The 57,671-nt window shown below is 57.7% G+C and carries 44 protein-coding genes and 2 riboswitches; of the genes, 11 read left to right on the forward strand and 33 right to left on the reverse strand.

Annotation, left to right across the window (positions count from 1 at the left end; all coding sequences use genetic code 11):
• Positions 1 to 226: 226 nt before the first annotated feature.
• The 3 genes from Q0Y21_RS14825 to Q0Y21_RS14835 all read right to left on the reverse strand — a co-directional run bounded on the left by Q0Y21_RS14825 (position 227) and on the right by Q0Y21_RS14835 (position 5,213).
• On the reverse strand, positions 227 to 430 hold the full coding sequence (locus Q0Y21_RS14825; RefSeq protein ID WP_297797178.1) for a hypothetical protein: 204 nt from the start codon (positions 428 to 430) through the stop codon (positions 227 to 229).
• Between the two features lie 937 nt (positions 431 to 1,367).
• Positions 1,368 to 2,426: a ribonucleotide-diphosphate reductase subunit beta gene (locus Q0Y21_RS14830; protein WP_297797181.1), complete on the reverse strand. Its 1,059-nt coding sequence runs from the start codon at positions 2,424 to 2,426 to the stop codon at positions 1,368 to 1,370.
• 15 nt (positions 2,427 to 2,441) lie between these two features.
• Positions 2,442 to 5,213, reverse strand: coding sequence for a ribonucleoside-diphosphate reductase subunit alpha (locus Q0Y21_RS14835; RefSeq protein ID WP_297797185.1), 2,772 nt, complete (start codon positions 5,211 to 5,213; stop codon positions 2,442 to 2,444).
• A gap of 152 nt (positions 5,214 to 5,365) precedes the next feature.
• A riboswitch (cobalamin riboswitch) is annotated at positions 5,366 to 5,639 on the reverse strand.
• Between the two features lie 103 nt (positions 5,640 to 5,742).
• On the opposite strand from Q0Y21_RS14835, the gene Q0Y21_RS14840 reads away from it, so the two are divergent.
• Complete coding sequence (locus Q0Y21_RS14840; protein WP_297797188.1) at positions 5,743 to 6,465, forward strand: DUF3047 domain-containing protein; 723 nt, start codon at positions 5,743 to 5,745, stop codon at positions 6,463 to 6,465.
• A 1-nt stretch (position 6,466) separates the two neighbouring features.
• On the opposite strand, the gene Q0Y21_RS14845 is transcribed toward Q0Y21_RS14840, so the two are convergent.
• The 24 genes from Q0Y21_RS14845 to Q0Y21_RS14960 form a co-directional block, all read right to left on the reverse strand.
• On the reverse strand, positions 6,467 to 7,243 hold the full coding sequence (locus Q0Y21_RS14845) for a transporter substrate-binding domain-containing protein (RefSeq protein ID WP_297797191.1): 777 nt from the start codon (positions 7,241 to 7,243) through the stop codon (positions 6,467 to 6,469).
• A gap of 113 nt (positions 7,244 to 7,356) precedes the next feature.
• Positions 7,357 to 8,208: a universal stress protein gene (locus Q0Y21_RS14850; RefSeq protein ID WP_297797195.1), complete on the reverse strand. Its 852-nt coding sequence runs from the start codon at positions 8,206 to 8,208 to the stop codon at positions 7,357 to 7,359.
• An 85-nt stretch (positions 8,209 to 8,293) separates the two neighbouring features.
• Positions 8,294 to 9,781 carry a SulP family inorganic anion transporter gene (locus Q0Y21_RS14855; RefSeq protein WP_297797197.1) on the reverse strand — a complete coding sequence of 496 codons (1,488 nt, stop codon included), beginning with the start codon at positions 9,779 to 9,781 and terminating at the stop codon, positions 8,294 to 8,296.
• 85 nt (positions 9,782 to 9,866) lie between these two features.
• Positions 9,867 to 11,372 carry a sodium/proton antiporter NhaB gene (nhaB, locus tag Q0Y21_RS14860; protein ID WP_297797200.1) on the reverse strand — a complete coding sequence of 502 codons (1,506 nt, stop codon included), beginning with the start codon at positions 11,370 to 11,372 and terminating at the stop codon, positions 9,867 to 9,869.
• A gap of 282 nt (positions 11,373 to 11,654) precedes the next feature.
• Positions 11,655 to 12,884 carry a D-amino acid dehydrogenase gene (locus Q0Y21_RS14865; RefSeq protein ID WP_297797203.1) on the reverse strand — a complete coding sequence of 410 codons (1,230 nt, stop codon included), beginning with the start codon at positions 12,882 to 12,884 and terminating at the stop codon, positions 11,655 to 11,657.
• A 188-nt stretch (positions 12,885 to 13,072) separates the two neighbouring features.
• Positions 13,073 to 13,171: riboswitch (glycine riboswitch) on the reverse strand.
• A 108-nt stretch (positions 13,172 to 13,279) separates the two neighbouring features.
• The gene (locus tag Q0Y21_RS14870) at positions 13,280 to 15,445 is read right to left on the reverse strand and encodes a prolyl oligopeptidase family serine peptidase (protein ID WP_297797206.1); all 2,166 of its coding nucleotides are present in this window, start codon (positions 15,443 to 15,445) and stop codon (positions 13,280 to 13,282) included.
• Positions 15,446 to 15,629: 184 nt separating this feature from the next.
• Positions 15,630 to 17,462, reverse strand: a complete 1,833-nt coding sequence (glmS, locus tag Q0Y21_RS14875) for a glutamine--fructose-6-phosphate transaminase (isomerizing) (RefSeq protein WP_297797207.1) — start codon at positions 17,460 to 17,462, stop codon at positions 15,630 to 15,632.
• A gap of 42 nt (positions 17,463 to 17,504) precedes the next feature.
• Positions 17,505 to 18,872: a bifunctional UDP-N-acetylglucosamine diphosphorylase/glucosamine-1-phosphate N-acetyltransferase GlmU gene (gene glmU, locus Q0Y21_RS14880; RefSeq protein ID WP_297797209.1), complete on the reverse strand. Its 1,368-nt coding sequence runs from the start codon at positions 18,870 to 18,872 to the stop codon at positions 17,505 to 17,507.
• Between the two features lie 144 nt (positions 18,873 to 19,016).
• Positions 19,017 to 19,439: a F0F1 ATP synthase subunit epsilon gene (locus Q0Y21_RS14885; RefSeq protein WP_297797211.1), complete on the reverse strand. Its 423-nt coding sequence runs from the start codon at positions 19,437 to 19,439 to the stop codon at positions 19,017 to 19,019.
• A 47-nt stretch (positions 19,440 to 19,486) separates the two neighbouring features.
• Positions 19,487 to 20,881, reverse strand: coding sequence for a F0F1 ATP synthase subunit beta (gene atpD / locus Q0Y21_RS14890; RefSeq protein WP_297797212.1), 1,395 nt, complete (start codon positions 20,879 to 20,881; stop codon positions 19,487 to 19,489).
• Positions 20,882 to 20,936: 55 nt separating this feature from the next.
• Entirely contained in the window at positions 20,937 to 21,800 is an 864-nt protein-coding gene (gene atpG, locus Q0Y21_RS14895; protein WP_297797214.1) for a F0F1 ATP synthase subunit gamma, read from the reverse strand.
• Positions 21,801 to 21,871: 71 nt separating this feature from the next.
• Complete coding sequence (gene atpA / locus Q0Y21_RS14900) at positions 21,872 to 23,416, reverse strand: F0F1 ATP synthase subunit alpha (protein WP_297797216.1); 1,545 nt, start codon at positions 23,414 to 23,416, stop codon at positions 21,872 to 21,874.
• A 28-nt stretch (positions 23,417 to 23,444) separates the two neighbouring features.
• Positions 23,445 to 23,981, reverse strand: a complete 537-nt coding sequence (locus tag Q0Y21_RS14905) for a F0F1 ATP synthase subunit delta (protein WP_297797218.1) — start codon at positions 23,979 to 23,981, stop codon at positions 23,445 to 23,447.
• A 15-nt stretch (positions 23,982 to 23,996) separates the two neighbouring features.
• Positions 23,997 to 24,467: a F0F1 ATP synthase subunit B gene (locus tag Q0Y21_RS14910; RefSeq protein ID WP_297797220.1), complete on the reverse strand. Its 471-nt coding sequence runs from the start codon at positions 24,465 to 24,467 to the stop codon at positions 23,997 to 23,999.
• A gap of 69 nt (positions 24,468 to 24,536) precedes the next feature.
• Positions 24,537 to 24,794: a F0F1 ATP synthase subunit C gene (gene atpE / locus Q0Y21_RS14915; RefSeq protein ID WP_012138088.1), complete on the reverse strand. Its 258-nt coding sequence runs from the start codon at positions 24,792 to 24,794 to the stop codon at positions 24,537 to 24,539.
• A gap of 75 nt (positions 24,795 to 24,869) precedes the next feature.
• Entirely contained in the window at positions 24,870 to 25,742 is an 873-nt protein-coding gene (gene atpB / locus Q0Y21_RS14920; protein ID WP_297797222.1) for a F0F1 ATP synthase subunit A, read from the reverse strand.
• A gap of 19 nt (positions 25,743 to 25,761) precedes the next feature.
• A complete protein-coding gene (locus Q0Y21_RS14925; RefSeq protein WP_297797224.1) occupies positions 25,762 to 26,160 on the reverse strand; it encodes a F0F1 ATP synthase subunit I in 399 nt (132 codons plus the stop codon).
• Positions 26,161 to 26,429: 269 nt separating this feature from the next.
• Positions 26,430 to 27,302 carry a ParB/RepB/Spo0J family partition protein gene (locus Q0Y21_RS14930; protein ID WP_297797226.1) on the reverse strand — a complete coding sequence of 291 codons (873 nt, stop codon included), beginning with the start codon at positions 27,300 to 27,302 and terminating at the stop codon, positions 26,430 to 26,432.
• Positions 27,303 to 27,352: 50 nt separating this feature from the next.
• Entirely contained in the window at positions 27,353 to 28,147 is a 795-nt protein-coding gene (locus tag Q0Y21_RS14935; protein ID WP_297797227.1) for a ParA family protein, read from the reverse strand.
• Positions 28,148 to 28,169: 22 nt separating this feature from the next.
• A complete protein-coding gene (gene rsmG / locus Q0Y21_RS14940) occupies positions 28,170 to 28,814 on the reverse strand; it encodes a 16S rRNA (guanine(527)-N(7))-methyltransferase RsmG (RefSeq protein ID WP_297797229.1) in 645 nt (214 codons plus the stop codon).
• A gap of 9 nt (positions 28,815 to 28,823) precedes the next feature.
• Positions 28,824 to 30,710 carry a tRNA uridine-5-carboxymethylaminomethyl(34) synthesis enzyme MnmG gene (gene mnmG / locus Q0Y21_RS14945; protein WP_297797231.1) on the reverse strand — a complete coding sequence of 629 codons (1,887 nt, stop codon included), beginning with the start codon at positions 30,708 to 30,710 and terminating at the stop codon, positions 28,824 to 28,826.
• A 371-nt stretch (positions 30,711 to 31,081) separates the two neighbouring features.
• A complete protein-coding gene (locus Q0Y21_RS14950; RefSeq protein WP_297797233.1) occupies positions 31,082 to 34,228 on the reverse strand; it encodes an efflux RND transporter permease subunit in 3,147 nt (1,048 codons plus the stop codon).
• Positions 34,229 to 34,231: 3 nt separating this feature from the next.
• The gene (locus Q0Y21_RS14955) at positions 34,232 to 35,326 is read right to left on the reverse strand and encodes an efflux RND transporter periplasmic adaptor subunit (protein WP_297797234.1); all 1,095 of its coding nucleotides are present in this window, start codon (positions 35,324 to 35,326) and stop codon (positions 34,232 to 34,234) included.
• 15 nt (positions 35,327 to 35,341) lie between these two features.
• Positions 35,342 to 35,905 (reverse strand): DUF3833 domain-containing protein, encoded by a 564-nt coding sequence (locus Q0Y21_RS14960; protein WP_297797236.1) that lies wholly within the window; start codon positions 35,903 to 35,905, stop codon positions 35,342 to 35,344.
• A 246-nt stretch (positions 35,906 to 36,151) separates the two neighbouring features.
• Here Q0Y21_RS14960 and Q0Y21_RS14965 point away from each other — a divergent pair, with 246 nt between their 5' ends.
• From Q0Y21_RS14965 to thpD, 7 genes are all read left to right on the forward strand, one after another.
• Positions 36,152 to 37,972 carry an acyl-CoA dehydrogenase C-terminal domain-containing protein gene (locus Q0Y21_RS14965; protein WP_297797238.1) on the forward strand — a complete coding sequence of 607 codons (1,821 nt, stop codon included), beginning with the start codon at positions 36,152 to 36,154 and terminating at the stop codon, positions 37,970 to 37,972.
• A gap of 321 nt (positions 37,973 to 38,293) precedes the next feature.
• Positions 38,294 to 39,754: an aspartate aminotransferase family protein gene (locus tag Q0Y21_RS14970; RefSeq protein ID WP_297797240.1), complete on the forward strand. Its 1,461-nt coding sequence runs from the start codon at positions 38,294 to 38,296 to the stop codon at positions 39,752 to 39,754.
• The gene (locus tag Q0Y21_RS14975) at positions 39,744 to 41,081 is read left to right on the forward strand and encodes a lysine N(6)-hydroxylase/L-ornithine N(5)-oxygenase family protein (protein ID WP_297797242.1); all 1,338 of its coding nucleotides are present in this window, start codon (positions 39,744 to 39,746) and stop codon (positions 41,079 to 41,081) included. The genes Q0Y21_RS14970 and Q0Y21_RS14975 overlap by 11 nt, the downstream gene beginning before the upstream one ends.
• A gap of 7 nt (positions 41,082 to 41,088) precedes the next feature.
• A complete protein-coding gene (locus Q0Y21_RS14980; RefSeq protein ID WP_297797244.1) occupies positions 41,089 to 42,261 on the forward strand; it encodes an MFS transporter in 1,173 nt (390 codons plus the stop codon).
• Between the two features lie 13 nt (positions 42,262 to 42,274).
• Positions 42,275 to 44,719 carry a GNAT family N-acetyltransferase gene (locus Q0Y21_RS14985; protein WP_297797246.1) on the forward strand — a complete coding sequence of 815 codons (2,445 nt, stop codon included), beginning with the start codon at positions 42,275 to 42,277 and terminating at the stop codon, positions 44,717 to 44,719.
• Between the two features lie 81 nt (positions 44,720 to 44,800).
• A complete protein-coding gene (locus Q0Y21_RS14990) occupies positions 44,801 to 46,951 on the forward strand; it encodes a TonB-dependent siderophore receptor (protein ID WP_297797248.1) in 2,151 nt (716 codons plus the stop codon).
• A gap of 174 nt (positions 46,952 to 47,125) precedes the next feature.
• Positions 47,126 to 48,061 carry an ectoine hydroxylase gene (gene thpD / locus Q0Y21_RS14995; protein ID WP_297797250.1) on the forward strand — a complete coding sequence of 312 codons (936 nt, stop codon included), beginning with the start codon at positions 47,126 to 47,128 and terminating at the stop codon, positions 48,059 to 48,061.
• A gap of 37 nt (positions 48,062 to 48,098) precedes the next feature.
• On the opposite strand, the gene Q0Y21_RS15000 is transcribed toward thpD, so the two are convergent.
• From Q0Y21_RS15000 to rpmH, 6 genes are all read right to left on the reverse strand, one after another.
• Positions 48,099 to 48,845: an ABC transporter substrate-binding protein gene (locus tag Q0Y21_RS15000; RefSeq protein WP_297797252.1), complete on the reverse strand. Its 747-nt coding sequence runs from the start codon at positions 48,843 to 48,845 to the stop codon at positions 48,099 to 48,101.
• A gap of 143 nt (positions 48,846 to 48,988) precedes the next feature.
• Complete coding sequence (gene mnmE / locus Q0Y21_RS15005; protein ID WP_297797254.1) at positions 48,989 to 50,353, reverse strand: tRNA uridine-5-carboxymethylaminomethyl(34) synthesis GTPase MnmE; 1,365 nt, start codon at positions 50,351 to 50,353, stop codon at positions 48,989 to 48,991.
• A gap of 95 nt (positions 50,354 to 50,448) precedes the next feature.
• On the reverse strand, positions 50,449 to 52,152 hold the full coding sequence (gene yidC, locus Q0Y21_RS15010) for a membrane protein insertase YidC (protein ID WP_297797256.1): 1,704 nt from the start codon (positions 52,150 to 52,152) through the stop codon (positions 50,449 to 50,451).
• A 4-nt stretch (positions 52,153 to 52,156) separates the two neighbouring features.
• Positions 52,157 to 52,423: a membrane protein insertion efficiency factor YidD gene (gene yidD / locus Q0Y21_RS15015; protein WP_297797258.1), complete on the reverse strand. Its 267-nt coding sequence runs from the start codon at positions 52,421 to 52,423 to the stop codon at positions 52,157 to 52,159.
• The gene (gene rnpA, locus Q0Y21_RS15020) at positions 52,423 to 52,827 is read right to left on the reverse strand and encodes a ribonuclease P protein component (protein WP_297797260.1); all 405 of its coding nucleotides are present in this window, start codon (positions 52,825 to 52,827) and stop codon (positions 52,423 to 52,425) included. Before rnpA ends, yidD begins: the two co-directional genes overlap by 1 nt.
• Positions 52,828 to 52,842: 15 nt before the next feature.
• Positions 52,843 to 52,977, reverse strand: a complete 135-nt coding sequence (gene rpmH, locus Q0Y21_RS15025) for a 50S ribosomal protein L34 (protein ID WP_008172542.1) — start codon at positions 52,975 to 52,977, stop codon at positions 52,843 to 52,845.
• Between the two features lie 650 nt (positions 52,978 to 53,627).
• Here rpmH and dnaA point away from each other — a divergent pair.
• From dnaA to Q0Y21_RS15040, 3 genes are all read left to right on the forward strand, one after another.
• Entirely contained in the window at positions 53,628 to 55,079 is a 1,452-nt protein-coding gene (gene dnaA, locus Q0Y21_RS15030) for a chromosomal replication initiator protein DnaA (RefSeq protein ID WP_297797262.1), read from the forward strand.
• A 55-nt stretch (positions 55,080 to 55,134) separates the two neighbouring features.
• Positions 55,135 to 56,235, forward strand: a complete 1,101-nt coding sequence (gene dnaN / locus Q0Y21_RS15035) for a DNA polymerase III subunit beta (RefSeq protein WP_297797264.1) — start codon at positions 55,135 to 55,137, stop codon at positions 56,233 to 56,235.
• Positions 56,236 to 56,329: 94 nt separating this feature from the next.
• Positions 56,330 to 57,604: an AarF/ABC1/UbiB kinase family protein gene (locus tag Q0Y21_RS15040; RefSeq protein WP_297797819.1), complete on the forward strand. Its 1,275-nt coding sequence runs from the start codon at positions 56,330 to 56,332 to the stop codon at positions 57,602 to 57,604.
• Positions 57,605 to 57,671 lie beyond the last annotated feature (67 nt).

Genomic DNA, 57,671 nt, shown 5'->3' on the forward strand with positions numbered 1-57,671 from the left:
ATCTGCGAACGGCTTCCCGACGAAACTCCTCGGTGTAGGCCTGGGTCTTCTTGCGGCTCATGGAGCACCTCCGTGCTAGGGGCTACCCTAACTATAGAAGGTGTCTACTGTTCGTGGGTAACTCGGACTCATAACGCTGAGGTAACCGGCGCCGGAGCGAAGCGGAGGGAACCAAAAGCGCCACGCTTTTGGCGTCCGGTTGACCGTTTTGTTAGTGATTTTGAGATTAGGGCGCGGCCTTTCTCTCACCAAAGATATAGCCCGCCGCCAACAGCGAAAGCTCTTTCAGATGGTTCAAAATCTGCTCGGCTGCTAGCCCCTTATCCTCGCTATACATAAGGTAAACCAATGCAGTCGCGAACAATGCGACGAAGATCAAGACTGACAAAAACAGAATAGCAGTGGAAGAGTTTCTAGGTTGATCAGACATACACACCTCAACCGTTGCTAAAGCAACTTGAGATGCGATGTCAGGGTCTGGCCGCACTCACAGAATGGGTCATCGCGAAACAAGATATTTGCGGAGGCTTTCGCCACCGGGCTCAAAGGCCCGTGAGCCTATTATACCAATTAATTGAACAGGCGACAGGATCACTAACGCCGCCAGCATGCGCGGCTACGAAGTGGAGGCGAAGCCGCAATGTAGTAGGCGTCGCCGTGACTGGCCTTGTTACACCCCATCGAATTGGCTTTGAACAATGAAGAAGATGGGCATCAGAAGAACGAACGCGACACAGACCGCTGGATACAATGCCCGACCCACCAATGACGAGAAGGTAGGCTTTGTGTTCAAGACCACACCGGGAAGTTCATCTGAAACCCAAACATCCATCTCGGCACCAACCTCCAATTCTTCGTCGGGAGTGTAGGGTGGAGGCGCTATAAAGTGTATAGGACCCCTGCCTTCAATTCTGATTCCCAACTGAACCAACCGGTCCAGACGAGCGCGATGATTCTGCTCAACCAATGCCAAGGTTTGTCGGGCCCCAAACAATGGTTTCAGCTTAGAAAAACGCACCAGTGAGATCAGCAAAAAGATCGCTGATACCGCTATTACATAGTAAACGACGAACTCACTTGTATTCATGCGGTGTAACAGTTGTATATGAGTCTTAATGATCACTTTTCCACTGACTCATATCTCAATTCAACAATCCTCCAAAACTAGGCAGAAAATCCAGCCTCGTCAATTAGTTCCGTGCACTAAGCCTTTAAAACCACAATGCAAAAACGATCATTGCGACTACTATCCCGAATTTCGGAATCAACTGTAAGCATATGAATTCATGAGTTAATTTACTCATAAACAAAGTTGTGCCCAGTTCATGGTCGCAATGACCGTTTTTCCATTCATTTTCCGGCGCGGTCTACCACTCCAACTGCGCCCCGGTCTGATACTCAATCACCCGCGTCTCAAAGAAGTTCTTCTCCTTACGCATGGTGGCCTGCTCGTCGAGCCAGGGCGAGACGTTCTTTGCTCCCGGGAACGGCTCTTCCAGGCCTACCGTTCTGGCCCGGCGGTTGGCCACGAAGCGGAACTGTTCGCTGTGGTACTCGGCGGAGTAGCCCAGGATCGGGTCCCGCAGGATGTAGTTGGCATAGGCGGTTTCCGCGGCTTCGGATTCGTCCCACATGTCGCGCACGGCTTTCGGATCCAGGGTGATGTTTTCCTCTTCGAGGATCTGGTTCACCACTTTCAGGCCGAAGGAGAAATGCATGGCTTCGTCCCGCAGGATGTACTGCAGCTGTTCGCCGGTGCCGCGCATCAGGCCGCGGCGCTGCAGGGCGAAGATTGGGCTGAAGCCGTTGTAGAACCAGGCACCTTCGAACACCGCGGCAAAGAACAGGTAGGACATGATGAATTCCTGCAGGTCGTCCTTGTTGCGCAGGTTCATGTCGGAACGCATGGCGGCGTCCAGGCGGCGGTTGGCCATCTGGATCTTGCCGTTGATGGCGGGCACCACGCGGTAGCGGTTGTAGATTTCGCTCTGGTCCAGGTTGAGAGTTTCGATGCAGTGCTGGTAGGCCCAGGTGTGCATGGCTTCCTCGTACACCTGGCGGGCCTGGTAGATCTGCAGTTCCGGCGCGCTCATTTTCTCCATCACCGCCAGGCCGATGTTGCGCATGGCGAGGATGTCGGAGGTGGTGAGGTACGCCAGCACGTTTTCGTACACGTGCTTCTCCGGTTCAGTCAGGCGGTGGTGGTAGTCGTGGACGTCCTGGGCCATGTTGACGTCCAGCGGGGTCCAGTGGTTCTTGTTGGCGTTCATGAAGTACTCCCAGGCCCAGGGGTACTTGAACGGCGCCAACTGGTTGATGTCGGTTTCGCCGTTAATAACGCGTTTGTCGTCAACGTTGACGGGGGCCGGGCCCTCGGCGGTGGCCGGCCTGGTTTGGGTGTTTGGTTCGTCGTCCCAGTTGAGCATGATGGATCTCCGGAATTATTGGCAGGCTTCGCAGTCGGGCTCGTCGATGCTGCATACCTGGGGTTGCGGCGCGGCGACGGGGGCGGTTTTTTCGGCGCCGGTGGCGCCCAGGGAACGCAGGTAGTAGGTGGTTTTCAGGCCGCGTTCCCAGGCCAGCTGGTACAGGGCATCCAGCTTCCTGCCGCTGGGTTCGGCCATGTACAGGTTGAGGCTCTGGGCCTGGTCGAGCCATTTCTGGCGCCTTGCTGCGGCTTCCACCAGCCATCTTGGATCAATCTCGAAAGCGGTGGCGTAGCGGGCTTTCAGCTCATTGGGTATGCGGTCGATCTGTTGCACGCTGCCGTCAAAGTATTTGAGGTCGTTGACCATCACGTTGTCCCACAGGCCTTCGGCCTTGAGGTCGCGGACCAGCGACGGATTGACCACGGTGAACTCGCCGGACAGGTTCGATTTCACAAACAGGTTCTGATACGCCGGTTCGATGGACTGGGACACTCCCACGATGTTGGAGATGGTCGCGGTGGGCGCGATGGCCATGACGTTGCTGTTGCGCATGCCGTTCTTCGCGATCAGTTCCCGCACCGGAGTCCAGTCCAGCCGGGCGTTGGTGTTTACAGCCAGATCCCCTTCCCGGCGGGCCTCTTTCAGCAGGTTGATGGAGTCGATGGGCAGGGTGCCCTGGTGCCACAGGGAGCCTTCGTAGGTTTCATAGGCGCCTCGTTCGCCGGCCAGGGTGGCCGAGGCACGGATGGCAAAGTAGCTCAGCTGTTCCATGGCCACATCGGCAAATTCCACCGCTTCCGGGCTGGTGTACGGCAGGCCGAGTTGATAGAGCGCATCCTGGAAACCCATCAGGCCCAGGCCGACCGGCCGGTGTTTGAAGTTGGAGTTTCGCGCCTGGGGCACGGCGTAATAGTTGATGTCGATAACGTTATCGAGCATGCGCACGGCAGTGGACACGGTTTGTTCCAGCCGTTGTACGTCCAGCTCGCCATCGCGGATATGGGCCGCCAGGTTCACCGAGCCCAGGTTGCACACGGCGATTTCGTCGGCACTGGTGTTTAGGGTGGTTTCGGTGCACAGGTTGGAGCTGTGCACCACGCCCTGATGCTGTTGCGGAGAACGCAGGTTGCACGGGTCCTTGAAGGTGATCCACGGGTGGCCGGTCTCAAACAGCACGGTAAGCATCTTGCGCCAGAGCTGTTTGGCAGAGATCTTCTTGAACAGTTTGATCCTGCCCTGCTCCGCCAGCGCCTCGTAGTGCTCGTAGCGCTCACGGAAGGCGTTGCCGTACAGGTCGTGCAGGTCCGGCACATCGCTGGGTGAGAACAGTGTCCATTCGCCGTCTTCGCGCATGCGCTCGATCAGCAGGTCCGGCACCCAGTTGGCGGTGTTCATGTCGTGGGTGCGGCGGCGCTCGTCACCCGTGTTCTTGCGCAGTTCCAGGAACTCCTCGATGTCCAGGTGCCAGCTTTCCAGGTAAGCGCACACCGCGCCCTTGCGCTTGCCGCCCTGGTTCACCGCCACCGCGGTATCGTTGACCACCTTCAGAAATGGCACCACGCCCTGACTCTGGCCGTTGGTGCCCTTGATGTGGGAGCCCAGTGCCCGCACCGGAGTCCAGTCATTGCCCAGGCCACCAGCCCATTTGGAGAGCATGGCGTTGTCGCGGATGGCGCCGTAGATGCCTTCCAGGTCGTCACCCACGGTGGTGAGGTAGCAGGAGGACAGCTGAGAATGGCGGGTGCCGCTGTTGAACAGCGTCGGTGTGGATGCCATGTAGTCGAAGGACGACAGCAGGTTGTAGAACTCGATGGCGCGTTCGTTGGGGTTATCTTCCCGCAGTGCCAGGCCCATGGCCACGCGCATGAAGAACACCTGGGGCAGTTCCAGGCGGGCGCCGTTCCAGTGCAGGAAGTAACGGTCGTACAGGGTCTGCAGGCCGAGGAAGCCGAATTGCAGATCCTGTTCCGGCTTGATGGCGGCGCCCAGTCGCTCCAGATCGAAAGTGGCCAGGGCCTCGTCCAGCAATTCGTACTGGATGCCGGCGTCGATAAAGGCGCTCAGGGCCTGGGGATAAATCTCCGCCAGCGGCAGGCTGCGAGGCAGCTCCAGAGCTGTGGCGGTTTCCAGCCGCAGCTGTTCCAGCAACAGCCGAGCAGTTACCGCACTGTAGTCCGGTTCCTGTTCGATGCGACCACGGGCGGTCATTACCAGCGCTGACAGCACGTCTTCCTCGCCGATGCCGTCATAGAGATTGCGCAGCGCGTCTTCCACCAGGGACTCGCCATTGATCCCTTCCAGCCCGGCAGCGGCCTGTTCCACCTGAAGTTTCATCAGGCCCAGGTCCAGCGGCACGGTGTCGCCATTGGCCTGTTTCACGGTCAGGTGCGGGTGCGCTTCCATCGGCGCGTGGCGTGCGCGTTCGCGGGCGTGTTCTTCCCGGTACAGTACGTAGGCGCGGGCGACTTTCTGCTCTTCGGCCCGCATCAGTGCCAGTTCCACCTGGTCCTGGATGTCTTCGATATGCACTTTGCCACCGGCTTTCAGGCGCCGGCTGATGGCGTGTATCACCTGCTCGGTGACCCGCTGCACGGCATCGTGAATGTGCGCCGAGCCGGCGGCTTTATCGCCTTCCACTGCCAGGAAGGCCTTGGTGACGGCGACGCTGATTTTCGCCGGATTGAATCCAACGAGGGTGCCGTTGCGTTTAATTACCTGAAGGGAAGCGGTATCGTCTGGTTGGGATGCGTCGGCCGGGGTGTGGGCCGCAGTGGCGGTGGACATGTCGGTTCTCCTGAATACGCGTGGTTTGCATGTCCTTCGCGTAGGCAGAGAATCGGGTACAGAGCGCCATCTATCCCCTCTCCCCTGGCGGGAGAGGGCCAGGGAGAGGGGAGGAATGAGTTCGGATCCGACCTGCTCACCTTGAACGCGAAGGTGCAGTTGTTTTCCCTGGCAGGTCTTCGGACTCAGGGGCGTGAACCGTGTGGTTCGGCCTTGCGTGGCGACTTCCCGGCAAGGAGCCCCTGGTTACCTCCTGAGTCGCCTCTGGCTTTCAGAGCGATTCAGGAGGTAACCAGGGGCTCCTTGCCAGTGTCATGGTGCCACGCTCGTTCCCCAATACCGCTGCGCGTCAGTTCCGGAGTCTCACCGGATTCCCGATACCGTTGTAGTGTTTACAAAATAAACACTATATCTGGTATATGACCAAGGATATGAGCACTATATACACGAAATGCCACGGCAACAAGGCACTTTTCAGGACTGCCGTGGTCAACGACACAGGCCAAGGGTTCATCAAAGGACGTTGAATATGAGAAAGCCGAATTCACTGAAAACCCTGTTTCTGGGGGCGGCATTGCTGCTCGCCAGCGGGGCTCTCGTAGCAGACACCACCATCAAGCCGTTCTCGCAAATGGCCAACCTGGACGATGGCTGGGAGCCGCTGGAATTTCCGAAAATCGATCGCCACACAACCTACAGCCTGATTGAGGAAGACGGTACCCAGGTAATTGAAGCGCAAACCAGCAACAGTGCCTCGGGCCTGATTGCCCGCCTGAATGTGGCGCCCGGGGATTCGCTGATCCTGCGATGGAAGTGGAAGGTATCCAACACGTTTGAAAAAGGGGATGCCCGCAAGAAGTCCGGGGACGACTACCCTGCCCGCATCTATGTGGCGTTCGAGTTCGAACCGGACAAGGCCGGCTGGTTCGAGCGTGCCAAGCGCAAGACCGTGGAAGCCCTGTTTGGCGAAGAGCTACCGGGCAATGCCATCAACTACATCTGGGCCAACCAGCTTGCGAAGGGGGAAACCGTGGCCAACCCTTACGCCGAGGAAACCATGATGATTGCGGTCACCTCTGGTGAGGATAAGGTCGGGGAATGGGTCACCGTGGAGCGGGATATCGTGGCCGATTACCGGGCGGCGTTCGGCGAGGAGCCGCCACGTCTGAGAGGCGTGGCCATCATGTCAGACTCAGACAATACCGGGGAGTCAGCCACCGCCTGGTACGGTGACCTCAAGCTGAACCCGTGAATTAACGCGGGAGGTCTTCCGGGAAACCGGGAATGATGAAATAGCCCTGCTCGAACTCCCGCGCGGGGGGCACCTCGCCGCGTTCAGCGAGCCGTTGATAGGCGTCATCAAATTCTTCCCGCAGGATGCTGGCTCTCGGATTGGCCAGGGAATAGAGCCAGGCACCATGACGTGTGCGTACTTCGGAGTGTCTCAGAACCCGGTCCGAGGGTTGGTTCAGAATATCGAGTACCGGCTGTCGGTAATCGAGCAGATAATCCCCCCGCTGACGTTTCAGCATATCAACGCCGGCCCGATGATTAGGTGCTTCGGTGATATGAACATCTTCCCGGGATTGCAGTTTCTGCAGCAAACCACCGTAGGTATAGCCACTGATGACAATCACTGTCTTTCCCCGGAGGTCATCTAAGTGGGTCAGCGGTGGTGTACCATCCACATGCCAGGCACTGAGTTGCACAGGGATCGGTCTTACCCAGCTTTCCAGGACCTCTTCCCTGAGAGACGGGATAGCGGTCAAACCCGGCCAGACATCAATCTCTCCGGTTTTCATGTAGAGGTAGATTCGCCCCACCGGCAAGTAGAGAAAGTCCGGTGTGTAGCCGGCTTCTTCGGCCACCTTGCGTGTCAGTTCGATAAACAGCCCGGCTGCCTCGCCATCGGCGTCGCGGTACTCAATGGGGGGGAATTCAGCATAAGCGATCCGCAGCACAGGGCGGCTGTCGTCTGCCTGGACTCCCCCCGTCACCATCAGGGCAACCCCCACCACCAAGGTGGCCATTACCCTCCCCATAACTAACCGGCACCACTGTCTGCCCATAGAGATCATCACTTTCAAGGTGCATTCCCTGAAGATTAACAGACCCGACCAGCTATGTACGATAACCAGTGCTCCTAGCGCAGAATCACCAGGGGCTTTCTCGCCGTTTTCAGCATATTGGTCGTGGTGCTGCCCACCAGGAACTGGCGAATCCGGGAATGGCCATAAGCCCCCATCACCAACAGATCAACGTCGTGCTCTTCCTGGTAGGCATGCAGGGTTTTCTCCACATCGCCGGCACGAATGGCCAGGTGCACTTCGCAGCCCAGGTCCGCCAACATGCGCTCGGCCTTCTTCAGTTGTTCCCAGCGGTCGTTGGTGTCCGGACCGATCATCACCAGATGCAGGGGAAAACCCTTGAACACCGGGCTGTTGGCCAACAGCTCTACACCTTTGAAGGCGGTCTCGGAACCGTCGAACGCCAGCATCGCACTGCGGGGCTCCGAGTAGTCATCCGGCACCAGCATGATCGGACGGTGCACACTGCGGATCACCGTTTCCAGCTGACTGCCAATGTGCACATCGCGCTCGGTGCTGGTTTCCCCGTGCAGGCCCATCACCAGCAGGCGGGTTTCGTTTTCAATGGCCAGCAGGGAGTCGGTCAGGTCACCGTGGCGCTGGCGCTTGATCACATCCTCAACACCGTGGGATTTCACCCGCTCCTCCGCGGCGTTAAGCATGTGGTGCCCCTGCTCCAGAGCCAGCTTACTGCGCTTCTGGTCCAGCTCCGCCAACTCCTCCATCAGGTGTTCCCGACTACCCAGGCCGATGTTGCCTGCAAGATCGGTTTCAGCCGGATACCGTTCCTGATCCAGAACGTGGAACAGGGTCAGCGGAGCTCCCATACGCTGGCTGGCCCATGCCGCATAGTCACACACGGCCGATGCCGCTCTGGAACCATCGATACATCCTACGATCCGGGTCATGGTTACCTCACTACCTTGGTTCGGGTTCTTGTTGTCATTATGCGGGTTTGTATCGGCACCGCCTTGAGAAAGATCAGTAGTCATATCAGTGCCCCATCAGCTGGTCAACAGCATCCGGCTTGTCGTGTACGCCGAATCGGTCAACGATAGTGGCGCTGGCCTCATTGAGGCCGATGACCTCGACATCCGCGCCTTCACGCCGGAACTTGATCACCACCTTGTCGAGGGCGCCTACAGCGGTAATGTCCCAGAAGTGAGCGCGGCTGAGATCGATCACCACCCTGTCCACCGCTTCCTTGAAGTCGAACGAGGCGGTGAATTTCTCGGACGAGCTGAAGAAGACCTGACCCACCACACGATAGGTACGGGTTTCACTGGCTTCATCCAGATCGGAGCTGACAATCATGAAGTGGCCGATCTTGTTGGCAAAGAACAGCGCCGCCAGCAGTACGCCAGCGAGCACACCAAACGCCAGGTTATGGGTCGCAACCACGACAATCACCGTCACCACCATCACGATGTTGGTGGACAGCGGATGTTCCTTCAGGTTGCGGATGGAATCCCAGGAGAAGGTACCGATGGACACCATGATCATCACCGCCACCAGCGCCGCCATTGGAATCTGCACCAGCCAGGCATCCAGCACCAGTACCATTACCAGCAGGAAAACGCCGGCAGTCAGCGTGGACAAACGGCCACGACCACCCGATTTGACGTTGATAATGGACTGACCAATCATCGCGCAGCCGGCCATGCCACCCAGCAGGCCGGAACCGATGTTGGCGATGCCCTGGCCCTTGCACTCGCGGTTGCGGTCGCTGGTGGTATCGGTGAGATCGTCCACGATGGTGGCGGTCATCATCGACTCCAGCAGGCCGACCACGGCCAGTGCCACGGAATACGGCAGGATAATCATCAGCGTTTCCAGATTCAGCGGCACATCGGGCCACAGGAAGATGGGCAGAGTATCCGGCAGCTCGCCCATATCCCCCACCGTGCGGATGTCCAGGTTGAGGTACATTGCCACTGCGGTCAGGCCAACAATACAGATCAACGGAGACGGCAGGATTTTCCCCACCACCGGAACCAGCGGGAACAGGTAGATAATACCCAGACCGGCGGCGGTCATGGCATAGACATGCCAGGTGACGTTGGTCAGCTCCGGCAACTGAGCCATGAAGATCAGGATCGCAAGGGCGTTGACGAAGCCGGTCACCACCGAGCGGGAAACGAAGCGCATCAGCCCGCCCAGCTTCAGGTAGCCGGCGCCGATCTGCAATACGCCAGTCAGCAGGGTCGCGGCCAGCAGGTATTCCAGGCCGTGTTCTTTCACCAGGGTCACCATCAGCAATGCCATGGCGCCGGTAGCGGCGGAGATCATGCCCGGGCGGCCGCCCACAAACGCGATGATAACGGCAATACAGAAGGAAGCGTACAGACCAACCTTTGGGTCCACACCCGCAATGATGGAAAAGGCGATGGCCTCGGGAATCAGCGCCAGCGCCACCACGATGCCTGCCAGCAGATCACCGCGCACGTTAGAGAGCCAATTGTCTTTCAACGATTTGATCATAGAAGTATCCGGTTAATTCAAGACGATAAAACGACGGCATCCCCGCCCGGCCCAAAGCCCGGCGGGGAGTATAAAGCCGCAATGTTCAGATGTGGTTAATGACCATGAACAGGCCGACGGCGCCCATAACGATGGTGTACGGGAAAGCCATAATCACCATCCGGCCGTAGGAAAGCCGGACCAGGGGCGCGATGGCGGAAGTCAGCAGGAACAGGAACGCGGCCTGTCCGTTGGGGGTTGCCACACTCGGCAGGTTGGTGCCGGTGTTGATGGCAATAGCCAGGGTCTGGAAGTGATCGTAGCTGATGCTACCGGCATCCAGTGCCTGCTTGATCTCGCTGATATAGACGGTGGCAACGAAGACGTTGTCACTGATCATCGACAGCAGGCCGTTGGCGATAAAGAACATGCCCGGTTGCTGCTCCACCGGCAGTGACAGGACATACTCGATAATGGGTTTGAACAGGTGCTGTTCGTGGATCACCGCCACGATGGCGAAGAACACCACCAGCAACGAGGTGAACGGCAGGGATTCCTGGAACGCCTTGCCGATCTGGTGCTCATCGGTGATACCGGTGAACGAAGTAATCAGGATGATCACCAGCAGGCCGATCAGTCCGACTTCCGCGAGATGGAACGCCAGCCCCACCACCAGGATCAGCGCCGCCAGCGCCTGAATCCACAGGGCCGCCTGATCTGCCTTGGTGCGCTTGTTGCGCTCGTTATCGGCAAACTCTTCCAGCACGCGCCGTACCGGTTTCGGCAGGCGGCCGCCATAGCCAAACCAGCGCAGCTTCTCCAGCAGCCAGCAGGTGGTCAGGCCGGCAAACAGCACCGGAATACTCACCGGCGCCATGTGCAGGAAGAAGCTGGCAAAATCCCAGCCCACCACCTTGGCAATCAGCAGATTCTGGGGCTCACCCACCATGGTGGCCACGCCCCCCAGGGCGGTCCCGATCGCCCCGTGCATCAACAGGCTGCGCAGGAAGGCGCGGAAGTTTTCCAGATCTTCCCTATGCAGTTCGATCACGTCGTCATCGCTGTTGGCGTTGTGATCCTTGTGCTGGTAGCCCTTACCGGATGCCACCTTGTGGTACACCGAGAAAAAGCCGACCGCCACACTGATGATGACCGCCGTGACCGTCAGCGCATCCAGGAACGCCGACAGCAACGCAGCAGCACTGCAGAACAGCAGCGACAGCGCCGATTTGGACCGGACCCCCACCAGAATCTGGGTGAAGGTCACCAGCAGCAGCTCCTTCATGAAGTAGATGCCGGCCACCATGAACATCAGCAACAGGATAACGGGAAAGTTAGTGAGTACTTCCATATACACTGCGTCGGGCGTGGTAAGGCCAATCAGCAGAGCTTCCACGGCCAGCAGGCCACCGGGCAACAGCGGATAGCACTTCAACGCCATCGCCAGGGTAAAGATGAACTCACCGATCAACAGCCAGCCGGTGACACCGGGACCAAAGACATACAGCGAGATGGGGTTGATAGCCAGAAACAGCAGGATGACCTGCTTGTACCAGACAGGAGCCTTGCCGAGAAAGTTGTGGGTAAAACCCGAGATGACCGAAGTAGGCATTACAAAAATCTTCTGAGTGATCGGACGATAGCCATAATGCGACAGGGAAGCCGCATCTTCCTTGATATTTGTGTACCGGTCAGTCACCCACTGGTGGTAAAAATCACCGCCATTGGTCGTAGTTAACCAGCACAGATCAGCCCAACGCTAGGGCGGAGTGATCATCAGAACGTTTTTTTCGGGGGCGGGCATGGAACAGGTTTCCGGGTGCGCGTGTTGTTTTGGGGCGCGAATAGTACCAGAAAACAGGTGAAAGAGTAAGCGACAAGAGAGCCCTGAGTGTCAGGGCCCGTTTGACGATGCCATCTCGACCGAATCCGCGAGCATCTCGGCGGTGATCGCCGACAGGGTCCAGCCCAGATGACCGTGACCGGTGTTGTAAAACACCGTAGGCAGGCGACCCGCCCCGACTCGCGGCATCATATTGGGCAGCATGGGCCGCAGCCCCGCCCACGGCACCACACGTCGGGTACAGACCCCCGGGAAACACTGCTCGACCCAGCGGGTAAGCGGCTTGATCCGGTCATCCCGGATATCGCGATTGTAGCCACTGAATTCCGCGGTACCCGCAACACGGAAGCGGCCATCACCGAGCCGGCTGGTAACGATTTTGGTGGCATCGTCCAGCAGGCTGACGGTGGGCGCTGATTTGCGGGAGTCCTCGTCATCGAGCTCAACGGTGATGGAGTAGCCTTTGACCGGATAGATGTTGACCCGGTCCCCCAGCTTCGCCGCCAATGCCCGGCTACCCACGCCGGCACAGATGACCACGCCATCAAACGTATCCCGGTTTTGCTGCTCCCCATCATCGGCGGTCACCCAGGCGTGGTTCTGGTCCGCGCTCAGTTCGGTGACCGTGTGTCCGTAGCAGGTCCTGACCCCAAGGCGCAGGATTGCCTCGGCCAGACCGTTGGTGAACTTGTGGATATCGCCGGTGGAGTCGCTCTCGGTATAGAAACCGCCGTAATAGGTACCCGCCAGCGTGGGTTCAATCGCGCGCATTTCCTCCGGAGTCACCGCCCGGCGCTCCAGGCCACCGGCAGCCAGCAGTTTCGAGACGTTGGCAGCATGGTCGAAGCCCGCCTTGTCGCGATAGATGTGCAGAATGCCCTGTTTCTTCAGGTCGAAATCGATGCCTTCTTCCTGAGCCCAATTAAACAGATGCTCACGAGCGGCTATCGCCAGACGGGCGGTTTCAGTGGTGTTCTTTTCGTACTGGGGAATCGCAGCGATGAACTCGGCAAACCAGCTCAGTTTGTGCCAGGAAGGCTTGGGATTGACCAGCAGCGGCGCATCGCGGCGGGACATCCACTTGATGCCCTTGATGACCGTCTGCCAGTTATTCCAGACCTCCGCATTGGAGGCGGACAGCTGGCCCCCGTTGGCGAATGAGGTTTCCATCGCCGCGTAACGGTGCTTTTCGTATACGGTCACATCCAGGCCGCGTTTGGCCAAGGTGTAAGCTGTGGTGATACCGGTGATACCACCACCAATAACTGCAATCTTCTTCATGGCACGCTTCATCACACTCTCCAGGGCACTTTCCGGGACGCGTCCAGGGTTACCTTCCTACCCAGAGCGGTAGAAAGCACCCCTTCCGTCACGGAACCTGAGAGATTCACGCACCGTTTCAGTGAAACCGGCGGTTTGCTCCTTCGGTGTGCCGACTGACGCAGTCGTCGACAGCTCTTCGGAAAGTCTTCATGTCAGCGGTCCTTTTGCCTGAGAGTTTCCGGGGCAGTTGCTCCTTCGGCGCTGATCACACGATTGTGCGACTCAGTCTCTCCCGCTGACACATCTCTTCTGTCACTAAAAACAGACTGCCATAGAAAGTAGCAAATAACTCGGCATTACAACAACTTTACTGCCACATACAAGGCATGGGATCCTAATCCTGCGGGCCCTTTTCAGAAAACGCCCTCGTTTTGGCCCGCAACCAAATCAAGAACGCGGCCATCGCTCATTTTCAGGTTAGCCGGTCCATCAGACTCAATTGAGTACTCAACTGGCATGCCCGCAAGGCAAGCTGCATCCAGATCCAGTGTTGCACTGCCAACATTGGTGAGAGTCCCGTTGAGCACTGGTATCGCGGATACGGGCTGCTCCCCGGACTGATGACGGAAATTGCTGGCCCAGGGTGTCGGACTCTCGCCGACATCCGCTCCGGTTTCGAAGACCACCTCGGCATCCCCACACCCAAGCGAATGCAGATCAACCTGGGCTGGAAGTGCTTCCCGGGCCCGTAATTCGCTGATCCAGTAGGCGCGATCATGAACAATGTCCAGCTCTGGATAATCGAAACGGGGGTCGAACAGGTAAGAGACCCTGGAGGGATTGGATACCCTGACCCAGTCAGCGCTCAGTTCCGCCTCTTTGGCCCAGTCATCGAAGAAAAGAAAGGTCAGATGTTCCGCAACCGGATGCAAATAGAATTCATAGTCAATGCCGGGTGTCGCTGCCAGGCGGCTGGCAATAGCCAGTGCCTGTTGGATCTGCACCAGCTCGTCCGCCCCCGCGTAGAGGTGAGCACTCGGTACGTGCCGCAGATTGCCCAGGTAATCGATGACGTTTTCGGTACCGGTTTTTGGGTCGGCAATGCTGCCCAACAGTGACGAAATGACCGGGCGCAACAACGTATCGCCAGCGTCAGACAGTAGCTTATCAACAGTCGGTTCAGCACTCGGAAGGTTTAGCAAGTCACCGGTGTGTCCAACCCAATTCACCATCCCGGCAAACTTGTCCGGGTAATGGGTGGCCATGTGCAATGCTCCGAATCCGCCCATGGAGTATCCCGATGCAAAGACCCGTTCCTCATCAATGGTGTGAGCGGATGAAATGTCCGCCATGACATCCAGCACATCACGCTCGGAAGCTCCGGTATAAAATCCGTAGGGCCCCCGGCCAAGCGGAGCCACCATGATCCGGTTCAGATTATCGGCAAACTGACGCTGCATGTTCGATTGGTTGATCTGGCTGGCGTGATTCGCTTCACAGCCGTGCATCACGACCATCAGTCCGGGCGGCTGATCTTCGCTCGTCACCTGTTCAGGGACATAAACACCATAGGGCTGATATTTACCCAGGTAATTAAAGGACTGGCCACAGAAGGTTCCACCACCATCCCGACCAGGCTCGCCGGGAATTGAAATGCCCTCGCCCAACGGGTAATGAGAGGTGTAGACGCGCTGATGAAACCCTGTCGCAGCTGGCTGCTCTCGGGTCGCTCCCCGCCTCAGGTCCATAACGTCCACCGTTTCAGAGAAGGGCGTAATATCCCCTGTGGCGAGCACCTGGGCCTGGTTGTCTTCCCAGAAATTACCGGACCCCGACAGGAACTGATTGGGTCCACCGTCTGCCTTGGCCTGTTCCTGCCTTCCCCGATAAGCGACATTCATGACGGTACCGTCCGGCTGTGCAACAGCAGCCTGGATACGCCACTGCTCACCCGCGGGGAGATCGGCCTCAATCTCGATCAGATTGGTTTCAGGATCGCCATCATCACTGACGAAGAGGTGATCCCAGCCATCACTGCGAATATCAAGGTCGCCCCAGTGACCTCCGCCACTGGTTGAATCACCGTCACTGTCGATGGCCACCCCAAGAATGGCATCATTAGGGTTGATCAGGGTATTCAGTTCCGCCTGGATAAGAAGACGGTTGCCATCAATCTCCAGCGTCAGGCGAACAAGGTCGGCGGTGTTCTCAAGCCCTTGCGGATACCGTTGATCCCCTGCCGTTGGCGACAATAGCCCGGGAGTATTGGCAACCGGTTGACCCGCACTGCCACCACGATTCAACACATTAAGCAGAGTGGGATCCAGCGAAATCAACCCGTTATCGGCGCCATAGTCGTCGTAGATATAGTCGTAATAGACGAGAGTGCCGTTGCAGAGCTCAGTTGTGCCCGCCACCCAACTGTTCTTGAAACAATCGGGAGCCGACTTTTCGGCGATTTCTGACGCAACGTCGGATGGGCCAGTGTCGGGGGGATCTGATACATCGCTATTGCCTCCGCCACAAGCGGCAAGAGCAACGCTCAAAGCCATGATTAACGCATTCTTATTATTGTTCATCGAGCACACCTGTTTTTGTTAACTGCTGACGATTCACTGAGTGGAGACCGGAGCCCCAAACTAGAACTGTGATCAGGTTAACAAAAACGGGCGATACCAATGATTCAATGCGGGCCACAGATCAAAGGCTGCAACCCGCGCAGGTCGAAGTCGGTCAGCCGGAACCCAGGGAATCTGACCCCGTTTATTCCACCGTCACACTCTTCGCCAGGTTCCGTGGCTGATCCACGTCTGTGCCTTTCAGTACCGCCACATGATAGGACAGCAGCTGAAGCGGAACGGTGTAGACGATCGGCGCGGTGATTGCGTGAACCGAAGGCAACTGCATCACGTGGATGCCATCCTGGGCCTTCACATCAGCCGCCTTGTCGGCAAACACGAACAGTTCGCCCCCTCGTGCGCGGACTTCTTCCAGGTTGGATTTCAGTTTTTCCACTAAGTCATTGTTGGGCGCAACCGTGACCACCGGCATGTCGCTGTCGACCAGCGCCAGCGGTCCGTGCTTGAGCTCGCCCGCCGGATAGGCCTCGGCGTGGATATAGGAGATTTCCTTCAGCTTTAGCGCGCCTTCCAGGGCTACCGGGAACTGTGAGCCCCGCCCCAGGAACAGGCTGTGGTGCTTGTCCATGAACGCCCGGGACATTTCCTCAATTTCGGCATCCAGCGCCAGTATCTGGTCGACCTGACCTGGCAACAGGTGAATGGCTTCCACGATCTCTGCTTCGGCTTCAGCGGACAGTCCATTGTGGCGCGCCAATGCCAGCGTAAAGATCAGCAGGGCGGTCAATTGAGTGGTGAACGCCTTGGTGGAGGCAACACCGATCTCCGGGCCGGCCTGGGTCATGATCACCAGGTCAGATTCCCGTACCAGGGAGCTGCCCGGCACGTTACAGATCGCCAATGCTGCGCGGAACCCCGCCTTCTTGGCTTGTCTCAGAGCGGCCAGAGTATCGGCGGTTTCACCGGACTGGGAGATGCACAGGAACAGGGTGTCAGGCTGTATAACATGTTTGCGGTAACGGAACTCGGATGCCACCTCAACCGAACAGGGAACCCCGGCCAGTTCTTCGATCCAGTACCTCGCCACCATGCCTGCGTGGTAACTGGTGCCGCAGGCAATGATCTGAACGTGACGGACGTTCTCTAGCAGTTTTCCCGCAGAGGTGCCCAGCGCCTGTTCCAGCACCCTGGTGTCGGTCAGTCGACCTTCCATGGTGGCCTTGATCACCCGTGGCTGCTCATAGATTTCCTTGAGCATGAAGTGGCGGTATTCGCCCTTGTCGGCGGAGTCCGCACCGTGTTCGAAACGGGTAACCGGGCGCTCCACGATTCTGCCATCACGGTCATGGATCTCGACACGATCACGACGGACATCGGCAATGTCGCCCTCTTCCAGGAACATGAATCGGTCGGTAACAGGCAACAGCGCCAACTGATCCGAAGCGATGAAATTCTCGCCAATACCTACGCCGATCACCAGCGGGCTGCCTTCACGGCAGACCACCAGATGGTCAGGCTCATCGGCATGGACCACCGCCAGGGCGTAGGCACCCCGAAGAAGGCCAATGGCGGATTTCACCGCATCGTACAGATTGCCCTGGTCACGGTAGTGCTTCTCAATCAGGTGGGCGACCACTTCGGTGTCGGTCTGGGAAGTAAACTCAAAGCCTTCGGCTTTCAGGCCTTCCCGCAGCTCCTGATAGTTCTCAATGATGCCGTTGTGGACGATGGCGAGGCGGTCACCGGACATGTGGGGGTGGGCATTCAGGCGGGACGGTTCGCCGTGGGTTGCCCAGCGGGTATGGGCAATACCCACCGTGCCATCCAGAGCGTTGGCACCAATGGCGTCTGCCAGTGCTGCGACCTTGCCCACTTCCCGGGCGCGTTGCACGGTATTGCCACCATCCATGACCGCCATACCGGCGGAATCGTATCCCCGGTATTCAAGCCGGCGCAGGCCTTCCAGAAGAATGCCCTGGACCTCACGTTCCGATACCGCACCTACAATGCCACACATGTTTTATTCACCTGTCAGATAGTTTTCTGTGTTTCGGGTCAATCAGGACTTCTTGACCGGTCGGTCCCAGTCCGCAATGTTGCGCTGGCGACCACGGGCGACCGCAAGTTCCCGATCAGACACATCACGGGTAATGGTGGAACCGGCACCAATAGTGGCGCCCTCAGCGACCGTTACCGGCGCCACCAGGGACGTATTGGAGCCCACAAACACACCATCCCCAATCGTTGTCTGATGCTTGTTCACACCATCATAATTGCAGGTGATGGTCCCTGCACCCACATTCACATTACGGCCCAGAGAGGCATCACCCACGTAACTGAGGTGATTTATCTTGCTGCCCTCACCCACAACCGCTTTCTTGGTCTCGACGAAGTTACCCACCTTGGTGTCATCGGCCAGACGGGTGCCCGGACGCAGACGGGCAAACGGTCCTATCTGGGCATTGGCACCGATTTCGGCGCCTTCGATGACCGAATGGGCCTGGATCTTAGCGCCAGCGGCAATCTTCGCATCGCGGATCACACAACCCGGCCCGATCGAGACACCATCGGCCAACTCAACATCACCTTCAAACACCACGTTGACGTCAATGAGGATGTCATTGCCGATGGACAGGTTACCACGCACATCAATGCGGGCGGGATCGGCGAGTGTGGCGCCTTCCGTCATCAGACGGTCCGCTTCCCGGCGCTGATACCAGCGCTCCAGTTCCGCAAGCTGCAGGCGGTTATTCACACCTTGCACCTCAAAGGCATCCCCAGGCTGGGACACGGAGACCTGCATGCCATGCTCGACAGCCATGGCAATGATATCGGTCAGGTAGTACTCGCCCTGGGCGTTGCGGTTGGAAAGCTGGGGCAACCAGTCTTTCAGCCGACGGGCCGAGACCGCGAGAATGCCGGTATTCACTTCGCGGATCTGCTGCTGGGCTTCACTGGCGTCCTTTTGTTCAACGATGGAGGTCACCTTGCCCTCACTGTCGCGGATGATCCGGCCATAGCCGTTGGGGTTGTCCATGGTCACTGTCAGCAGGCCCAGGGTGTCGTTATCGATCTTCGACACCAGCGCTTCCAGAGTCCCGGCGCCGGTTAATGGTACATCGCCGTAGAGCACCAGTACCCTGGCGTCATCGGGCAAGTCCGGTAATGCCTGCGCCACGGCGTGGCCGGTTCCAAGCTGTTCCTGCTGCAGCACCCAGTTTACCGGCTGTTGCGAGGTCGCGGCCTTGACCTGATCGGCACCATGGCCGATCACCGCATGGATCTGCTCGGCCTCTAGCTGACGGGCGGTCACAATGACATGATGGAGCATGGGGCGACCAGCCACGGCGTGGAGAACCTTGGGCAGGGCGGATTTCATTCTGGAACCCTGGCCGGCGGCCAGAATGACAACGTGTAGCGGGCTCATGGAAACGTCAGGCTCCCGGGTGTTAATTGTCTTCGGTTAAAAAAAAACCGCATCCCTTGATGGCTGGAGCGCCAACGCCAAGCGTTGGAACTCCAGCCACTCAGGATGCGGCTTTGGTGTTCGGTAATCCCGAAACCCGGCTGCTTAGCGCATTTTATTGCGCAGCTGCTGGATCGTACGAAGCTGGGCAACAGCTTCTGCCAGCTCTGCAGCGGCACGGGAGAACTCGAATTCACCGGTCTTGTCGGCAAGTGCTTTCTCGGCTTCTTTCTGAGCTTCGAGTGCGGCAGCTTCGTCCACATCCTTTGCACGAACCGCGGTATCAGCCAGCAAAGTCACCAGATTGGGCTGGACCTCCAGATATCCGCCGGACACGTAAAGAATTTCTTCCTCACCGCCCTGCTTGATAATCCGAACGGGACCAGGCTTCAGCTCGGTCAGCAGCGGCGTGTGACCCGGGCTAATACCCAGGTCACCTTCAGAGCCCGCTGCGATCAGCATTTCTACCAATCCGGAATAGATCTTTGTTTCGGCACTTACCACATCACAATGCACGGTCATACCCATGTCAGTTGCCTCTTTGATCGATCCGGAAACAAGTGCTTCGGCTCAGATTAAGCTTTCGCCTTGCTCTTCATTTCCTTCGCTTTCTCGACCGCTTCCTCAATAGTACCAACCATGTAGAATGCCTGCTCGGGCATATCGTCATAGTCACCGTTGAGGATGCCCTTAAAGCTGCTGATGGTTTCCTTCAGGGAAACGTACTTACCGGGGGAACCGGTGAATACTTCAGCAACGTGGAACGGCTGGGACAGAAAACGCTCGATCTTACGGGCACGGGCTACGGTCAGCTTATCTTCTTCTGACAGTTCGTCCATACCCAGGATGGCGATGATGTCTTTCAGCTCCTTGTAGCGCTGCAGATTGGTCTGCACGCCACGGGCCACTTCGTAATGCTCATGACCGATAACCAGCGGATCCAGCTGACGCGAGGTGGAATCCAGTGGATCGATCGCCGGGTAGATACCCTTGGAAGCGATATCACGGCTCAGTACAACGGTGGCGTCCAGGTGCGAGAACGTGGTCGCCGGAGACGGGTCAGTCAAGTCATCCGCCGGTACGTAGACCGCCTGGATAGACGTGATGGAGCCAGTCTTGGTGGACGTAATACGCTCCTGCAGCTCACCCATCTCCTGGGCCAGTGTCGGCTGGTAACCTACCGCAGACGGCATACGACCCAGCAGTGCAGATACCTCGGTACCCGCCAGAGTGTAACGGTAGATGTTGTCCACGAACAACAGGACGTCACGGCCTTCGTCACGGAACTTCTCGGCCATGGTCAGACCGGTCAGGGCCACACGCAGACGGTTTCCGGGAGGCTCGTTCATCTGCCCGTATACCATCGCAACCTTGTCCAGTACGTTGGAGTCCTTCATCTCGTAGTAGAAGTCGTTACCCTCACGGGTACGCTCACCTACGCCGGCGAATACGGACAGACCGGAGTGCTCTTTCGCGATGTTGTTGATAAGTTCCATCATGTTAACGGTCTTACCAACACCGGCGCCGCCGAACAGGCCAACCTTACCACCCTTGGCGAACGGACAGATCAGGTCGATAACCTTGATGCCCGTTTCCAGCAGGTCGGCAGAGGCAGACTGATCTGCATAGCCAGGTGCCTTGCGGTGGATAGCCCAGCGCTCTTCTTCGCCGATCTCGCCCTGTTCGTCGATGGGACGACCCAGAACATCCATGATACGGCCCAGGGTCTGGGTACCAACCGGTACCGAAATTGCCTTGCCGGTATTCTCTGCTTTCAGGCCACGCTTCAGGCCTTCGGTGCTGCCCATCGCGATGGTACGAACAATGCCGTCACCCAGCTGCTGCTGGACTTCCAGAGTTGTTTCGCCACCTTCAAGCAGCAGTGCGTCATACACGTTGGGTACGGAGTCACGTGGGAATTCCACGTCGATAACCGCGCCAATGATCTGAACGATTTGTCCGCTACTCATGCTCGGTTCCTCGTTATCTTGATAGTCAATAAAACCAGTTGGATTGCTGGCGGGATCAGACCGAAGCCGCGCCGCTCACAATCTCCGAAATCTCTTGGGTGATGGCTGCCTGACGTGCCTTGTTGTAAGCCAGCTGAAGCTCGTCGATGATGCCACCGGCGTTATCAGTTGCGCTCTTCATGGCAATCATCCGGGCTGCCTGTTCACATGCCAGATTTTCTACCACACCCTGGTACACCTGGGATTCAATGTAACGTGGCAGAAGGCCATCGAGGATCTGCCTGGCATCGGGCTCGTAGAGATAATCCCACTGGTTCTTGATCTCTTCTTCGTCTTCCCCCGGAGGCAGCGGCAGAATCTGCTCGACCTGCGGGGTCTGCGTCATGGTATTTTCGAACTCGTTGCTGACCAGATACAAACGATCGATCTTGCCTTCCGAGAACGCATCCAGCATGACTTTGACGTTGCCGATGAGTTTGTCAGAGCTCGGGCTGTCCCCCAGATGGGTCAGCGCCGCAACGACGTTACCGCCGTAGCTCTTGAAGAAAGAAGCACCTTTCTGTCCGATGGCGCACAGATCAGCCTCTACTCCTTTCTCCTTCCACGCTCGCATGTCACGGACAAGCGCTTTGAACAGGTTGACGTTCAGACCACCACACAGGCCACGGTCAGTCGACACCACAATATAGCCCACGCGTTTTACTTCGCGCTCGACCATAAATGGGTGCTTGTACTGAACGTTTGCCTTGGCAATGTGCCCGATAACCTGACGCATCTTTTCGGCATAAGGGCGAGTCGCCTTCATGCGTTCCTGAGCCTTGCGCATCTTGCTCGCCGCCACCATTTCCATGGCGCTGGTGATCTTCTGCGTGCTCTTGATGCTTGAAATCTGGTTACGTATTTCTTTGCCGACGGCCATAACTCACTGCCTTCTCAAGTTAGACACTCGTTGCTCAAAAATCGGCCTGCAACTCGTTGCAGGCCCATTTATTACCAGCTCTGAGTGGTCTTGAATTTCTCAAGTGCAGCTTTCAGGCCGGCAGCGATTTCGTCGTTGTAATCGCCTTTCTCGTTGATCTTGTCGAGAAGTTCTTTCTGTTCGGAGCGCATCCAGTCAAGCATCTGCGCTTCAAACTTAACAACCTTCTCAACATCAACGTCGTCCAGGAAGCCTTCGTTGGCTGCAAACAGAACCGTACCCATTTCAGCCACAGACATCGGGCTGTACTGGTTCTGCTTCATGAGTTCCGTTACACGCTGACCGTGCTCAAGCTGCTTACGGGTTGCTTCGTCAAGGTCGGAAGCAAACTGGGCGAAAGCGGCCAGTTCACGATACTGGGCCAGGGCCAGACGGATGTTACCGCCGAGCTTCTTCATGATCTTGGTCTGGGCGGAACCACCAACCCGGGATACGGAGACACCGGCGTTCATCGCCGGGCGGATGCCGGAGTTGAACAGGTTGGTTTCCAGGAAGATCTGGCCGTCGGTGATCGAGATCACGTTGGTCGGTACGAACGCGGATACGTCACCGGCCTGGGTCTCGATGATCGGCAGCGCGGTCAGGGAACCGGTCTGGCCTTTCACTTCACCGTTGGTCAGCTTCTCAACGTAATCGGCGTTCACGCGGGATGCGCGCTCCAGCAGACGTGAGTGCAGGTAGAAAACGTCACCCGGATACGCTTCACGGCCCGGCGGACGACGCAGCAGCAGGGAAATCTGACGATAAGCCACAGCCTGCTTGGACAGATCATCGTAGATGATCAGGGCGTCTTCACCACGGTCACGGAAGTATTCACCCATGGAGGTACCGGCGTACGGTGCCAGGAACTGCATGGAAGCAGGATCGGCAGCACCGGCGGCAACCACGATGGTGTGGTCCATGGCGCCGTGCTCTTCCAGCTTGCGCACAACAGCGGCAATGGAAGACTGCTTCTGACCGACGGCAACGTAGATACACTTGATGCCGGAGTCTTTCTGGTTGATGATCGCGTCGATCGCTACAGCGGTCTTACCGATCTGACGGTCACCGATGATCAGCTCACGCTGGCCGCGGCCGATCGGTACCATGGTATCGATGGCTTTCAGACCAGTCTGGACCGGCTCGTCTACCGACTGACGTGCGATAACGCCCGGTGCCACTTTCTCGACCGGGGAGGTCAGGTCAGTGCCCAGATCGCCCTTGCCGTCGATCGGGTTACCCAGACCGTCGACAACGCGCCCCATCAGCTCCGGACCAACCGGAACTTCCAGGATACGACCAGTACAACGAACTTTCTGACCTTCAGCCAGACCTTCGTAGTCACCCAGTACAACCGCACCCACGGAGTCACGCTCCAGGTTCAGGGCCATACCGAATATGCCGTTGGCAAATTCAATCATCTCACCGTACATAACGTCGGCGAGACCGTGGATCAGTACGATACCGTCAGAAACCGACAGGATCGTACCTTCGTTTTTTGCTTCGGAAGAGATATCGAGTTTCTCGATTCTCTTCTTGATGATGTCACTGATCTCGGATGGATTCAGTTGCTGCATGCCAATATCCTCAAACCTTGTGCTGAAATCAGGAGCCCAGAGCGTCGGCCAGCTTGGTCAGCTTTCCGCGTACAGAGGCGTCAATGACCAGATCGCCGGTGCGAATGATCGCGCCACCAATCAGAGACTTGTCCATTGACGCTGCGAGTGACACTTTCCGCTCGAGTTTCTTGGAGAGCGCCTGGGCGAGCTGCTGTTGCTGTTCGTCCGTCAGCTCGAAAGCTGCGGTTATTTCAATACCAACAGTGCGCTCCAGATCAGCCCGGTACGTGTTGAAGAGCGCTGCAATCTCGGGAAGAAGAGGCAGCCGGCGGTTTGCCGCCAGCACTGCGAAGAAGTTACGCACCTGCTCCGTGACGCCGTCTTCGACGACCTCCAGAATCAGATCGGCTTTCTTCTGCTCTTCCAGCTCCGGATTCGCGAGAAGCTGTCGAATGTCTTCGTTCGCGGTGACCTGTCCGGCAACCGTCAGCACCTGGGACCACTCAGCCAGTTGTTCGTGCTCCTGAGCGGCGGCAAATGCTGCTTTTGCGTATGGACGGGCCAGCGTTCTCAGTTCTGCCATGATGAACCTCGTCGTTTAAAGTTCTGCCGCCAGTTTTTCCAACATCTCGTTGTGCTTGGAGGCATCGACAGAGGTTTCCAGGATCTTCTCAGCACCAGCGATTGCAATGGCGGCAACTTCCCCACGCAGAGCATCACGAGCCTGATTACGCTCCTGTTCAATTTCGGCCTTGGCCTGCTCAATCAGCTTCTGGCCTTCCTTGCGGGCGTCATCCTTGGATGCTTCCACAATTTGGGCAGCGCGCTTGTTGGCCTGTTCAATAAGGCCGGCGGCTTGCTGCTTGGCTTCACGCAGTTCCTGAGCTGACTTTTCCTGAGCCAGTTCCAGATCGCGCGATGCGCGGTCTGAGGCAGCCAGTCCGTCAGCGATCTTCTTTTGACGCTCCTGCAGGGCAGCCATAATCGGCGGCCAAACGTACTTCATGCAGAAGACGACAAAGATAAAGAACGCGATGGCTTGACCAATCATCGTCAAATTAATGTTCACGTCTTCACCTCTCGCCTGTTTTGTTAAGAATCATCTGACCGGGGCATAACCCCGGCTCTGGCGACTCGATTAACCGGCGATCTGGCCGACAAACGGGTTGGCGAAAGTGAAGAACAGTGCGATACCAACACCGATCATGGTTACGGCGTCCAGCAGACCTGCAACAATGAACATTTTAACCTGCAGCATCGGGGTCATTTCCGGCTGACGCGCAGCGCCTTCCAGGAACTTGCCACCGAGGATACCAAAGCCAATCGCAGTACCCAGGGCACCCAGGCCAATCAGCAGTGCAACGGCAATCGCGGTCATTCCAACTACAGTTTCCATGATAACTCCCAGTTTTCAGTTTAGGTTTTCAGTTTAAGGGTTAAGGGTTTAAAACTACGGCTCAGTGCTGCCCGATCAGTGATTGTCCTCGTGAGCCATGCTCAGGTACACGATGGTCAGCATCATAAAGATGAATGCCTGCAGGGTAATGATCAGAATGTGGAAGATCGCCCAGGGCACAGACAGAGTCCACTGTGCCCACAGCGGCAGCAGTGCAATCAGGATAAAGATCAGCTCGCCGGCGTACAGGTTACCGAACAGACGCAGGGCCAGTGAAATCGGCTTGGCCAGCAGGCTCACGCCTTCCAGCAGCAGGTTCACCGGAATCAGCAGAACCTTCAGGAAAAGGTTGTCGGAGGAGAACGGATGCAGGGTCAGCTCGCCCAGGAAGCCGCCTACGCCTTTGACTTTCACGCTGTAGTAGATGATCAGCGCAAACACAGACAGGGACATGCCCAGAGTGACGTTAACGTCTGTGGTCGGAACGACCTTCATGTATTCCAGACCCATCAGGTGGAACAGCTGCGGCAGGAAATCTACCGGTACCAGGTCCATCAGGTTCATCAGGAACACCCAGCAGAAAATCGTCAGGGCAAGGGGAGCGATAACCTTGTTCCTGCCGTGGAAGGTTTCCTTCACGCTGGTATCGACAAATTCGATCATGACTTCGACGAAGTTCTGCAGCCCGCCAGGCTGGCCGGACGTAGCACGCTTGGCCGCCATACGGAACAGGATCAGGAAAATCAGACCCAGGCCGACGGCCCAGCCCAGCGAATCCACGTGCACTGCCCAAAAGCCCATATCGGAGGCTTCGGCGGCGTTGTGCGCCATGGTCCAGGTGCTCTCTTCGATTACGGTTCCGTCGGCACGCTCATAGCCTGCCGGCAGTTTACCGTAGGTAAGGTTCTGGAGGTGATGCTGGATATATTCGGATGCACTTCCTGCCATAACGGTTTCCCAGGTCCTGTTAGCTTTGCTGCGTATTGCTGCCCGCCAGAAGCGGTGTCAACCAATTGGTGACCAGCATGATCGCAAATGTTAAAAAAAGTGCCGCTATATCAAGCGGCTGAATCCATTTGAACACCATCGTGAAGAGGATGGCGCACAGGATGAGCTTGCCGGCCTCACCCTGGTAAAAAGAACTCATGATCTTCTTGGCAGACCGCGCGCCGGAGTAGCGGAATGCCTTGAGCGCAAAGTAACCGTGGGGCAGTAGAAAAATAAGTCCGCCCAGAAGCGCTGAATAACCGGAAACCTGACCACGAAAAAGAAACGCCAGGCTCACGAAGACAAGTACCACACTTTCTATTACAAACCATCGTGCGATGGGCGGACGGCCGATACCGCCAGGAGCTGCCTTCGTCATGTTTTTCCCGTGAATACGGTGCCTTGGTCCGGTGCCGTTTAAAAAATAAGCAAATACACCGATACGAGCGCCGCAGATTATATGTGTTCAATGTGCACGAATCAACAAAACCAAACCCTCGCCAACCCGCGAGAAACGGCAGAATCTCTGACTCCACGCCTTTTCTGACACAAATAGGCGCCTACTCAAATTTTCACCACTACATGTTGTGTGCGATTTTTAAAAGAGACTTTCGTAGGTGGACCAGAGATGTAGAAAAATAGGCCGGTTTACTTGATATGGCCCAAAATACCATCCAGTTCGTCCAGGGAACTGTATTGTATGACCAGCTTGCCCTTACCTTTCTGACCGTGGTCGATGGATACCCGGGCACCCAGTCGCTCGGCCAGGTCGTCCTGCAGTGCGCGGATATTCGGATCCACTTCGCCCCTGGGCTTCTTACGATCCGGGGTTTCCTGCTGCACGCGGCGGACCAGGGCCTCGGTCTGACGCACCGACAGGGACTTGGCCACCACTTGCTTGGCCACCTGCATCTGCTGTTCCGGCTGCAAAGTCAGCATCGCGCGGCCGTGCCCCATCTCCAGATCGCCGTGTTCCAGCATCAGGCGGACGTCTTCGGTCAGACCAATCAGGCGCAACAGGTTGGTGATGGTCGTGCGGCTTTTACCCACCGCTTCCGCGACCTGGGACTGGGTCAGGCCGAACTCGTCCTGTAGCCGCTGCAGGGCAAACGCTTCTTCAATGGGATTGAGGTTTTCGCGCTGGATGTTTTCGATCAGCGCCATGGCAATGGCGGCTTCATCCGGCACATCACGGATGATCGCCGGAATGCTGTCCAACTCCGCCATCTGGGTGGCTCGCCAGCGACGTTCGCCGGCGATCAGTTCGTAGCGACCCTCGGCGATGGGGCGGACAACCACCGGCTGCATGACGCCCTGCTGACGAATCGAGTCCGCCAGTTCCTGCAGGGCGGCCGGGTCCATATCACGACGGGGCTGGTAACGACCACGCTGGATCAGGTCGATCGGTACTTCGCGGAGTTCGCCATCGTGGTCATGGAGTTCCTGACCCAGATTGACCTTGGAACCCTGTAGCAGGGCGCCCAGTCCGCGTTCACCCAGTCCTCGTTTCTTCGCCGCCATGGTGTTTGTCATTCTTCCCGATGAAAATCAATGTGCAAAGGAGCCGTAGTTTACACGGCAACCGACGTGGATGTCTTTTGCGCTTTGTGACGACGGACCATTTCACCGGCCAACGCCAGATAGGCCACGGCCCCCTTGGAGGCACGATCGTATTTCAGTGCCGGCACGCCGTAGCTGGGCGCTTCCGCCAGGCGTACATTACGGGGAATCACCGCCCGGTAGACCTTGTCACCAAAGTACTCGCTGAGCTGACCGGATACGTCGAGCGTCAGACTGTTGCGGGGATCGTACATGGTACGCAGGATACCTTCGACCTGCAGGTTGGGGTTCACCGTTTCCTGTATCTGCTCGACCGTGTTCATCAGGGCTGCCAGGCCCTCCAGGGCATAATACTCACACTGCATGGGAATCAACACGGTATCGGCGGCAGACAGGGCATTGACGGTCAGCAGGCTGAGGGATGGCGGGCAGTCGATGAGGATGTAATCGTAATTGTCACGAACGGTATTGAGGGCCAGGCGCAGACGGTGTTCACGGCCGATCTCGTTCATCAGCTCCACTTCCGCGGCGGTCAGGTCGCCATTGGCAGGCAACAGGTCAAAACCGGAGGCCTCCGCCAGGAACGTCACTTCGGCGGCGGTGGCACGCTTGGTCAGCATGTCGTAACCGGACAGTTCCAGGGCATTTTTATCCACACCGCTGCCCATGGTGGCGTTACCCTGGGGATCCATATCCACCAGCAATACCCGGCGCTTGGTCGCAGCCAGAGAGGCGGCAAGATTCACGCAGGTGGTGGTTTTACCCACACCGCCTTTCTGATTGGTCACTGCAATCACGCGCGCCATGTCTTGCCTCCTTGATACTGAATTACTGGGGTTGCCCTGCCCGGCTGATTACCAGCAGGTGCCGTTCGCCGTCTGAGGCGGGTACGGTCAACGGATGACGGGATTTTACCTGCCAACCGGCCGGAAGCGCAGCTACTTCATCATCCGGATACTGACCTTTCATGGCAAGGAACTCACCGTCATTTGCCAACACATCCCCGCACCAGGCCACCAGGTTCTCCAGTGCGGTAAAGGCACGGCTGCTGATCTGGCTGAAACGGAGATCCGGACCGCAGCTTTCCGCCCGCCCGTGAATCACGTCAACATTGTCCAGGCCCAGCTCCAGCACACACTGGGTCAGGAACCGGGTTTTCTTGCTGTTACTGTCGAGCAGGGTAAACCGCTTGTCCGGCAGGGCAATCGCCAGGGGAATTCCGGGCAGTCCGCCGCCGGCGCCCACGTCCAGCAGATGGTCCGTGGTCACAAACGGCAGGATGCTCAGGCTGTCGAGCAGCTGGCGCGACACCATCTCCCGCGGATCACGCACCGCTGTGAGATTGTAGGCCCGGTTCCACTTGTTCAACAATGCCAGGAAGGCCAGCAACTGCTGTTGCTGGTGTGCGCTGAGATCAAGTCCCATGTCAGCCAGCCCGTCCTCGAGCTGGCGCTGCCAGAGTGCGTCACTCATAAGCGCGGATCAGGCCGATTGCTTGCGCAACAGGTCACGCTTTTTCAGATGGACCAGCAGCTGGGACACTGCCGCCGGGGTCACGCCCTGGATACGGGAGGCCTGGGCCACAGTTTCCGGGCGGACGGTCTTAAGCTTCTGCTTGATCTCGTTGGACAGGCCGCCAATGGCATCGTAGTCCAGATCCACCGGCAGCGCGGTGTTCTCGTTACGACGCAGGCGCTCAATCTCGTCGGTCTGACGGGAGATATAGCCTTCGTACTTGATCTCGATTTCCACCTGATCGGCCACCACCGGATCGTCCGCCTGCGCCGCGCCAATCTCGGCCACGTGCTTGTAGGCAATCTCGGGACGACGCAGCAGTTCCGCCAGCGACTGGTCACGGCTCATCGGCTGTTTAAGGAACCCGTTGGCCCGTTCGCCGGCGTCCGTATTCGGATGAATGCGGGTGGATTCCAGGCGACTGCGCTCGGTGGCGATGGCTTCGCGCTTGTCGTTGAACTTCTGCCAGCGGTCGTCGCTCACCAGACCCAGCTTGCGACCGGTTTCGGTCAGACGCAGGTCGGCATTGTCTTCCCGCAGGATCAGCCGGTATTCGGCACGGCTGGTAAACATGCGATAGGGCTCGGAAGTGCCCATGGTAATCAGGTCGTCCACCAGCACGCCCAGGTAGGCCTCGTCGCGGCGCGGATACCATTGCTCCTTGTCCTGGGCTTTCAGCGCAGCATTGATGCCCGCCAGCAGGCCCTGGGCGCCAGCCTCCTCGTAGCCGGTGGTGCCATTGATCTGGCCGGCAAAATACAGCCCCTGGATAAACTTGGTTTCCAGGGTATGGCGCAGATCCTGGGGGTTCAGGAAGTCATACTCGATGGCGTAACCCGGCCGGGTAATGTGAGCGTTCTCGAACCCCGGAATGGAGCGCACCGCCGCCAGCTGGATATCAAACGGCAGGCTGGTGGAAATGCCATTGGGGTAGAGCTCGTTGGTCGTCAGCCCTTCCGGCTCCACAAAGATCTGGTGGGAATCCTTGTCGGCAAAACGATTAACTTTGTCCTCGATGGACGGGCAATAACGGGGACCAATACCTTCGATGTTACCGGCAAACATCGGCGAACGGTCGAAGCCGCTGCGGATGATGTCGTGGGTCTCCTCGGTGGTCCGGGTGACGTAACAGCACATCTGCTCGGGATGCTGGTCCCGGCTGCCGATGAACGACATGACCGGCGTGGGATCATCCCCCCACTGCTCCTGCATCACCGAGAAATCCACAGACCGGGCGTCGATCCGTGGCGGGGTGCCGGTCTTCAGACGGCCAACGTTGAACGGCAGTTCCCGCAGGCGTTTGGCCAGGGCGTTGGCCGGTGCATCACCAGCGCGGCCGCCGGAATGCTGCTGCATGCCGATGTGGATAACGCCACCGAGGAAGGTACCGGTGGTCAGCACCACGGTCCGGGCATTGAAGCGGATACCGGTCTGGGTGACCACGCCGGTGACCTGATCGTTTTCCACAATCAGATCGTCCGCCGCCTGCTGGAACAGCGTCAGATTGGGCTGGTTTTCCAGGGTATGGCGAATGGCCGCCTTGTACAGTACCCGATCCGCCTGGGCGCGGGTGGCCCGCACCGCAGGCCCTTTGCGGCTGTTAAGCACGCGGAACTGGATACCGGCCTGATCCGTAGCCTCGGCCATGGCGCCGCCCAGAGCGTCGATTTCCTTGACCAGATGACTCTTGCCAATGCCGCCAATGGCCGGATTACAGGACATCTGCCCCAGGGTCTCAATGTTGTGGGTCAGCAGCAGGGTTTGCGAACCCATACGTGCGGCCGCCAGCGCGGCCTCGGTACCGGCATGGCCACCACCAATGACAATGACATCGAAACGGCTCGGAAAATCCACAGTTCACCTCGGAAATCGGGGGATAAAAACAGGGCGGGGAGTATAACGCCTTACCCCGGAAATTGCAGTCAGAATGTGCAAATTTTAACCAGATCGGCTTGCAAGGGAAACCGGCACCCGTGCCAACCATGCAGAAGAGGCCACGGGGCATGCCTGTCGGGACATTAGTCAAATAGAAATCTTTATACTTTCAGTGGCTTGGAATGCTCTTCTCAGAAAAGTTTTCAAGAAAGTTATCCACATGAAAGAACACTTATCAAACAGCCCAGATATCACCTTAAGTTATTGTTTTATCGTACCTAAATTTTATTCATCCAAAGTTTATCCGTGGCTTATTCAAACTTTTATCCACAAGAATGCCGCCCCTCCGGTCAGAAATCGTCAGCGCGTTTCTGCGGCGCCGCCGCCAGCCCCTGCCCGCCCCCGGTCTGACCAGCCTGCTTTTCCAGCTCCACCGCCACCGCATTAGTGGATTTGGCGAAACGTGCCAGCAGGTTGTACAGCACAGGGATAATGAACAGGGTCAGAGTGGTGGCGAACACCAGCCCACCGAGGATAACCACACCGATAGAGGCGCGGCTTTCAGCACCCGCACCCGTGGCAAGCACCAGCGGTATGGCGCCAAACACCGTGGAAATCGTGGTCATCAACACCGGCCGGAACCGCAGGCTGGCCCCCTCCAGTATCGCGTCCCGCACGTCATAGCCCTTGTCCCGGAGCTGGTTGGCAAACTCCACAATCAGGATGCCGTTCTTGGCCATCAGTCCCAGCAGCATGACGATGCCAATCTGGCTGTATATATTCAGGCTGATGCCAGCCCAGAACAGGGCGAACAGCGCACCGGTCACCGCCAGGGGCACCGACAGCATGATAATCAGCGGGTGTATCCAGCTTTCAAACTGCGCCGCCAGCACCAGGAACACGATGACGAAGGCCAGCCCAAAGGTCAGGTAAATGGCGGCAGAGGAATCCTGGAACTCGCGGCTGAGGCCCTTGTAGCTGATGCGGGCCTCCGGCGGCAGATTATCCACAGCCAGGTTATTCAGGTATTCCAGAGCGGATCCCAGATCGTAACCGTCAGCCAGGGAACCACTGATCACCACCGCCGGCAGACGGTCGATCCGCCTCAGGTCCGGGTTAGCACCAATTTCGCGCACGGACACCAGGGCTTCCATGGGAATCAGCTCGCCCCCCTCGCGGGGACGGAGAAACACCTGCCCGAGGTCCTCCGGCGTGGCCCGGTCGGCGTCCGCCGCCTGCACGATGACGTCGTATTCCCGGCCACGATCGATGTAGGTGGTGACCTGACGGGAAGCCAGCATGGTCTGCAGGGTCAGCCCCACATCTTCAACCGTGATGTCCAGATCCGCGGCTCGTTCACGGTCGATATTGACCCGCAACTCCGGTCGGGTCAGCTCAAAATCCGTGTCCAGATTGAGCAGGTTCGGATTGTCTTTTGCCCGCTCTTTGAGTTCCTCACTCCAGGCCTGTACCGACTCATAATCGGGACCGCCGACCACGATTTCCACCGGCTGGTTGAACCCCCGCTGCCCCAGCCCTGGCGGGTTGATCGCCACGGCACGGATACCGGGAATACTGGCCAGTTTGCCACGGAGCTCGCTGGTGACCTGCTGCTGTTTGATATCACGTTGTTCCCAGGGAGTGAGGCCCATGATCATGAAGGCATTGTCCGCCTCATTACGGAACCCGACGATGGAGAGCAGACGGTCGGCAACCCCCTGCTCAAGGTAGGGAAGTAACTGTTCCTCAGCCTTTTTCACGTGATGATCGGTGTATTCCACCGTCGACCCCCGCGGTGCGCTGACCGGCATGATAATCACACCCCGGTCTTCGACAGGCGCCAGTTCCTGGGGCAGCTTGGGAAACACCACCGCAATCAGCACCATGCCCACCAGCCCGAGACCAAGCAGCAATCCCGGTTGGCGCAGCGAGAACCGCAACAGGCGCTCATAACCACGGGTCAGGCCGGTCAACACCTTCTCGGTGGCGCTCCAGAGCCGGTGACCCTCTTCGGTTTCCGGACTGTGTTTCAGCCACTTGGAACAGAGCATCGGTGTCAGGGTCAGTGCCACCAGGCTGGACACCACCACGGCGGCCGCCAGGGTAAAGCCGAATTCCGCGAACAGGCGACCAATATTGCCCCCCATGAACGAGATAGGGACAAACACCGCAACCAGCGTAAGAGTGGTGGCTATGACCGCAAACGCCACCTGCTTGGCACCGCGGTAGGAGGCCAGTAAGGGCGGCTCGCCGTCATCAATACGACGCTGGATGTTCTCGAGCATGACGATGGCATCGTCCACCACCAGACCGATGGCAAGGATCACCGCCAGAAGGGTCAGCACGTTGATGGAAAAACCCAGGGCTCCCAGACCGATGAATGCACCGATCACCGCCACCGGGATGGTCACGGCAGGGATCAGTGTTGCCCGCCAGGAGCGCAGGAACACGAAAATCACCAGGATCACCAGCGACACGGCGATGCCCAGGGTGATCATCACTTCCTTGATGGAGGCGCGGATGAAGATGGATTCGTCGTAGCTTTCAGCAATAGTGACTTCCGGTGGCAGGGTTCGCCGGATACTCTTCAATTCCTCCTGAACCCGGTCCGACACCGCCACCGTGTTCGACTTGGACTGCCGGATCACCCCCATACCGATGGCGGTCTGACCGTTGGCCCGCAGGCGACCGGTATCGGATTCGACCCCCATCTGGACGTTGGCCACCTCGCCAAGGCGCAGCAGGTTGTTACCGTCGCGGCGGATCACCAGTTCACGGAACTCTTCCACTGTGGATAACCGGCCCTCGGCCCTTACCGTAAAGTCCCGGGTGGAAGACTCCACCGAGCCCGCCGGCAGTTCGACGTTATTGGAGCGCAACGCGCGCTCAACTTCCGCCACGGTAATGTCTCGCGCCGCCAGCCGTTCCCGGTCCAGCCAGATACGAATGGCATAGCGGCGCTCACCGCCAATACGCACATCGGCCACACCATCCAGCACCGAGAGCCGGTCCGCCAGCACCCGGTCGGCAAAATCACTCAGTTCCGCGCTGTCCCAGACGTCGCTGCGGAGCGTTATCCACATCATCGGGCGGGCATCGGAATCGGCCTTGCTCACCACCGGCGGGTCGGCTTCATCGGGGAGTTCGTTGCTGATCCGGGACACCGCATCACGGACATCATTGGCGGCGATGTCCACATTGCGGGAGGTATTGAATTCGATGCTGGTGCGGGATTCACCCTGCTCGGTGCTGGACTCAATGGAACGGATGCCCTCGATACCGCTGATCGCGCCCTCAATCACCTGGGTGATCTGGGTATCCACCACTTCGGCGGCGGCGCCAGTATAGTCGGTGGATATCGACACCACCGGCGGATCGATGTCCGGGTACTCCCTCACCGGCAATCCCAGCAGGGCCGCCAGGCCGAACACCAGGATCAACAGGCTAAGAACGGTGGCAAAGACCGGGCGCTTGATTGACACATCGGACAGGATCACGGATTACGACTCCAGCGAGGTGGCAAAGCGGTTGTCCGGAATCGCCTTGTCGTCTTCCACCACCTCGATACGATCGCCACTACTGAGGCGATCCTGGCCGGTAATGATCACCGGATCATCCTCGGACAGACCGTCCGACACTTCCACCCACCCCGGCTGACGGGCGCCCAGGGTGACAGGCACGCGCCGCGCCTTGCCGTCTTCGGCAACAAACACATACTTGTCGGCACCGCGCATCAGTACCGCCTGTTCCGGAATCACCAGGGCCTCGCGCTCACGCAGGGTGAGACTGGCCGACATGAACTGCCCGGGGCGCAGCTTGCCGCCCGGATTGTCGATCAGCGCCCGCACCGGCAGGGTACGGCTCAGTTCGCTGATGCGAGTACCCAGCTCCGCAAGTTCACCGCTGAAGGTTTCCCCCGGGTAGGTCGGAGACTGCCCCTGCACTCGCTGGCCCAAACTGATCTGCCCCAGGAATCGTTCCGGGATGGCAAAACCCAGCTCCATACGATCCGTGGAATCCAGGGTCGCAACGGCGGTGCCGGAGCCCAGGTAGGCTCCCATACTGATATCATTCAGACCCACCACCCCGGTGAACGGCGCGGTGATACGATGATTGTCCAGACGGGTGCGCGCTGACTCCAGCTGGGCCTGGGCCACATCCAGCGAGGTACGCAATTCATCCACCTGGGACTGGGAAATACTGTTGTTTGAACGCAGGCTCCGGGCCCGCTCAAACTGACGCCGGGCATCGGCTACCCGGGCTTCGGAAACCCGAACCTCGGCCCGCGCCTGGCGATCATCCAGACGAAGCAGCAGATCGCCCTGCTCCACGCGCTGGCCACTGCGCAGGTTCAGCTCAACGACACGACCACTGACCTCGGTGGTCAGTTCAATGGCATCCAGCGCTTTCAGACTGCCCACGGCATTTACCCGGTCCCGGACCGTTTCCAGACGGGGATTGGCAACGTTGACCACGCTTGCCGGCCGCACTCGCTGGTCGCCAGCAGCCGATCCCTGATCCAGATAACGGTAGGTAACCGTGCCGGCCACTGCCACAGCCACCAGAACCAGCGCAATCAGCCATTGCTTCAGCATACGTGTCTCTATCACTTATTGGTTTTGGGTGATCACCAACACCACTTCCCCCACATCCAATCCCCACTTACTCATGGTGGTCTGGTTGATGAGGGTGTCCGGTGTCACCAGGTACATCCAGTCGTCCATACGGACGTCGATGGTGCCATCACCGTATGGCACCCGTAATACATAATTCATATGGATGGTATTGCCCTGCCACCGCATGGTGCCTGGCTCTACCACGTCACCGGCGTCGGCATGGTAACCATCGTCGGAGGGCGTCAGTGTCCAGGTCCGGGTCTGTACTTCGCCGTCATCGAAGCGGAACTCCTCGTCCAGAGTACCGACTCCCCGGGCGTCCCAGCTGGCGTCGATCGTCGCGTCGAAGGTGCGGATGACAGTGCCCGACCAATCTTTGACCACGCCCCGTGCTGTCAGTTCGCCTTCAAAAAACTGTTCGGGAATCAGTTGAGGCTCGCGATCGCTGTAATCATCCAGCGAAGGCCCGGCGCAACCGGCCAGAACCAGTACCGACAACAATAACCACAAGGGCAATCGCGGGCCAGCCTGTTCAGCCGAAGGTCTGGGTATTTGCATGACTTTTACACTCCCGGTACAGAATTTATTGGCATGTTACCTTTGGAGAAATACGCTCATCGCGGGTTTTTCGATCAACACCGCATTGCGCCCGGTTCCGGCACCGTCATTTCAGCCAATTGTCCTTCCTGACAGTCCGACAGGCGGTTTTCGTCAATGGAACACCTGTTTGAATGCCGTAAAACATGACTTATCGGAAGGCCCAATGCCTTCCACCCGATTCCCTGACAGGACAGAGGTATTGTTATGCCGGTTTACAAGGCGCCCCTGCGCGACATGAAGTTTCTGCTGAATGATGTGTTTGACTACCCCAGTCATTACGCCTCCCTGAAAAGCGGTGAAAACGCCACGCCGGACATTGTTGAGGCCATTCTCAGCGAGTGCGGCAAGTTCTGCGAGGAAGTTCTCAGCCCACTGTATCAGCCCGGCGACGAAGAGGGCTGTAAACTGGAAGACGGTGTGGTCACCACCCCGAAGGGTTACAAGGAAGCCTACGAGCAGTATGCCATGGGCGGCTGGCAGGGACTGTCCGCGCCGGAAGAATACGGCGGTCAGGGACTGCCCGCCTCCATGGGCCTGCTGAAGCAGGAAATGATGGGCACCGCCAACTGGTCGTTCTCAATGTACCCGGGCCTGTCCCTCGGTGCCATGAACACGATTTACCTGCATGGCTCCGAGGACCAGAAACAAACCTACCTGACACCGCTGACGGAAGGGCGTTGGGGCGGCACCATGTGCCTGACCGAACCACAATGCGGTACTGACCTGGGCCAGGTCAAAACCAAAGCCGAACCCCAGGCGGACGGCAGCTACAAGCTCACCGGCACCAAGATTTTCATTTCCTCCGGTGACCACGACCTGACCGAAAATATTGTCCACATTGTGCTGGCACGCCTGCCGGATGCGCCCAAGGGCACCAAGGGCATCAGCCTGTTTATCGTTCCCAAGTTCCTGCCGGACGGTAACGGCGGTGTCGGCGAGCGCAACGGCGTGACCTGTGGCAGCCTGGAAAAGAAAATGGGCATCAAGGCATCCGCAACCTGCGTGATGAATTTCGATGAGGCCACCGCTTTCCTGATCGGACCCGAGAACGAAGGTCTGAACTGCATGTTCACCTTCATGAACTCCGCCCGGATTGGTACCGCCATCCAGGGTGTCGGCCCTGCGGAACTGTCCTATCAGTGGGCACTGGACTACGCCAAGGAGCGCCGCTCCATGCGCGCGCTGTCCGGCAAGAAAGATCCGGAACATGTCGCCGATGCACTGATTCACCACGCCGATGTGCGGCGCATGCTGCTGACCCAGAAAGCCATCGCCGAAGGCGGACGCGGGATGCTGTATTACGCCGCACGGGTGGCCGATCATATGGTGGAAGGGTATGCCGAAGGTGACGAGAAGAAAGCCGACAAGTACGACGACAAGCTCGGTTTCCTGACGCCGATCCTCAAAGGCTTCCTCACCGAGCTGGGTAACGAGGCAGCGAATATTGGCATGCAGGTCTTCGGCGGCCACGGCTACATCCGTGAGCACGGCATGGAGCAGATCGCACGGGATACCCGCATTGCCACTCTGTACGAGGGCACCACCGGCATCCAGGCCCTGGACCTGCTGGGCCGCAAGGTTCTGCTGATGACCCAAGGCGGCGCGGTGCGCGAGTTCACCCTGATCATTGCCAACTTCGCCCGCAAGCATCTGACCGACAAGCGTCTGCGGCCGTTCGCGGTGGAACTGCTGAAGCTGACCGCACAATGGAACCTGCTGACCGTGCGCATCATGCTGGCCGCTCGCAAGGACCGGGATGTGGTCAGTGCCGCTGCCCACGATTTCCTGATGTACAGCGGTTACGTGTCCATGGCCTACATCTGGGCGCGTCAGGCGGCAGTCGCAGCCGACAAGCTGGACAATGGCGGAGATGAGTCCGAAGAGTTCTACAAGGCCAAACTGGCCACTGCGGAATTCTATTATGAGCGCCTGCTGCCCCGCGCACAGGCCCACGCCACCAGCATGCTCAGCCCCAGCAAGAACCTGATGCAGCTGGACGCGGAGGACATGAGCTTTACCGGCTGATCCTTCCAATACTGTCCCGAAAGAGGAGCCACCCGGCTCCTCTTTTTTTTGCCTCCCGCTCCCCTCTGTCCGTCAACCTAAGACAATCAAAAGGTTAACTGTCGCCTTTGGCAACATTGACATTGATTAATTAGTAATTGAGAATCATTCGCACCTTATTTATCGTTTGATGAACCATCTACCAACAAACGGACCATCCTGCCCATGTCTGATCACCCTGCATTTTCAAGCACTGCATTGACACCGCCGTCCTCGCCAAACCCATCGAAGACGGATCAGTTTCTTTTCAACAGCGCCAACCTGACGCACTACAGGAGCAGCATGCTCCAGGGCCTGGAACTGATCGAGAACCGGATGACGGCCGTCAAGCGTCCTTTCAGCGGTATACTGCCACGGGAACTGGCCCAGCAGTTCGAACACCTGGACCTTGATCAGCCCTGCAGCGGCATGAACGAAGCCCTTGCAGAACTTGACCGGCTGTATCTGGAAGACGCCGTCTATTTCCACCACCCCCACTACACCGCTCACCTCAACTGCCCGGTCACCATTCCCGCAATCACTGCGGAGCTGATCCAGGCATCCTTCAACACCTCAGTGGATACCTGGGACCAGAGTGGCGGCGGTACCTTCATTGAACAACGACTGATTGACTGGACGGCCAACCGTATCGGCTTTGATAGCGACGCCGACGGGGTGTTTACCAGCGGCGGCACTCAGTCCAACCTGATGGCGATGTTGCTGGCCCGGGACAACCTGTCCCAACATTTCTGGCAGCACAGCACCCGGGAACAGGGTCTGCATCCGGACGCCCACCGATTCCGCATCTTCTGCTCCGAAGTCAGCCATTTCAGCATCCAGAAAGCCGCAGCGCTGCTGGGACTGGGTTATGACGCCGTGGTCCCGGTGCCCTGTGATGCCTACTATCGCATGGACGTGGCTGCCCTGACGCAAGCCATCGAGACAACCCGCGAACAGGGACTGCTGCCGATGGCGGTGGTGGCGACCGCCGGCACCACCGATTTTGGCAGTATAGACCCAATTATCCCGATCGCGGACCTGAGCCGGCGCGAGGGCCTGTGGCTTCATGTGGATGCCGCCTACGGCTGCGGACTGTTGACGTCCTCCCGACACCGTCACCTGCTGAAAGGTATCGAGCAGGCGGACTCGGTCACGGTCGACTACCACAAATCCTTTCTTCAGCCGGTCAGTTGCAGCGCCCTGCTGGTGCGCCATAAACACACTCTGGGCTGTGTCACCTGGCACGCCGAATACCTGAATCCCCTGTGCCAGCGCCAGGAAGGCACCCCCAACCTGGTGGACAAGAGCCTGCAGACCACCCGCCGTTTTGACGCTCTCAAGCTCTGGCTGACCCTTCGGGCACTGGGGCCCGAGGCGATTGGCGCGGCTTTCGACAAAGTTATCCACCTGGCCCGCCAGGGCTACCTGCTGCTGTTATCGGATAACGACATCGAAATTCTTCACCAGCCCCAGCTCAGTACCCTGGTATTCCGCTACCGCCCTGACATGGCGATGAGTGAGGCGGCACTGGACCAGCTCAACCAGTCCATCCGCAAGGCCCTGATGCGCTCCGGCGAAGCCCTGGTCGCCGCCACCCGGGTCCACGGCCGGCAGTATCTGAAGTTCACCCTGCTTAACCCCGACACCCGGATCCGGGATGTCCAGGCGGTTCTGCGCCTGATCAAACGCCACGGCGCCGACGCTCTGTCCGCCCATACACCCACTAGCACCCAGCAGCCGATGGAGGTCGCCCATGTCGGATAACACTCTTGATTTCATTGCCATTGGTCTGGGCCCTTTTAACCTCAGCCTGGCCTGCCTGGCCGAACCCCTGGACGACCTGAGCGGGCTGGTGCTGGATGAGAACCCCCAGTTCGACTGGCATCCGGGCATGATGCTGGAGAACGCCCGGCTGCAGACCCCGTTCCTGTCGGATCTGGTGACCCTGGCGGACCCCACCAGCCCCTATAGTTTCCTCAATTACCTCAAGGCCCAGGGCCGCATTTACTCTTTCTACATTCGCGAGAGTTTTTTCCTGTTGCGCCGCGAATACAACCAGTACTGCCAGTGGGCCGCCAGCCAGTTGAGCAACGTCCGCTTCAACACCCGGGTGGAAGCCATCCACTACGATGAAGCCGACAAACAGTATGTGGTAACGGCGCGCTGCACCCAGAGTGGTGATGAACAGCAGTTCCGCGCCCGCCGACTGGTGCTGGGCACCGGACCACGCCCGGCCGTACCACCGTGCTGCGAACATCTGGAGGGCTCCGCCCTCCATTCGTCCGGTTACCTTGACCACAAATCGGAACTGCAGGCGCAGCCGTCCATTACCGTACTCGGCAGCGGACAGAGTGCCGCCGAGATATTCCACGACCTGCTACAGGACGTCGACCGCTTTGGCTACCAGCTGAACTGGATCACCCGATCCCCCCGCTTCTTTCCGCTGGAGTACAGCAAGCTGACCCTGGAGATGACCTCTCCCGAGTACGTGGATTATTTCCACGACCTGCCAGCACAAACCCGCGACGATCTGGTGACCAATCAGAAGCACCTCTACAAGGGCATCAATACCGACCTGATCAACGACATCTTCGACCTGCTGTACACCAAGAGGCTGGTGGCTGATGTGCCGATCAACCTGCTCACCAACAGCCGCCTGGAGTCCGCCCGTTTCTGCGGCGACAGTGCGCACCATGAGCTGACCTTCCGCCATCTGGAGCAGGACCGGCCGTTCGCGCTGAACACCGCCGGACTGGTACTGGCCACCGGTTACCAATACCGGGAACCTGATTTCCTGGAGGGGATCGCGGGACGTATCCGCCGGGATGACCGCGGTCGCTTTGCCGTTGGACGCAACTACAGCATTGATCACCGGGGTCAGGAAATTTTCGTGCAGAACGCGGAATTGCATACCCATGGCTTTGTCACCCCCGACCTGGGTATGGCGTGCTATCGCAATGCCTGGATATTGCGGGAACTGACCGGACGCGAACCCTACGCCATAGAGCAGGCCATCGCCTTCCAGCAGTTCGGCGCTCCCGAATCCCGGGAGGCCACGCACGGCACCGGCTCACTGATGGAGCCGGCGTAAGATGGCTATGACGGTTAAACATTGGCTGGTCGCCATCACCATTGCCGCGGTGGTCAGCGATTCCATGCTGCTGCCCTTTTATCCGCATTTTTTCGCCAGTGTGTTCGGCATCACCGATCCCGGTCATATTGGTCTCTACCTCAGTGCCTGCTGCCTCACCATCGTCATCGCCTTTCCGATGTGGGCGAGAGTCTCCCGGCGGATACCGGTGCTGCAGCTGCTGATTCCCACGCAACTGGCCGCCGGTGGACTGAGTATCCTCTGCTACTGGGCCGATACCCCGGTGTCGTTCTGGATCCTGTCGCTGGTCATGCTGGTGTTCAAAGGCAGTTATCTGCTGGTCTACCCGATGATCATGGCCGCCGAACGCCAGGAGAACCACGGCAATACCATCGGGCTGTTATCCGTGGTGGTTCATATAGGCGGCATTGCCGGCGCCGTACTCGGTGGCGTGGTCCTGCAGTGGTTTGAGCCGCGCCAGGTGTTTCTGGTGATGGCGGTGAGCGATTTCATCCAGACCGGGGTCTGTCTTTATCTCATCCGCCGCCCCGATGCCCGGCCCGAACCAGAGGAACCGCCAACGGCAGCGCCCGAAAAGAGCCGGGTGACCTCTGCCGTGATCTACAAGCTGGGACTGGTGATGTTCCTGTTCTATTTCAGTGCCTACCTCACCCGCCCGTTCTTCGTGCGCTATTGGGAATCGGTGACCCCGGCCACGGGCGAAATCCTGTCCGGACTGGTGTTCGCCATTCCGGCCGGTATCGCCATCCTGGCCTTGTGGCTCAACGCCCGCAGTGGCCGAACCCGATCGCCCGGGGAGGGGCTGCTGACTGCAATGATGCTGGGCAGTGTCGGCCTGGCCCTGCAGGGACTGAATCAGGAATGGCTGGTTCTGGCAGGCCGCTGCCTGTTTGGCTGGGCGCTGTTCCAGGCCACCGTCCAGCTGGACCAGCTGCTGTTTGCTCTCAGTCACCCCGAGGCCTACGCCACCGATTTCAGCAAGATCAATATCTTCCAGCAGTTGGGAGTACTGGCCGCGGCGTCATCCGCTGGCGGACTGGTGGGGCTGCTGGGACTGCAAATGCCTTTTGGCGTCGCCGCTGCCGGCCTGGTATTGACCGCGACCGTCTACGGCGCGCTGTTTTACCGCAGCCGTCGCGAGCTACAACCGTCCACCTGACCAGGGAATGATCATGAACGACGTTACCTACCACTATGAACAACACCTGCCTTCACTGGGCCAGTTCCGCATTCGTCCCCTGCAATTGCCGGAGGATCTGTCGCTGATCCATCAGTGGCTCAGTGACGACCACGCCCGTTTCTGGGGCATGCAGGACATGTCGAAGAACGAGCTTGACGAGTTTTACCGCACCCTGCGGTCATCCGGGGAGGGGGATGCCTTTGTCGGTCTGCACAATAGTCAGCCCGCTTTCCTGATGGAGACCTATCAACCGGAGCAATCGCCACTGGCGGAACACTACCCGGTGCAATCCGGTGATCTGGGTATGCACATTCTGATCGCCCCCACCGATCACCCCATTCGCGGATTCACCCGTGGTGTGTTCACCGTGATCATGGGGTTCCTGTTCGAAGCTCTGGATGCCCGACGCATTGTCGTCGAGCCGGACGTCAGCAACGATCGCATCCATGACCTGAATCGTTTTGCCGGTTTCCAGTATGACCGGATCATCTCATTACCGGACAAACAGGCTCACCTGGCGTTCTGCAACTATGCGCAGTTCCAGCAAGCCATGACCAACAACTCTCTGCTCAAGGAATCCAACATGACCACCGACCGGACCATTTCCCTCACCAACAATCCCGCACTGGCGTGCGATCACCTGCAACCGGAGCTGTGGCAGCATGTGAATACGCTGCTGGTGCGTAAGGCCCTGAGCGAGTTTGCCCATGAGACGCTGCTTCAGCCAGACCCCCTGTCAGAGCAGGATGGCTGGCAGGAATATCGCGTAGTCGCGGACAACCCTGACGTCGAGTACCGTTTCCTCGGCAAAGTTCTTGCCCTGGAGCACTGGCACATCGATCCGTCGTCCATCCGCAAAGAAGTCGCTGGCGAGCAAACGGATGTGGACGCCATGCGCTTCATCATCGAGTTCCGCCAGACCCTGGGTATCCAGGACGCCATGCTACCGACGTACCTGGAAGAGATCGCCAGTACCCTCTATGGCAGCGCCTACAAACACCGCCGCCCGGGACTGGATGTTACCTCGCTGGTGGATGCGGACTTCCAGCAGCTGGAATCCGCGATGATGGAAGGTCATCCCTGCTTCGTGGCCAACAACGGCCGCATCGGCTTCGACGCCCGCGACTACCAGGCCTATGCGCCGGAAGCGGGCACCCCCATCCGGCTGATCTGGGTGGCCGCACACAAGGACAGTACCACCGTGGCCAGCAGCGAAGACCATGGTTTCAACGGCATGATACGGGAGGAGCTGGGAGACGAGCAGTTCGAAGCCTTCATGACGTTGCTGAAGCAACGGTCGCTGAACCCGGAGGATTATTACCTGCTGCCCGTCCACCCATGGCAGTGGTACAACAAACTGGCCCACGTATTCGCGGCCGACATCGCCACCGAGAAACTGGTTTACCTGGGTGAGGGGCAGGACCGCTACCGCGCGCAACAATCCATCCGCACCTTCTTTAACACCGATCGGCCGCACCGGCATTACGTCAAGACCGCACTTTCCATTCTCAATATGGGTTTCATGCGGGGCTTGTCGCCCTACTACATGAGTACGACGCCGGCCATTAACGAATTCCTTTACGATCTGGTGAATCAGGACCCGTACCTGGCCAGCACCGGCTTCAGCCTGTTGCGGGAAGTGGCCGGTATCGGCTACACCAATGCCCATTTCGAAGAGGCTGTGGATAAGTACAGCCCTTACCGCAAGATGTTGTCGGCGCTGTGGCGGGAAAGCCCGATTCCGCAACTCAAAGACAACCAGAAACTGATGACCATGGCCGGGCTGCTCCACGTGGATGCCGGGGGCAATGCCCTGTTGCCGGCGCTGATTGCCGCCTCTGGCCTGGATAGCGAGAGCTGGATCCGGCGTTTCCTGCACGGCTACATGAGCCCCTTGCTGCATTGTTTCTATGCCCACGACCTGGTTTTCATGCCCCATGGTGAAAACCTGATCCTGGTGCTGGAAAACCATGTCCCGGTGCGGGCCATCATGAAGGACATCGCCGAGGAAGCGGCCATCATGAACACCGATATCCTGCTCTCGGAAGACGTTCGGCGGTTACAGGTGGAGGTACCGGAAGAGCTCAAGGTGCTGTCGATCTTCACCGACCTGTTCGACTGCATTTTCCGCTTCATGGCGCCGATTCTCGATGAACAGGGGGATTTACCCGAATCCCGTTTCTGGCAGCTGGTGGCCGACTGTGTCCACGACTATCAGGTAGCCCATCCGGAGCTGGCCGACAAATTCCGCCGCCACGACCTGTTTGCTCCGGAATTCACCCGCTCCTGCCTGAATCGCCTGCAACTGGCCAACAACCAGCAGATGATCGACCTGGCGGACCCGGCGGGCAACCTCCAGTTCCATGGCACCCTGGTCAATCCCATTGCGTGTCACGCGCGGAAAAGCATGCCCGCAGAAGAAACAGTACGTGACTGAGTGATATCCGGATAAGTTGACTTTCACACGCCACCTATTGAGAATGCGTCGCATTAAAATTTTCATTTGGAGTATTATTTGATGAAAACCCCATCTAACACCGATCATCTTTTAAAGCCTTCGGGGCTGGCTCTGGCGATTGCAGGCTGTCTTCTGAGTTCTGTACTGCAGGCCCAGGAAACCGATGTGGAAGAGCTGGACGCCATTGAGGTATCCGCAGATGCGTCCAATAGTGGCACGACTCCGATAGACGGTTATGCGGCAGATACCACCGTTACCGGCACCAAGACCGCCACCGCCATCACCGAAACACCCCAGTCCATCACCACGGTGACCGCCGACGAGATCAAGGATCAGAACGCGGCCAATCTTGGCGAAGTATTGCGCTACACCGCCGGAGCCCGGGGCGAAACCTTCGGTTTCGAGCCTCGCACCACCTTCCTGAGAATTCGCGGCTTCGATGTCGCCACCAGCGGTATTTTCCGCGACGGACTCAAGCTCAGTAATCCGAATTTTGCCGCAGGCTACAGTCTGGAGCCCTACGGTGCAGAGCGTATCGATGTATTAAAGGGACCGTCCTCAATTCTCTATGGCCAGGCCGGTCCTGGTGGTCTGGTTAACTATGTATCGAAACGGCCGACCTTCGATACCCGTCGTGAGGTGCGAGTCGAAGCCGGCACCAATGAACTGGTCCAGGGCCAGTTCGACATCAGCGGAGCGGTCAATGACAGTGACACACTGGCGCTCCGGCTTGTCGGCCTGGTACGCGACAGTGAGACCCAGGTGGACTTCGTGGATGACGACCGAAAGTACCTGGCCCCAAGCCTGACCTGGCAGCCTACCGACGCCACCCGTTTCACTGTGTTGGCCCACTGGCAATACGACGATACACAGCCGTCTCAGCGTTATCCCCTGCAAGGCACCCTGGAGCCCAATCCCAACGGCAAGATTCCCGACAACCGGTTCACCGGTGAGCCCGGCTTCGACAACTATGAACGTCGGGAAAATGCGCTGGGCTATGAGTTCGAGCACATCATCAATGATCAGGTGACGGTGCGACAGAATGTGCGCAACTACCGCAACGATGTGGACGATCAAACGATCTATACGACCAGCCTTCTTCCCGATCAGCGCACGATCACCCGTGCCCGCTTTGACAGCTTCGGGCGGATCGACGGTTTGAATGTGGACAACCAGGTGGAAATTGGCTTCAACACCGGGGCGGCGGATCACACCGTTCTGGTGGGACTGGACCATCAGGATATCGACGTCAGTTCCCGGCAGTTCTTCGGGGCTGCCAGCAACCTGGATATTTTTGAGCCTCAGTATGGTGCGGCCGTTGCAGATGCCCCCATTTTCAAGGATGACGAGGGTGAACTGAAACAGACCGGCGTCTATCTCCAGGACCAGATTCGGTGGGATCGCTGGACCCTGTCCCTTGGTGGTCGCTATGACAATGCCCGCAGCGAAACCCTCAGCAATCTTTCCGGCACCACGGCCAGCCGCGATGATGAGGAATTCAGTGGTCGTGCGGGTGTGACCTACCGCTTCGACAACGGTCTGTCACCGTATATCAGCTACATGGAATCGTTCCTGCCGACCACCGGTACCGATGCTAATGGCCAGCCATTCGCGCCTGAAACCGCGCATCAGTATGAGGTCGGGGTCAAATATCAACCGACCAGTCGCACCCTTGTTACCCTCGCTTACTTTGACCTCACACGGGAAGATTACCTGACGACCAATCCGACCTCTTTCCTGAGTGAACAGAAGGGCGAGGCCCGTTCCAGGGGCGTGGAACTTGAGGCCCGCGGCCAGTTAGCCATGGGTCTGGAACTGATCGCCAGCTATGCCTACACCGACGCGGAAATTACCGAAGCCAGCAATCCCGTTGAGGAAGGTGAACCGCTGGAATACACCCCGGAACATGAAGCCTCACTCTGGAGCAAGTATGCCTTCAGCGGTGGACCGCTCCATGGCCTCAGCCTTGGCGCCGGCGTGCGCTACACAGGTGACAGCAACGGTGCCTTATTCAACGGACCAAACAGCCAGCTGGAAGTACCCAGCGTGACGCTGGTGGATGCCTCCATCACCTACGATATCGGCGAGGTGGCCCTGGGGCTTCACGCCCAGAATCTGCTGGACAAGGATTACGTGGGCACTGCTTTCGACAGCTCCGCCACTTACGGCCTTCGCCGTGAGGTCACCGGTTCCGTCACCTACCGGTTCTGAAACTGCTTCAACCAACGTGACAGGGACGTCACGGTGGTTGAAATTCTCCCTGACACCCTTACCTAACATATGCCCGCCATGCAGGCGGAATTCCTTGACGAATCAATAGATTATTTTATGGCACAGTCCTCCGGTCCGGGGGGCTGTGCGGTAGAACGATAAGGAGGTTCGACTATGGAAATTCGTACTGATGACTTTTATCCAACCCGTCTGGAACGGCCCACATCCAGCTTTGAGCGGCTGGACCCGGTTATCCACAGCACCGGACCACAACGGCACGATGGCCCGTTAAGTGAAACCGAGCTGGCCCGATACGAACGGGACGGTTTCCTGGTGTTCAACAATTTCCTCGATCCCGCCACGGTGGAACGATTCCGCGAGGACCTGCGGGCCTATGAGGAGGATGACGCGGTGCTGCAATCGGAAGGCACCATCACCGAGCCGGGTAAACGCGAGATCCGCTCCATCTTCGGGATTCATGAGCTTTCGGACCGGTTCGACAAGCTCACCCGGGATCCCAGGATTCTCGACATGGTGCATCAGCTGCTCGGAAGTGAGGCCTACATTCACCAGTCCCGTATCAACTTCAAGCCGGGTTTCCATGGCAAAGGGTTCGACTGGCACTCGGACTTTGAAACCTGGCACGCCGAAGACGGCATGCCACGTATGCGGTCAGTGAGTTTTTCCATTGCACTGACCGACAACACCCCCTTCAACGGCCCGCTGATGCTGGTGCCGGGCTCCCACAAGACCTTTATTCCCTGTGTCGGTCGGACACCGGAGGACAATTACCAGTCATCCCTGAAAAAACAGGAACTGGGTGTGCCCAGTAACCGGGACCTGGACCGGATGATCGACCAGCATGGCATTACGGCACCGACAGGCCCCGCCGGGTCATTGATCATTTTCGAGTGCAATACCCTGCACGCATCCAATGCCAACATGTCGCCCTGGCCCAGAAGTAACCTGTTCTTCGTGTACAACAGTGTGGAAAACCAGGTGGTGGAGCCGTTTTGTGGCAACAAGCCCCGGCCGGATTTTCTGGGCAACCGCACCCACACTGACGCTTTACAGCCACTGCAAGTCCCGATTCTGGACCGCACCGGCTAAGCACCCTCCCTACCAAGCGGGGGGTGCCTGCTCCCCGTCAAAGGCCGTATTTGGTCTCGATGGCATCGTACATACCGGTTTCGTGAACCTTGTTCAGGGCCGCGTTTAACTCATCAACCACACTGTCCGGAGTGGCGGGATTGATCGCCAGGTACAGCTCGGTGTCATTGAAGGAGTAGACCGGTTCCAGGCCTTCCACATCCTGCTGGGACGCAAAGTAGGGGCCGGCCAGACGGTCGGCGATCCACAGGTCAACCTGACCCAGTTCCAGGCGCTTGGGGTTCAGGTCGTCGCTGTCCAGTGCCGAGACCTCATAACCACGTTCCAGCAGGTACTCGGTCATCACATCGTTGCGGTAGCCACCAAACAACAATCCCCGGGCATCCTCCAGTCTGTCGATCTTCAGGTCGGTGTTGGCGGGTGCAAAAATCGTCCACAGGTTCTTCGTCAGCGGCCCTACCCACTTGAACATGGGCGCGCGCTTCTCGGTATAAGTGGTGCAGAAGATACCGTGGTTCTTCTTGTTCCTGGCGCGATTATAGCCATAGTCCCAGTTACGGAGCTTGATCACGTAGTCGAGAGTGGTATGGCTGAGGATGGCCTTGACCATTTCGGTACACAGGCCATCAATGCTGTCACCCTTATGCTCAAAGGCACGGCCAGTGGCACTCATGTTATAGGGCGGGAAGTTCTCGGTGTAAAAGTAGAGCTTTTCGGATGCGCTTACCTGGGGGGCCGAAGCCAGCGCCAGGATCAGAGACAGGAAAATAGACAGGTTCCGCACAGCGTTTCTCCTTGCAATGGTGTTCGCACCACAAGGTTGTGGCGCGTTCGTTATGCGGCGGAGGAGTCTACCTGATGATTTAACAGGGTTTTATACAATTCCTGTGTGTTTTCGTAAGGGCGGATCGTCCTTGGCGGATTGCGCTATTTTCCAATGCAGAAACTGCTGAATATTTTCCCCAGCAGGTCGTCCGGCGTCATCACCCCGGTGATTTCTCCCAGGGCGTCCTGAGCGGCACGCAGATCTTCCGCTAACAGCTCACCGGCACCAAAACCGTCCAGCTGACCCTGCCCCTGAAGCATGGAATCACGGGCACGCTCCAAAGCATCAAGATGCCGGCGACGGGCCAGGAACCCACCTTCGGTGGTTGCGGCAAAGCCCATACACTGCTTCAGGTGATCCCGCAGAATCTCCAACCCGTCCGCAGACTTGGCGGCCAGACGAATCACCGGGGCAGGCGGGTTATCCACAAGCCCGATGGTTTCTCCGGACAGATCCACCTTGTTGCGGATGACCGTCACCGGTGCCGAGGCCGGCAACTGATCGATAAAGTCCGGCCAGATCTCGTGCGGGGTGGTTTCCGGTGTTGTGGTGGCGTCCACTATCAACAGGATCCGGTCCGCCTGGCGGATTTCATCCCAGGCCCGGGCAATGCCAATCTGTTCGACCTCATCGGGGCTGTCCCGCAGTCCGGCGGTGTCAATGATGTGCAGGGGCATGCCATCGATGTGGATATGTTCCCGCAACACGTCCCGGGTCGTGCCTTCGATGGCGGTCACGATAGCCGCTTCACGGCCCGCGAGGGCATTGAGCAGGCTCGATTTGCCGGCATTGGGGCGGCCGGCAATCACCACCTTCATACCATCACGGAGGATAGTGCCCTGTTGTGCTTCTCCCAGTATGCCGTCCAGGTCGGTGATCAGTTGCTGCAGGTCGGCGGCCACCTTTCCATCGGCAAGAAAGTCGATCTCTTCCTCCGGGAAATCGATCGCCGCCTCCACGTAGATGCGCAAGTGGGTGACTGCTTCCACCAGGTTCTCGATACGGCGGGAAAACACCCCCTGCATGGAGCGAACCGCGCATCGCGCGGCCTGCTCCGAACTGCTCTCAATCAGGTCGGCAATGGCTTCGGCCTGGGTGAGGTCCAGTTTGTCATTGAGAAACGCCCGTTCGGAGAACTCCCCGGGCCGTGCGAGGCGAGCGCCGAGGTCACAGACCTGGCGAAGCAGCAGGTCCAGGATTACCGTGCCGCCATGGCCCTGGAGTTCAAAGACATCCTCTCCGGTAAAGGAATTGGGGTTGGGGAAGAACAGCCCAATGCCTTCATCGATCAGCTGGTTCTGCTGGTCGTAAAACGGGCCGTAATGGGCGTAGCGGGGCCGGGGTTCATACCCCAGCATCCGACAGGCAATCTCCCGCGCTTCCGGGCCGGATACACGGACAATACCGACACCGGCCTGACCCGGAGCGGTGGCAATGGCGGCAATGGTATCGGTCACGTATTGCATGTGTTGTGTAACATCCTTTCCAGTAGCCCTGAACCAGCAAAGGCTCCACGAAGGAGCCTCTGTCAGGTTACGGTGTCAGACACACTATCCGCAGATCAGTGCTTTCTACCCGCAACTTCCGCTTCAATCTTCCGCGTAATGTACCACTGCTGGGCAATGGACAGAATGTTGTTCACCAGCCAGTACAGTACCAGACCCGCCGGGAACCAGAGGAAGAAGACCGTGAAGATCAGCGGCATCATCTTCATGATCTTGGCCTGCATGGGGTCCGGCGGTGTCGGGTTAAGGCTCATCTGCAGGAACATGCTGGCGCCCATGAGGATCGGCAGGATGAAGTAAGGATCCATCACCGACAGGTCGTTTATCCACAGCATGAACGGAGCGTGGCGAAGCTGAACGCTCTCGAACAGAACCCAGTACAGGGATATAAACACCGGCATCTGCACCAGGATGGGCAGACAGCCGCCCAGCGGATTGATCTTCTCCCGCTTGTACAGCGCCATCATTTCCTGGGACATGCGTTGACGGTCATCCCCATAGAGCTCTTTCAGTCGGGTCAGCTGTGGTGCGACCGCTCGCATTCTCGCCATGGACTTATAACTGGTGGCGGACAGGTGGAAAAATACCGCCTTGACCAGGACCGTCAGCAGAATAATGGCTACGCCCCAGTTGCCGACCAGACCGTAGAACCATTCCAGTACGATGAACAACGGCAGTGCGATAAAGAACAGGAAGCCGAAGTCAACAGTGCGGTCCATGTTAGGAGCAACGGCTTCCAATCGATCAATGATCTTTGGACCAACATAGGCACTTGCGCCGATCTCGGCGGTTTCACCGGGAGCCACGGTGGTGGCCGGGTAGACAAAGCCCATGACATAAAGCGGGCCGCGCCGGGTGGTCTGGAACTGGGCGGGCTGATCCCGCTCGGGCACCCAGGCGGTCAGGAAGTAATGCTGGAGAAATGCCAGCCAGCCGTTGGTCACCGACTGGTTAATCGGGGTCTCACTGAGGTCACCGAAATCGTATTTCTCGTATGGATCTTCCGGGGTACTTACCACCATGCCAAGGAAGGCTTTGATACCAAGGCTGTTCTGGGCAGTCGGGTCGGGAGCCTGGTCGCGGACGATTTTCCCTGTGAGATTGGCTTTCCAGTTGTCGCCGGACTGGTTATTGATCAGGTAACGAACGCCGATCTCATAACTGTCCCGCGCAAACTGGTATTGCTTGGTAATTTCAACGCCGGATTCGGTGGTAAACGTCAGGTTCACAATGAGTTCATTGGCGTCTTCCGACAGCTCATAGCTCGAAGTAGCGGAGTCATAGACCGGGGGTTGACCATTACTGCTGCTGTCGATCCCGTCCCGACCGATCAGTCCGCTTTCCAGAACATAGGTTCGGTTCTTTGTATTGGTCAGGATCTTCAGGGATGCCTTGCTATCAAGGGATTTGTCGTAATCCAGCAGGGAACTTTCCACCAGGTTGCCGCCAACACGATCGATCTTGAGTTCCAGCACATCGGTGCGAACCGTGATCAACTGGTCGCTGATTTCGCCGGTGTTGGTGTCGCCGATTGCCTGACTGTCGTCGTCCGGAGTGGTGAACTCCCCACCATTGCTGCCTGCTGAACCGGTTTCTTCCGGAACCCGGAGGTCCGCAGTACCGCCGTTGGTACCCAAAGACTGGGTTTGCTCGACGACCTGTTGCTGTTGTGGCTGGTTATAGTCTTCGTTCCAGGCAAGTACCATCAGGTAACTGACAATAGCTAGGCCGGCAAATAATACTATGCGTTGAATATCCATAAACTTACTGTTTGGTCTGGTTCGTGTTATGGGAATGGCTAGCCTGTCCACAGTGGTCAGTGCCCGGTACCGGATCATACCCGCCTTCGGCCCAGGGATGACACCTCAACAATCGTCCCGTGGCGAGAAAAAGACCTTTGATCGCGCCGTGATAAGTGATGGCTTCAACAGCGTATTGCGAGCAGGTTGGGTAATGCCGGCAATGACTGGCCATCAGGGGGCTGATTGCATACTGGTAGAAACGGATTGGCAAGAGCAGCAATGTGCGCATTAATCCGATCCTTTACCGGTGGGAGAAGGTGCAGGTGTCGACGGTTGAGCGTGACGATGTTTTCTAACCAGCCGTGACCAGAGGTCATTCAGCGTAGCAGTGACGGTCTGGTTATCAAGCTGAGTCAGACCCTGCCTGCCTAGAACGATAATATCCAGTCCGGGCAAGTCGGGCTGGAGCCTGAAGGTTTCCCGTACCCGTCGTTTTACACGATTACGTTGCACGGCAAGTTTCAGGTTTTTCTTGGAAAACACCAGACCGATCCTGGCGTGTCCCAATTCATTGGGTGTCGCCAGGATCAGAAAATTCCGGTGTGGAACTCTGATTCTTACGTCGTTGAAGACTTTGCCGTAATCGCCAGGTTTCAGTAACCGGTGGGATTTCGGGAAACTCAAAGCCCTCATGAGGCGGACGATGTCTTAAGCAGACAGACGTGCGCGGCCTTTCGCACGACGACGGGAAATAACTTTCCGGCCGTTTGCAGTGGCCATACGAGCACGGAAACCGTGGACGCGCTTACGCTTCAGTACGCTTGGTTGAAACGTTCTTTTCATGGTGATGATCTCACATTTCAGGTATTGGGAAATTCAACGGTTGGCTGGAAAATGAACAGCCAGAACAGGAGCGGCATTCTATGCAAACTGGCGCATGAATTCAATGGCTAATGCAGGCACAGGGGTGGAAAGTTCGGAGGAGGGACTCATCGGGTCAATCACTAATAACATTAGTAGGTCTTTTTTAATCTTCTTAAGGATTAATTATTACTGTTATTAGTAAGCGTCTTTTCTGTGGATAAGGGAATATAGAGCACTAAAAACAGAACCTTAAGTGGTTTACAAAGAGGTTGAAAAGGCGCCATGAGGTCTGTGTATAAGCGAAGCAGGGATTGTGAGTAATTCGGGGTGGCGGTAAAAACCCGACTTATCCCTGTATTGGTCAAGAGGCTACGCACAGGGTTAAACGCAAGGTATACACACAGGGCTGTGGGTAACCATCAACAGCAAAAATTTTCTGTACACAACCCTGTAGGTAAGTTCGTAAAAACTTGAAAGTTAAAAAAATAACTTTCCACAGGCTGTTCATGAGTGGCTTTTTCCCCTTTTACTTGGGGGGTCCTCGGGGTAGAATTCCGGGTCATCTCTGACATCGCCGGGTTACCGTGATCCGGTGTGAGACAATTCTGAGGCATCGGAGGCAGGCTGTTGTGCCGAATACCATCTGGCATCAGTGTCTAGAAGTACTCCGGGACGAGTTTCCCGCTCAACAGTTCAATACCTGGTTGAGGCCATTGCAGTCTGATCATCGCGAAGGTCAGCTGATGTTGTTTGCGCCCAACCGGTTTGTAATGGACTGGGTGAACGAAAAATACCTCAGGCGTATAGAAGAAGTATTGAAGGATTTGAACGGGGGGCAGGCGCCTCGCGTAAACATGAAGGTTGGATCGGCGCCGAAGGTGGATGATCTGGTGGTACGTTCAGAGCCCGACAGACAGGCGGGCGGAGCGGCTCAGGAAGAAGCCGGCAGTTCGGTGACGGAAGAAGAGAAAGGCGTGGCGGCAACGGTCGCGTCTCCTTCCGTAAAACCCACCCATGACAGTGGCCGGCGATCCGTTCAGGTTGAAGGTGATATCAAACATCAGAGCTTCCTGAATGAGGGATTTACCTTTGAGACCTTCGTTGAGGGTAAATCCAACCAATTGGCCAGAGCGGCATCGATGCAGGTAGCCGAGAACCCCGGTGGCGCCTATAACCCGCTGTTCCTGTATGGTGGCGTCGGTTTGGGTAAGACCCACCTGATGCACGCTATTGGTAACGATATTGTGCGGCGCAACCCCCGCGCCAAGGTGGCCTACCTGCGTTCTGAGCGATTTGTTGCCGATATGGTCAAAGCGCTGCAGTTGAACGCTATCAACGAGTTTAAACGGTATTACCGCTCGGTGGATGCGCTGTTGATCGATGACATCCAGTTCTTTGCCCGTAAGGAGCGGTCCCAGGAAGAGTTTTTCCACACCTTCAATGCGTTGCTCGAGGGTGGGCAGCAGGTGATTGTCACCTGCGACCGGTTCCCGAAAGAAATTGTGGATATGGAAGAGCGGCTGAAGTCGCGGTTTGGTTGGGGCCTGACCGTGATGGTAGAACCGCCGGAGCTGGAAACCCGGGTTGCGATCCTGATGAAAAAGGCCGAGCAGGCCAATGTCAAACTGAGCAGCGAAGCGGCTTTTTTTATTGCCCAGAAAATCCGATCGAATGTCCGAGAGTTAGAAGGCGCGCTGCGTTTGGTGATAGCGAATGCTCACTTCACAGGCTCGGAAATTACCCCGCCGTTCATTCGTGAAAGTCTGAAGGACCTGCTGGCGCTCCATGAAAAGCAGGTCAGTATCGATAACATTCAGCGTACTGTGGCGGAGTATTACAAGATCAAGGTGGCGGATCTGTTGTCAAAACGACGGACCCGAACGGTAACCCGTCCGCGGCAAGTGGCCATGTCGTTGTCGAAAGAGCTGACCAACCACAGCCTGCCGGAGATTGGCGACGCCTTCGGTGGCCGTGACCACACCACGGTACTGCACGCCTGCAAGAAGATTGTGGAATTGCAGGAGACGGATCCGAGTATCCGTGAAGATTATCAGAACTTTATGAGACTGCTGACCACCTGATGACCGGGATGGTTGCGGACAACATTCACCTTCCAATAGAAGACTGCTGAGTGCCATGAAACTGACGATCAGCCGAGAATCACTGCTTACCCCGTTGCAATCCATTGCCGGGGTAGTGGAACGCAAACAGACCATGCCGGTACTGTCCAATGTGTTGCTGGTGGCCGAGGACAACACCCTCACCATGACTGGCACCAATATGGAAGTGGAGTTGGTGGGTCGAATCACGCCTGTGCATGTGGACCAGCCGGGGAAAATTACGGTGCCCGCACGAAAGCTCGCAGATATCTGCCGGGCGCTGGGGGATGAGGCACCGATCGAATTGGCCCAGGAAGGAGACCGACTGCACCTTCGTTGTGGCGCGAGTCATTTTACCCTGTCGACGTTGCCGGCTGAGCATTTCCCGAATGTTGAGGACGATGCGGAAAGTTTCCGTCTTGATGTGCCACAGAAAGAATTGAGTCGTATGCTGGATGCCACGGCATTCGCCATGGCACAGCAGGACGTTCGCTATTACCTGAACGGGTTGTTGCTGGAAGTGGATCAGGGGCACATACGGACTGTGGCCACCGATGGTCACCGCCTGGCGATGGCGCATTTCGACCTGCCGACCGGTAGTGATCTCCGTCAGGTGATCGTGCCGCGCAAAGGTGTACTGGAACTGGCGCGGCTGCTGGACGATGTGGAGACACCGGTTACCCTGGTGATCGGTGACAATCATCTGCGGGCGACGGTTGGCAGTTATACCTTCACGTCCAAACTGATTGAAGGCAAATTCCCGGACTACAATCGTGTTATCCCCCGTGGCGGCGATAAGGTCGTCCTCGCCGATCGGGCAACGCTGAAGAATACGCTGCAACGGGCGGGTATTCTGTCCCACGAGAATATCCGCGGTGTGCGATTGAATCTGGCACCCAATGAGCTGCAGGTCTTCGCCAACAACCCGGATCAGGAACAGGCCGAAGACGCGCTGCCAGTGGAGTATCAGGGCGAATCACTGCAGATTGGCTTTAATGTAGGCTACCTGGTGGATGTCATGAACGCGCTGGACGAGGACCAGGTCAAGATTACCCTGGCCAACCCTAACAGCAGTGCGTTGATCGAGGCCCAGAACGACAATCGCTGTCTGTACGTGGTCATGCCCATGCGCCTGTAATATTGATTGAACCGGGCCACAGGCATGAGTGGCCCGTACGGATGTCGGGGATTGGTTATACACCGGGTTCAGTAAATATTGAGGTGATGAGATGATGAAGGGAACAGTGACCAACAGTATCAAGGGCGCATTCCGTATTGGCCAGACGGTATCCATACTGGGTCGTACCGGCGTTAACTGGTTGCGGGGAGATCGCCCGCCAACGCCACGGCTGTTACGTCAGACTTTTGAATCTCTCGGTGCAACGTACATCAAGCTGGGACAGTTTATTGCCAGTTCTCCCACGTTTTTCCCCAAGGAATACGTGGAAGAGTTTCAGTATTGTCTGGACAAGACCCCTAACCTGCCCTTCAGCGTGATCAAAAAAATCATCCGTGAAGAGCTCGACCGTCCGATCGATCAGGTCTTTGCGGAGATTGATCCGGTCGCCCTGGCTTCCGCCTCTATTGCCCAGGTTCACTCTGCCAAGCTGCTGACCGGCGAGGATGTGGTCATCAAGGTGCAGAAGCCCGGGGTGGAAAACATTCTGCTGACGGATCTGAATTTCCTCTATCTGTCCGCAAAGATCCTCGAAACGCTGGCACCAAAGCTGTCCTGGACGTCCCTCTCCGGTATCGTCGAGGAAATCCAGCGGACGATGATGGAAGAGTGCGACTTTATCAAGGAAGCCAACAACCTCAAGGTGTTCCGTCATTTCCTGCAGACCACCCATAACGAGGACGCGGCCGTTCCGCTGGTTTACGAGCATTGCAGTACCCGCCGTATTCTCACCATGGAGCGATTCCACGGTGTTCCCCTGACGGATCTGGAAAGCATTCGCGGTTATGCCCGCGATCCGGAACGCACCCTGATCACGGCAATGAATACCTGGTTTTCCAGCCTGACCCAGTGCGAGTTTTTCCATGCGGATGTGCATGCCGGCAACCTGATGGTGTTGAAGGACGGTCGTGTCGGATTCATCGATTTCGGTATCGTGGGGCGCATCCGCCCGGATACCTGGCAGGCCGTTAGTGATTTCATCTCCGCGGTCATGGTCGGCAATTTCGAAGGGATGGCCGACGCGATGATTCGGATTGGTATTACTCACGAGCATGTGGAAGTCTCGGCCCTGGCCAACGACCTTCGCAAGCTGTATCAGCAGATGGACACCATGGTTCCGGACCAGGTGCCATACGAAGCGGATCAGGCTGAGGACGACGTCAACAACATCCTGATGGACATGGTCAAGATTGGCGAAAGTCATGGCCTGCACTTTCCCAGGGAATTTGCGCTTTTGCTGAAACAGTTCCTGTATTTCGATCGCTACGTACACATCCTGGCGCCGGAAATGGATGTGTTTATGGATGAGCGGTTGAACATGCTCCACTGACCAACAAACCTGTCGTGGAGGCAAAACGATTGTTGGCAAATGCGCCTTAATCGTCGCCTTCCGGCTG

The organism is uncultured Marinobacter sp., assembly GCF_947259545.1.
GTDB lineage: Bacteria > Pseudomonadota > Gammaproteobacteria > Pseudomonadales > Oleiphilaceae > Marinobacter.

Coding starts and splice junctions, on each gene's coding strand:
- Q0Y21_RS14825 (WP_297797178.1), bottom strand. CDS start 430: ATGTCTGATCAACCTAGAAACTCTTCCACTGCTATTCTGTTTTTGTCA.
- Q0Y21_RS14830 (WP_297797181.1), bottom strand. CDS start 2,426: ATGCTCAACTGGGACGACGAACCAAACACCCAAACCAGGCCGGCCACC.
- Q0Y21_RS14835 (WP_297797185.1), bottom strand. CDS start 5,213: ATGTCCACCGCCACTGCGGCCCACACCCCGGCCGACGCATCCCAACCA.
- Q0Y21_RS14840 (WP_297797188.1), top strand. CDS start 5,743: ATGAGAAAGCCGAATTCACTGAAAACCCTGTTTCTGGGGGCGGCATTG.
- Q0Y21_RS14845 (WP_297797191.1), bottom strand. CDS start 7,243: ATGGCCACCTTGGTGGTGGGGGTTGCCCTGATGGTGACGGGGGGAGTC.
- Q0Y21_RS14850 (WP_297797195.1), bottom strand. CDS start 8,208: ATGACCCGGATCGTAGGATGTATCGATGGTTCCAGAGCGGCATCGGCC.
- Q0Y21_RS14855 (WP_297797197.1), bottom strand. CDS start 9,781: ATGATCAAATCGTTGAAAGACAATTGGCTCTCTAACGTGCGCGGTGAT.
- nhaB (WP_297797200.1), bottom strand. CDS start 11,372: ATGCCTACTTCGGTCATCTCGGGTTTTACCCACAACTTTCTCGGCAAG.
- Q0Y21_RS14865 (WP_297797203.1), bottom strand. CDS start 12,884: ATGAAGAAGATTGCAGTTATTGGTGGTGGTATCACCGGTATCACCACA.
- Q0Y21_RS14870 (WP_297797206.1), bottom strand. CDS start 15,445: ATGAACAATAATAAGAATGCGTTAATCATGGCTTTGAGCGTTGCTCTT.
- glmS (WP_297797207.1), bottom strand. CDS start 17,462: ATGTGTGGCATTGTAGGTGCGGTATCGGAACGTGAGGTCCAGGGCATT.
- glmU (WP_297797209.1), bottom strand. CDS start 18,872: ATGAGCCCGCTACACGTTGTCATTCTGGCCGCCGGCCAGGGTTCCAGA.
- Q0Y21_RS14885 (WP_297797211.1), bottom strand. CDS start 19,439: ATGGGTATGACCGTGCATTGTGATGTGGTAAGTGCCGAAACAAAGATC.
- atpD (WP_297797212.1), bottom strand. CDS start 20,881: ATGAGTAGCGGACAAATCGTTCAGATCATTGGCGCGGTTATCGACGTG.
- atpG (WP_297797214.1), bottom strand. CDS start 21,800: ATGGCCGTCGGCAAAGAAATACGTAACCAGATTTCAAGCATCAAGAGC.
- atpA (WP_297797216.1), bottom strand. CDS start 23,416: ATGCAGCAACTGAATCCATCCGAGATCAGTGACATCATCAAGAAGAGA.
- Q0Y21_RS14905 (WP_297797218.1), bottom strand. CDS start 23,981: ATGGCAGAACTGAGAACGCTGGCCCGTCCATACGCAAAAGCAGCATTT.
- atpE (WP_012138088.1), bottom strand. CDS start 24,794: ATGGAAACTGTAGTTGGAATGACCGCGATTGCCGTTGCACTGCTGATT.
- atpB (WP_297797222.1), bottom strand. CDS start 25,742: ATGGCAGGAAGTGCATCCGAATATATCCAGCATCACCTCCAGAACCTT.
- Q0Y21_RS14925 (WP_297797224.1), bottom strand. CDS start 26,160: ATGACGAAGGCAGCTCCTGGCGGTATCGGCCGTCCGCCCATCGCACGA.
- Q0Y21_RS14930 (WP_297797226.1), bottom strand. CDS start 27,302: ATGGCGGCGAAGAAACGAGGACTGGGTGAACGCGGACTGGGCGCCCTG.
- Q0Y21_RS14935 (WP_297797227.1), bottom strand. CDS start 28,147: ATGGCGCGCGTGATTGCAGTGACCAATCAGAAAGGCGGTGTGGGTAAA.
- rsmG (WP_297797229.1), bottom strand. CDS start 28,814: ATGAGTGACGCACTCTGGCAGCGCCAGCTCGAGGACGGGCTGGCTGAC.
- Q0Y21_RS14955 (WP_297797234.1), bottom strand. CDS start 35,326: ATGCTGAAGCAATGGCTGATTGCGCTGGTTCTGGTGGCTGTGGCAGTG.
- Q0Y21_RS14960 (WP_297797236.1), bottom strand. CDS start 35,905: ATGCAAATACCCAGACCTTCGGCTGAACAGGCTGGCCCGCGATTGCCC.
- Q0Y21_RS14965 (WP_297797238.1), top strand. CDS start 36,152: ATGCCGGTTTACAAGGCGCCCCTGCGCGACATGAAGTTTCTGCTGAAT.
- Q0Y21_RS14970 (WP_297797240.1), top strand. CDS start 38,294: ATGCTCCAGGGCCTGGAACTGATCGAGAACCGGATGACGGCCGTCAAG.
- Q0Y21_RS14975 (WP_297797242.1), top strand. CDS start 39,744: ATGTCGGATAACACTCTTGATTTCATTGCCATTGGTCTGGGCCCTTTT.
- Q0Y21_RS14980 (WP_297797244.1), top strand. CDS start 41,089: ATGACGGTTAAACATTGGCTGGTCGCCATCACCATTGCCGCGGTGGTC.
- Q0Y21_RS14985 (WP_297797246.1), top strand. CDS start 42,275: ATGAACGACGTTACCTACCACTATGAACAACACCTGCCTTCACTGGGC.
- Q0Y21_RS14990 (WP_297797248.1), top strand. CDS start 44,801: ATGAAAACCCCATCTAACACCGATCATCTTTTAAAGCCTTCGGGGCTG.
- thpD (WP_297797250.1), top strand. CDS start 47,126: ATGGAAATTCGTACTGATGACTTTTATCCAACCCGTCTGGAACGGCCC.
- mnmE (WP_297797254.1), bottom strand. CDS start 50,353: ATGCAATACGTGACCGATACCATTGCCGCCATTGCCACCGCTCCGGGT.
- yidC (WP_297797256.1), bottom strand. CDS start 52,152: ATGGATATTCAACGCATAGTATTATTTGCCGGCCTAGCTATTGTCAGT.
- yidD (WP_297797258.1), bottom strand. CDS start 52,423: ATGCGCACATTGCTGCTCTTGCCAATCCGTTTCTACCAGTATGCAATC.
- rnpA (WP_297797260.1), bottom strand. CDS start 52,827: ATGAGGGCTTTGAGTTTCCCGAAATCCCACCGGTTACTGAAACCTGGC.
- rpmH (WP_008172542.1), bottom strand. CDS start 52,977: ATGAAAAGAACGTTTCAACCAAGCGTACTGAAGCGTAAGCGCGTCCAC.
- dnaN (WP_297797264.1), top strand. CDS start 55,135: ATGAAACTGACGATCAGCCGAGAATCACTGCTTACCCCGTTGCAATCC.
- Q0Y21_RS15040 (WP_297797819.1), top strand. CDS start 56,330: ATGAAGGGAACAGTGACCAACAGTATCAAGGGCGCATTCCGTATTGGC.